The organism is Dactylosporangium sp. NPDC005555, assembly GCF_040605635.1.
Classification (GTDB): Bacteria; Actinomycetota; Actinomycetes; order Mycobacteriales; family Micromonosporaceae; genus Dactylosporangium.
Map to the genome: position 1 here is coordinate 56382 of NZ_JBEXDG010000028.1, position 56682 is coordinate 113063.

A 56682-nucleotide genomic window follows, 5' to 3' on the forward strand; every position below is an offset into this window, starting at 1 on the left:
GGCTGCTCCGCGATCCTGCCCACCGAGATGGCGAAGCCGACCAGGCTCTGCACCAGGCCCATCCCGTGCCGGAGGCTGATCTCGCGCCAGCGCGCCCAGCCGAGCACCGAGGGTGCCTCGATGAGCACGATGCGCTGCACCTCGGGCTCGGCGCACGCGTCCAGCCAGACCCCCGCACCGAGCCGCATGAGCGCGATCGGGTCGGTGAGGCCACTGGCCCCGACGGTGTCGTCGATGCGCCGGGTCATGTCGGTCTCGACCAGCTCGAACACCGCGGCGAACAGGTCGGTCTTGTCGGCGAACTGGTGATACATCGCGCCGCGGGTCACACCGGCGGCGCGGACGATCGCCTCGGTGCCCACGCCGGCGAAGCCGGACTCGGCGAAGAGCGGCCTGGCCGCCTGGATGAGCGCAGCCCGGGTCGCCTCCGAACGCTGCTCCTGGGTTCGGCGATTGCTTTTCATACAGGCAGTACGTATGTTTGTGGTGCCATACCGTGAAGATACCGCGAGGAGGCGCCATGCCCGCCGTCGACATCCCGCAGGGCCGCATCGCATACCGCGTCGCCGGGCCGCAGGACAGCACCCTGCCCCCGGTCGTCCTCGTCCACGGCCTGCTCGTCGACGCCTCGCTGTGGACCGCCACCGCCTCGGCACTCGCGGACCGAGGCATCCGCAGCTACGCGCCGGACCTGCCGCTCGGCGCGCACCGCATCCCCTGGCCCGCCGGCACCGACCTGAGCCCGCGCGGCATCGCCCACCTGCTCGGCTCGTTCATCGCCGAGCTCGGCCTCACCGACGTCACCCTCGTCGGCAACGACACCGGCGGCGCCCTCTGCCAGTTCCTCGTCGACACCGACCACAGCCGCATCGGTCGCCTCGTCCTCACCAACTGCGACGCGTTCGACCAGTTCCCGCCCGCGCCGATCGACCTGCTCGTCAAGGCCGGCCGCAGCCCGGCCCGGCTGCGCGTCCTCGCCGCGGCGGTGCGGGTGAAGGCCCTGCGCCACTCGATCGCCGGCTACGGCGGCCTGGCCCGCGATCCCCTCGACGCGGCACTCACCGCGACCTGGGTCGCCCCGCTGCGGGCCGACGCCGCGATCCGCCGCGACGCCGCCGCGTTCCTGCGCGGCATCTCCCCCACGGACCTGCTCGACGTCTCGACCCGCCTGCACACCTTCGGCAGACCGGTCCGCCTGGTCTGGGGCACCGGCGACCGCTTCTTCAAGCTCAGCCTCGCCCACCGCCTGCGCGACGCCTTCCCCGACGCCACCCTCGTCGAGCTGCCCGGCGCCCGCACCTTCATCCCCCTCGACGAGCCGCGGCGGCTCGCCGAGGAGATCGCCCTCGCCGGAGCGGCACGGCACGGGACAACGCAACGATCATCAGACTGCTAGCTTCACCGTCCGTGACCTTCAAACGTACGAGAGCTCTGGGGCTGACGGTGCTGTCCCTAGCGGTCGGGGGACCCGTGCTCATCGCTGCCCCGGCATACGCCGCAACCACCTTGACGGGGGCCGGCACCGCCTGGCTGACCCCCGCGATGACCGCGGACTCCCCCGGCCGGATCGGGCGGACGACCGTCGCCGCCGGCAGCGCCGCGGACCTGGCCGGCCTCACCGCCGAGTTCGACACCACCGGCCTCGGCACCGCGGTCGTCGCAACGCCCCCGGCGGACTGCACGACCGCGGGGAAGAAGATCACCTGCCCGCTGCACGACCAGCCGTCGACCTCGTGGATCGAGGCCACGGTCGACCTGGTCTACCGGGCCGGCCCGGGTGCCGCCGCAGCCGCCGGGACCAAGCTCAGCGTGCCCGTCCGGGTCACCGGCCCGAACGCCGGGCCGCTCACGGGGACCGCCACCGTGCTCGTCATCCACGGCGCGGACCCCGTCCCCACCCGGGCCCAGGTGCAGCTGCAGGGCAGGTCCCGCAGCCCGGTGCCGCTGCCGGTGTCGTTCACCAACTGGGGCGACCGGCCCCTCGACGGCTTCTGGGTGCGGGTCAACGGCCACAACGCGTGGACCAGCGGGACGACCCCGTCCGCCGGCTGCGAGCTGATCTCGACCGGTGAGCCGCCGTCGGTGCGCTGCCGCGTGGACACCCGCGTCGAGGCCGGCGGCAAGTACGACGGACCGCCGATCTCCATCCCCATGATGGCCGTCAGCGGCACCCAGAACTTCACCCTCTGGGCGGAGCCGTTCACGAAGCCGGAGCCCGCCAACAGCTACGACTACTCGGCCAGCACCATCGATGTGCACCTGACCAGCAGCATCCCCACCGACCTCGCGGTCGAGGGCGCCACGGTCTCCGGCGAGACGGGACAGACCGTTTCCTTCACGGTCACGGTCCGCAACCTCGGCCCGGCCGACCTGCCCACGGGCAGCCGCGACGGCGATCCGCTGTGGCTGGTGGTGGAGGTGCCGGCGGGCACGACCCCAACGGTCTTCCCACCGGGGTGCGGCGGGGAAGAACAGCCGAAGGTCACGTACCGCTGCTGGATCGCGCCGCTGGCCAATGGCAGGTCGGCCACCTACACGTTTGGCGTCACCATCAACACGAAGATCGCCGACGCGACCGGGAAGATCACTTACGAGCCGTACGAGCTCGGGGACTTCGCCGACCCCAACCCGGCCAACAACGCCGCCACCGTGGTCGTGAACCCGACCCCGCACCTGCCGGCCACCGGCGATCGCATCGCGTGGACCGCCGCCGGTGGTGTCGCAACGGTCGTAGCCGGCGCGGTCCTGCTGCTGTGGGCCCGTCGCCGCCGCACCGTCGTGCTCGTCGCCGGCGAGGACGAGATCGCCTGACGCTCCTGCCCGGGTCGGCCGACGCGGCCGACCCGGGCCCGGGCGGTTGTATGGTGCAGCGATGCAACGCACCGCGCTGGTCACCGGAGCATCGTCGGGCATCGGGCAGGCGACCGCCGCCGCGCTGGTCGCGCGCGGGTTCCGGGTCCTCGGCACCAGCCGCCACCCATCCGCCCTCCGCGAGGATCAGCGGCCGGACGGCGTCGGGTTCCTGCCGCTCGACCTGGGCGACGACGCGTCGATCGAGGCCCTCGCCGCGGCCGCCGGGCCGGTCGACGTCCTGGTCAACAACGCCGGGGAGAGCCAGAACGGCCCCCTCGAAGACCTGCCCCTCGACGCGCTGCGCCGGCTGTTCCAGGTCAACGTGCTCGGCCCGGTCCGGCTCGCCCAGTTGCTGCTGCCGGGCATGCGCGAGCGGCGGTTCGGCCGGGTGGTGATGGTCGGCTCGATGCTCGCGTCGTTCCCCCTCGCGTACCGCTCGTCGTACGTCGCGTCGAAGGCGGCGTTGAAGGGGTTCAGCGACGGGGCCCGGCACGAGTACACGCCGTTCGGCGTGTGGCTGACGACCGTGGAGCCCGGGTCGATCAGCACCGGGATCAGCGAGCGGCGGACCAGGTACGTCGCCGACGACTCACCGCACAAGGCGGACTTCGAGCGGATGCTGGCCGCCCTCGACCGCAACGAGCGGGCGGGCGCGCCGGCGTCGCGGGTCGCCGCGACGATCGTCAAGGCGATCGAGGCGCCCCGGCCCAAGCCGTTCTACGCCGTCGGCAGCAACGCACCGGTCGTCTTCCCGCTGCGCCGCCTCCTGCCGCAGTCCCTGATCTCGAAGGCCACCCACCGCCGCCACGACCTGCCGCGTTAGCGCACGTCCGGCAGCACCTCGCGGGCGAGGCGCTCGATCTGCCCGTCGCGGTCCGGGCCGGACACCTTGAAGTTCAGCACGGTGAAGCCGATCATCCTGAGCGCCCGCAGGCGGTCGGCGAGCGTCTCGTCGGTCGGGCTGACCTCGACGTTCTGACGCGGCACCCACGCCTCCGGGGCGACCAGGACTGGCCGCCGCAGGCGCGGTGAGCGCGCCCCGCGGCGGGATCCGTCACAGACCGGGCACGGTCTTGTGGTTGAGGTAGGCGACGACGCGCATCGATGTGCCGTCCTCGTGCAGCAGGTACGACGAGGAGAGCTCGGCGGGGTCACCGCCGGTGCGGCTCGGGGCCGACCATCCGGTGCGGACCAGCAGGTAGTGCTCGTCAAGGCGGAGCTGGTCGGCGCTGGTGAGCCGAGCGGGGCCGTAGCCGGCGGCGGCGAACAGCTGAGCCCTGCGGGGCAGTGTCGCGAAGAAATCCGCCCGGGAGACCGGGCGTGCGCCGCTCGCGTCGGCGAACAGGAACGGGTCGGCGAACAGGTCGGCACTGCCTGCGCCGGTGAGCGCGGTCAGGAACGCGTGGACGTCCGGCGCCGCGTCGGTGGGAGTCGTCATGGGTGTCCTCTCGAAGGCGTGGACCCACCGTAGACGCAACCAGCGCTTATCATATCATAGTCGGACATAAATATCCAGTACCGTTCGGCCGGACTCAGGTCACCCGTGCGGTGCCGGCCCCGCCGTAATCGCCCGCTTGGTGCCAGCATCCGCGACACGGCGGCGGCCGATCTCCGTCACATCGCCTGAGCCGTCCTAGGATACTGGGTCAGAGGCCGGGGACGGCCCGTTCAGCGGGCGAGGAACTGCAGCAGCGCGTCGTTGAAGGCGCGGGCGTGGGTGACGTTGCAGCCGTGCGGGGCGCCCGGGATGACCACGAGCTGACTGCCCGGGATGGCCGCGTGGGTACGCGCACCCGAGCCCTCGAACGGCACGGTGGCGTCGCCGTCGCCGTGCAGTACCAGCGCCGGCACCGTCACCCGGGTCAGGTCCTCGCGGAAGTCGGTGCAGCCGAACGCTGTCATGCACTCCAGCGCCGGCACCTTCCCCGCCTGGCGGCACATCGCGAGGGCCTCCTGCCGCTCCTGCTCGCTGACCTGCAGCACCCCGTCGACGGAGTAGAACCCGGTGATGAAGTCCTCGTAGAAGGCGTCCTTGTTCGCGGTCAGCGACGCGGTCATCCTGGCGGCCTGCGAGGCGTGCAGCGGACCGTCGGGATTGCCCGGCATGTGCATCATGTACGGCGTCACCGCCGCCGCGAACACCGCACTGCGGACCCGTTCGGGGCCGTACGTCGCCAGGTACCGGGCCACTTCGCCGCCGCCCATCGAGAACCCGACCAGGGTCACGTTCCGCAGATCCAGCTCGACGAGCAGCGAGTGGAGGTCCTCGGCGAGGGTGTCGTAGCCGTACCCGGTCAACGGCTTGTCACTGCGCCCGAAACCGCGCCGGTCGTAGGTAACGGGCCGGTACCCGGCGGCGAGCAGCACCGGCAGCTGCGGCGCCCAGGACTCCCCCGTCAGCGGCCATCCGTGGATCAGCACCACCGGCCGGCCCGTGCCGCCGGGATCGTCGACGTGCAGCTTCGTGTCCTTCAACAGCCCCTGATGCGTGATGATCTCGGTCATGTCCGACCTGTTCCCACCCCGCGACCGTTGACACGCCAGCGCGCTGAACCGCACCTCAGGGCGTTCCCGGTCCGATCGCGGCGCCCGGGCCGCGGTCGTGGTCCGGATCAGCCGCGGAGCCGGGTCCTGAGCGCGGCGAGCCGGGCCGGTGACAGGCCGTGCGCGAGGAGGTAGCCGTCGGCGCCGGACCAGCGCTCGTCGACGAGGTCGAGCATCGCCAGGATCGCCTCCGGCTCGCACTCCCCCGGCGACTCCCAGCACACCGACGAGAACGCGTAGTCCGCCGCGATGACGTCATCGGCGACGCCCGCGACCCGCAGCAGCAGCGCGACGAGCATGCCGGTGCGGTCCTGCCCCGCCTGACAGTGCACGAGGACCGCACCGGGCGGCGCATCGGCGACGGCGGCAACCGCGTCGACGACCCGCCGAGCGTCACCGGCGATGCGGCAGCGGTACAGGTCGCCGATCTCCGCCAGATCGGACAACTCGTCGGCGGGGTCGTCGTCCGGGTCGGTGAACGGCACGAGCCGGTACATCGGATCCTCGGCGAGCACGTTCGGCCGCAGCGTCGCCTCGTCGGCGCACCGCAGGTCGATGATCCGGGTGACCCCGTAGGCCCGCAGCGCCGCGACCCCGTCGCCGGTGAGCGCGTGCGGCGAGTCGGCGCGCACCACTGCCCCATGCCGCACCGCACCGCCGTCCCGGGTCGGCAACCCCCCGAGATCCCGCGCGTTGCGCAGCCCGGCCCATTCCAGCGCGGCGAACTCCATCGAGCAAGCGTAAGGAACACCGCGGCCGGGATTTTCTGTCGTACCCCTGTGCTTGAGTGTCGGCATGAGTGAGACGCCCCGGCATCGTGCGACGCAGGCATTGCGCGAGCACGCGCCCGAGCTGGCCGGCGGTGCCGTCGTCGAGCTGGGGCACGGGCTGGACAACACGGCGTTCCAGGCCGGCGGCCTCGTCGTGCGGGTGGCCGTGGACGGGCGCGGGGTGGTGTGGGAGGCGAGGCTGCTCGAGGTCGTGGCGGCGCGGGTGTCCGTCCCGGTGCCGGTGGTCCGGTTCGCGGTGGAGGACGTCCTCGCCTATCCGATGCTGCCCGGGCGGCCGTTGCTGGGCCGGCAGGCGCCGCCCGGGACGGCGGGCACATTGGGGCGGTTTCTGCGGGAGCTGCACGCGATCGACGTGGCGGAGCTTGACGTGCCGGTCGAGCCGGCCGATCCCGCGGAGTGGCTGGAGGACCTCGACGGGCCGGCGGAGCTGCTGCGGATCCTGCGGCAGACCGTGCCCGCGCCGGTCGACGCGGTCGTGCTGGCCCATGCCGACCTCGGCGCGGAGCACATCCTGGAGCACGACGGCGAGGTCACGGGGGTCATCGACTGGTCCGACGCGGCCGTCACCGATCCCGCGCTGGACTTCGCCCGGTTGCTCCGCGACTTCGGGCCGGACTTCCTCGCGCAGGTGCGCGATGCGTATGGCGAGATCCCGGACATGGCACGGATCGAGTTCTTCGCGCGGTGTGCGGCGCTGGAGGACCTCGCGCACGGCGGTGAGCACGCGAGGGCGGCGGAGCGCAGCCTGCGCCGGCTGTTCCCGTAGGTGCCCGCCGTTCGGCGCGGGCGCCCGCAATCGAGCGGCGTAGGTGCTCGCCATCGGCGCAGGCGCCCACAACTGGGCGGCGTGGATGCTCGCCATCGGCGCGGGCGCCCACAACTGGGCGGCGTAGGTGCCCGCTATCGGCTCGGACGCCGCACTGGCGGCGTGGGTGTCGGCTCGGGCGCCGCAGTTGGACGGCATGGGTGTCGGCTCGGGCGACCACAATGGGGCGGCGGTGAAGCGTGGCCTGGCATAGCCTCGCGGGGAAGGGCACGACCATCCGGCACGGAGAAGGAGATCGATCATGAGGACAACCGGCGGCTACCTCGGTCTCCCGTCCGACTCCTTCGCCGGAAAGGCACTTCGTGCTCAGTCTCTTCGAGAACGCCGCTGACCCCTTCCCCACCAGCGACACCAGCACACCCGCCGCCGACGTCCGGCGGTTCCTCCTGCGGGAGCTGCGGCCGTTGCGGCCCGTCGTCGTGGCGGCCGTCGCCACGACCGTCGTGTGCGCCGCGATCGAGGTGTGGCTCATAGGGTATGCCGGGCGCCTGGTCGACACGCTCGCCACCACCAGGCCGGACACGCTGTGGGCCCGGCACGGCGCCGAGCTGGTCGCCGTGGCCGTGCTGGTGCTGCTGGTCCGGCCGTTGCTCAGCCTGGTCAGTGAGGCCCTGGACGACATCACGTTCCGGGCCAACGCGCGGCCGCTCGCGAGGTGGCGGGCGCACCGGCACGTGTCGCGGCAGTCCGTCGGGTGGTTCCGTGCCGACCTCGCCGGGCGGATCGCCAGCTGGGTCCGCGACGGCGGGGACGCCGCCAGCACCGCCGCGTATTCGGTGATCCACACGCTGGTGTTCGTCGTCGCGTACATCGCCGGCTCGGTGTGGGTGATGGCCGCGATCGACCCGCGGCTGCTGCTGACCCTGATCGCCTGGATCATCGCGTACGGGCTGCTGATGCGTTGGGCGGTGCCGCGCTACCGGCGGGCGTCGGAGCGGCTGCAGGAAGCGGAGTCGACGCTGACCGGGCTGCTCGTCGACTCGTACGCCAACGTCGACACGCTCGCGCTGCTCGGCGGTCAGGGCGCCCGGACCGAGCACGACCGGCGGGTGTTCGCACGAGCCAGGCGGGCGCACCTGGACCTGCAGCGGGTCGAGGTGACGATCAACGGCACCATGCTCGCGCTGGGCAGCGCGCTGCTCGTCGGTCTCGTCGGGCACGGGATCGTGCTGTGGCGCACCGACGCAGCACCGCTGGGCCTGGTCGCGGCGGCACTGGCGCTCAGTTTCCGGATCAACGCGATGGCGGAATGGCTGCTGGATGCCGTGTCGTCGCTGTTCGGGGCGGTCGGCGCGCTCCGGCGGGCGCTGCGGACGATCGCGCAGCCCCTGGCCGTCGCCGACCGGCCGGACGCCGCCGAGCTGCGGGTCTCCGCCGGCGCCATCAGCTTCCGCGAGGTCAGCCACCACTACGGCCGCGGCGAGGGCGGGCTGGACCGGCTGAGCCTCGACATCGCCGCGGGTGAGCGGGTCGGCGTCGTCGGCCGGTCCGGGGCGGGCAAGTCGACGCTGGTGAGCCTGCTGCTGCGGTTCTACGACGCGGAGGCGGGCACGATCACCATCGACGGCACGAGCATCACGGACGTGACGCAGGAGAGCCTGCGCGCGCAGATCGCCATGGTCGCCCAGGACGCCACCCTGCTGCACCGGTCGATCCGCGAGAACATCGCGGGCACCGGAACCGGCACCGGAACCGGCAACTGCGGCGGTGACAACGGCGACGACGTCGACGTCGAGGCGGCGTTGCGCCGGGCGTCGGCCGACGGGTTCGTCGCCGCCCTGCGCGACGCGGACGGCCGGACCGGGCTGGACGCGCACGTCGGCGAGCGGGGCGTGCGGCTGTCCGGCGGTCAGCGGCAGCGGGTCGCCCTCGCCCGCGCGTTCCACCGCGACGCGCCGATCCTGGTCCTCGACGAGGCCACGTCCGCGCTCGACTCCGAGGCGGAGGCCGCCATCCACGACACGCTCGGCGAGGTGATGCAGGGCCGGACGGTGATCGCGATCGCGCACCGCCTGTCCACGATCGCCCGCATGGACCGCATCGTGGTCCTCGACGCCGGCCGGATCGTCGAGCAGGGCACCCACGCCGAGCTCCTCGACCGCGGCGGCCTGTACGCGGACCTATGGTCCCGGCAGTCGGGCGGCTTCATCGGCACCACAGCCGGCGCCTGAGCCCTCCATGATCAGGCCGCGACGGCTGAGCTCAGCGTCATGATCAGGCCACGACGGCTGAAGTCGGCGTCATCAGGCCCGACGGCTGAGGCCGGCGTCATGACCAGGCCCGATGGCTGAGGTCGGCGTCCGCGAGGCCGACCGGCGCAGGAAGGGGCGCGCTAAACGGCGGCGGGCCAGACCCGGCGCCCGGCGATCCAGGTCTGCGTGACGCGGGTGCCCGCACGGAACGGGTCGCCGTCGCAGATCGCCAGGTCGGCGGTCTCCCCCGGCGCCAGCCCGCCGGCACCAGGGGCGCCGAGCGACGCGGCCGCCGTCACCGTCAGGGCCCGGACGGCCTCCGACGGGGTGAGCGCCTGTCCGGGCTGGATCGTGCGGTGCACGGCGTGCCGCAGGTTGCCGAGCGGGTCGAGGGGTCCGGCCGGGTGGTCGGAGGCCAGGGTCAGCGGGACGCCCGCGTCCAGGAGCCGCCGGCCGCCCAGCACGGTCAGGAAGCGGTCGGTGCCGCCGTCGACGATCTGCGGGCCGAAGGTGGTGAGGAACCCCGGCTGGAACGTCGCCCACGCCCCGCTCGCCGCCACCAGGTCGACGGTCGAGGCGTCGAGGAGCACAAGGTGGTCGATGACGGCCGAACCCGGAGCAGCACCCACGGCACGCAACGCCGAAGCCGCCTGACGGACCGCGAGGTTCCCGAGGGCGTGCATGCGTGGCCGCAGTCCCGCGGCGAGATAGCGTTCCAGGAGGTCGGCGAGCTCGCGGTCCGTGTAGCGCAGATACTCCAGGTGCAGCTGCTTCCCGTGCACCGCCGACTTCCGCCGCAACGCGTCGCGCAGCGGACCCGGGTGCCGGGCCGTGACGGTCTCCCGCACGGCCTGCCACGTGAGCCGGCCGAGCGCGCGGGCCGGCAGGCACACCGCGCACCGGTCGCCGCCGTCGAGGAACAGCTTCGCCTCCCGCCCGCTCGCCCCGTAGTCGCCGTCGGGCGCCGCCGCCGGTCCCTCCAGGGGGCTCAGCAGCCCGGCGGCGGCACCGACGGCCCACGACAGCCGGGGGGCCTCGGCGGCCGCCAGGCGCAGCATCCGCTCGTGATGCTGCGGCGCCACGTAGGCCTCGTGCGCGTGCGTGATGCCGAGCGACAGGCACCGGTCCAGCGCCAGCCGGGTCAACGCGGCAGGGTCGCCGGGAGCGGACGCCAGGGCTCGGGCCAGGGCCTCGCCGTACGCCTGCTCCCAGATCTCACCGGTCGGCCGGCCCCGCCGGTCGCGGGTGACGTCACCCGCCCGGGCGCGCAGCGTCGTGATGCCGAGGGCGCGAAGCGCCTGCGTGGAGACCGCGCCGCGGTGGACGTCGACGCCGCTGACCAGTATCTGACGGCCGGGCGCGACCGTGTCGAGCTCGGCGGCGGTCGGCAGGCGGCGCTGCGGCCACCGGAACGGCCGCGCGTTCCAGACCAGCAGCCACGGCGCGTCCGGGGAGGCCCGTGCGGCGGCGCCGATCGCGGCGAGCGCCTGGCGCAGGTCGGTCCAGGCGGTGCCGTCGACGCCGAGAGTCTGCCAACCGACAACGCCCGCGTGCAGGTGAGTGTCGACGAACCCGGGCAGGATGTGGCAACCTGCGAGGTCGATCATGGTGGCGGCCGGCGGTGCCGGCGTGTCCTGCGCACCGGTGGCGGTGATCGTGCCGCCGGTGACCAGCAGCCAGCCAGGCTGCGGGGTGCAGGTCGGGCCGGCCCAGATCGTCGCTCCGGTCATGAGTGTCCCGGCCATGTGCAAACAATACTTACCCGGATGCGAGTACGACGGCTCAGGCGCCCGGGCGGGGCGGGAGCCGAGGATGGGACGGTCGAGGAGGAAGGGAACCTGTCGTGACGTTCGTGCGGCAATGGGTGCTTCGGGTCAGCAGCTGGGGACTGACCTGGCTGTACGCGATCTACCGGGTGCATCCGGCGGTGTGGCGGCTGATGGCCCGCAACTACCGGCCGTGGATGGCCCGGTTCGCGCGCCTGCACGCGTGGATGACGTGCCAGTTCGCCGCGATCGACGTGCCCGCGTACGGTGACTTCCTGGCCCGCAACGGCTGGCGGTTCCGCTGGTTCGACCTGACGTCCTACCCGCCGACCGCGAAGCTGACCTACGTGAAGGCCTACACGGAGGAGCAGCGCTGCTGGCACGGCAGGATCGAGATCAACGGCAGTGTCGTCGACGAGTCGTCGGGCTCGTCCGGGCAGCCGTACAACTGGATCCGCAGCCGCAAGGAACTGCGCACGGTGCACAAGAACCTCGCCGGTTACACGACGCTCGTCTACCCGTCGCAGCGCCGCTTCGTGATCAACGCCTACTCGATGGGCGCGTGGGCGACCGGCACGAACACGGGCATCGCCATGGCCCGGGTCGCGATGGTGAAGAACACCGGCCCGGACCTCGACAAGATCATCGACACGCTGCGGCACTTCGGGCCCGGGTTCGACTACATCATCACCGCGTACCCGCCGTTCCTGAAGCACCTGCTGGACAAGCTGGACTCGATCGGGTTCGACTGGGCGCCGTACAAGCTGAGCGCGCTGGTCGGCGGCGAGGGCATGACCGAGGCGCTGCGCGACTACCTGGAGCAGCGCTTCACGAAGGTCCGCTCCGGTTACGGCGCCAGCGACCTGACGATCGGTATGGGCGGCGAGACCGACCTGACCGTGTGGCTGCGCCGCCGCCTGCGCACCGACCAGCGGCTCCGCAACGCGCTGCTCGGACCCGACGAGCACCGGCTGCCGATGATCTTCCAGTACAACCCGCTCGAGACCTACCTGGAGACGACGCAGGACAGCGAGATCCTCTGCACCATCAACACCACGGCCGTGCTCAACCCGAAGGTGCGGTACAACATCGGCGACGAGGGCAAGCTGCTGTCCTACGACGACCTGATGGCGATCGTGCGCACCGACCCGGCCGCGGCGCAGGAGGCGAAGCGGGCGTTCGAGGGCGACCGGATGCGGTTGCCGCTGCTGTTCCTGTACGGGCGCAAGGACAGCACGATCTCCTACATGGGCGCGAACATCTACCCGCAGGACGTCGAGAACGGCCTGTACGACGGCAACCCTCACGCGCACCAGATCCAGGGCTTCTGCCTGACCCTGGAGGAGACCGCCGACCTGGAGAGCCGCCCGGTCGTGCACGTGCAGCTCCGCGAAGCGGTACAGCTGTCCTCCACGGAAGCGCTCGCCGACGTGTGCCGGCGCGGGCTGGTCCGCTACCTCGCCGAGGTGAGCCGCGACTTCGCCGAGTCCCTCGCCGAGGACCCGACCGCCGCCGACGTGCGCGTCCGCGTCCACGACTACGGCGACGGCCCGTTCGCGGCCAGCAACGGAAAGATCAAGAACGTCTATCTGGCAAGGAGTGCCGCCGCATGAGGACGACCGACTTCTCGAAGGTGCCGCCGGTCGGGCAGGCGACCGCGATGTTCGTCGGCGCCACCCGCTACCGCGGACCGCACTCCATCTTCATCCTGTCCTTCACCTGGTACAAGATGGTGCGCCAGATGAAGCGGCTGCCCGGGTACTGCTGGCACACCGTCTACTGGCAGTGGCCCTTCACGCTCGGCACGATCGCGTTCTTCCGCGACCGGGACGCGCTGCTGCAGTTCGCGCGGACCAAGCACCACCGCGACCTCATGTGCTGGATCACCGACAACGGCACCCGCAACGCGACCGGCGGCTACATCCGGCTCTACAACGCCGAGGACAGCGGCTACACCAACGGCGTGTGGCGGGCGGAGGGCAACACGATGGCACACATCGACTCGTACACGCCGCTGTCGCGGGAGACCGAGGGCCCGTCCGTGCACAGGGCGCCCTCGTCGTGACCGTCCACATCGCACCGGTGACGGACCGGGCCGGGCTGCGCGCCTTCTGCGACCTGCCGTTGCGGCTGCACCCGCGGGACAGGTACGTGCCGCTCGCCGACTCGGTCATCGCCGGGTTCAAGGACGTCGAACTGTTCCTGGCCCGCGACGCGTCCGGTGCCGTGGTCGGGCGGACCTGCCTGCACCGCAGCGCCGTCTTCGACGCGAAGCTCGGCCGGCGGCACCAACTGTTCGGCCTCACCGAGTTCGCCTCCCCGGCGGCCGCGGCCGCGGTGTTCGAGTTCGCCGCGAGCCGCGGCCGTGACACGGAGGTGCTGTTCGGGCCGGTCGGCCTGCTGCCCAACCAGACCGGCGGGGTCATCACGTCCGGCTTCTCCGAGCGCGGGTTCATCGACTCGGCCTGGAACCCCGCGTCTTATCCCGCCGCGTACGAGCAGCACGGCTTCACGCGCCGGTTCGAGGCCGACACGTGGATCTGCGACGTGCCATCCACTGTGGACTTCCCGTTCGACGACGCTCGTATCGCGGCCGAGAAGCTCGTCGTGCGGCACGGGTCCCGGCGCCGGTTCGCCGCGCAGCTGCCGATCCTGCGGGAGATGCTCAACGCGTCCTTCGCGCAGCTCGGCTACTACACCGAGATCTCCGCCGGCGAGCTCGCCGCGCAGACCGACGGACTCGCGTATCTCCTCGACGAGGCGCTGCTGCTGTGGCTGGAGAAGGACGGCCGGCCGGTCGCGTTCGTCGTCACCGTCCCCGACGTGTCCGAGTTCTTCATGAAGGTCGGCGGCCGGCTCGGCGTGCTCAACCAGCTCCGCCTGCTCGCCACCCGCCGCCGCTACCGCCGCGACGCCGTGCTCATCATCAAGGGCACCGTCCCCGGCGAGCAGGGCCGCGGCTATCTCACGCTGCTGTCCCGGGAGCTGCACCGCGGGCTGCGCGCCGGCGGATACCGGACCCTGCGCAGCACGTACGTGGAACGCGACAACCCCGCGTCGGCGGCGCAGTACGTCCGCCTCGGCGGCCGCCCGCTGCACGGCTACACCTTCTACGAACGGGGCATCGCCGGATGAGCTGGGTCACCGAGTTCCGTGCCCTGGAGGACGACTGCCGCCGTGCGCCGAGCGCGCACAACACGCAGCCCTGGACGCTGCGGTACGGCGACGACGACATCCGCGTGCACTGGGACCCGGCGCGGTCGCTGCCGGACTCGGACCCGACGCGCCGCGACCTGTTCCTGTCGCTGGGCGCCTTCATCGAGACCTGCCTGATCGTCGCCGCCGGCGCGGGCCTGCCGGTCTCCTGTGATGTCGCCGTGGACCAGGCCTCGCTGCGCGCCGCCCGGCTCGTCCCTGCCCCGGCCGTCTACGACACCCCGTTCACCCTCGCGTCGGTGCGGCAGCGCGGCTGCGCCCGCGGCGGCTACGCACCGGGCGTGCTCGACGCCGGGACCCTCACCGCCCTGACCGCGCTCGGCGCCGACCTGCGCCAGGTCCCCAGCCGCTCCCTCGTCGGCCCGCTGGCGTCGGCGGACCGCTGGATGTTCGGCACCCCCGAGGTCGTCGCCGAGCTCCGCGAGTGGATGCGCCTGTCGCCGCGGCATCCGCGGTACGCCCTGGACGGCCTCACCGACAAGGCCATGGCCATGTCCCGCGTCGAGGCCGCCGGCCTGGCCGCGATGATCGCCCCGCGCGCCTACCGCGTCACCCGCCACCTCGGCACCCCGGCGCTGCTGGCCGCCGCGTCGAAGGGCCTGCTGCGGTACGACGGCAGCGTCCTCGTCCTGGTCGGCAGCGCCGTCACCCCGGAGTCGGTCATCGAACACGGCCGTGCCCTGGTCCGCGTGTGGCTCGCCCTGTCGGAGCGCGGCCTCGCCGTCCACCCGCTGAGCCAGCTCCTGGACTGCACCGCCACCGGCACGGCGCTCGCCGCGACGCTGGACCTCGCCCCGGACGAGTCCCCCCTCGCCGTGTTCCGCACCGGTCGCCCGCTGCGGCCCGCCCCCCGCTCCGCCCGCATCCCGGCCCGGTAGCCCGCACCGCCAGCCCCGCACCGCCAGCCCCGCACCGGCACGCAGCCCGGTGCCGTCAGTCGGACCGCAGTCCGAGCAGGCTGTGCAGGATGACGCCGGCGGGCAGGTCGCCGCAGCCGGGCTCCTGCGCCACCAGCGCGACCAGCTCGGCCCGCAGGTCCACGGCCGGCTCGCCGAGCACGATCGCGCTCAGCACGAGCTGAGCACCTGCGGACCCCGGGCGGTTCGCGCTCGGCTGAGCCCGGACAGGCGAAATGGGGGCGACCGCCGGGCGGGATTCGAGGCAGCATGGGAGCGTGCAGACACGGGGCGCTGGTCGATATCTGATGTGGCTGGGGTGGCAGGTCAGGGGGAGGGTCACGCTCGGAGCGATGTTCGGGTCGCTGTGGTACATGAGCATGGCGTTCACGCCGTTCCTTTTCTCGCAGGCGATCGACCGGGGGCTGCAGTCGCGGCGGCCCGGGGCGCTCGCCGGCTGGGCGGGGGCGGTGCTGGTCGTCGGGGTGGCGACCGCCGCGCTGGGGATCATGCGGCACAGGAGCATGACGAAGCTGCGGATGAGCGCCGCGCTGCACACCGCCGACCTGGTCATGACGCACGCGACGCGGCTCGGGGCGGCGCTGCCCCGGCAGGTCACCGCCGGTGAGATCGTAACCATCGGGATCTCCGACGTGTGGACGATCGGGCGGGCGATGAACGTCGGCGGTGTCGGGGTGGCCTCGATGCTGGCGTATGCGGTGGTCGCGGTCCTGTTGTCGCGCACGTCGGCGACGCTCGCGGTGGTCGTGCTGGCCGGGGTGCCGGTGCTCGTGCTGATCGTCGGTCCGCTGCTGCGCCGCACCCAGCGGGCCGGGCTGCGCTACCGCGACCGCCAGGGCGACCTCAACGCGCGGCTCGTCGACGTGCTCGGCGGGTTGCGCATCCTCAACGGGCTCGGCGGCAAGGAGACCTACCTCGGCCGGTACCGGCGCGAATCACAGGACCTGCGGGACCAGGGCTACCGGGTCGGCGGCCCGTCGAGCTGGATCGGGGCGCTCGGCGGCGGGCTGCCCACGGTGTTCCTCGCAGTGGTCGTCTGGCTGGCCGCGCGGCAGGCCGCCGCCGGGGACCTCACCGTCGGGGAGCTCGTCGCGGTCTACGGGTACACCGCGATGCTCGTCGTGCCCGTCGACATGCTGATCTTCTGCGGGTTCGACGTCACGCGGGGACTGGTCGCCGCGCGGCGGGTCGTCGACTTCCTGCGGCTGCCGGCCGAGGATCCCGCCGGTGCCGCCGCGCCCGCCGGACCGGCCGTCCTGCACGACCCGGACTCCGGGGTCGTCGTCGAGCCGGGCCGGATGACCGCGCTCGCCGGGGCACGCCCCGAGGAGGCCGCCGCGGTGATCGACAGGCTCGGCCGGTACGGGCGGACCGCCGCGACCTGGGACGGGCAACGGCTCTCGGAGATCGCGCGGGACGAGGTGCGGGCCCGGATCCTCGTCGCCGAGCACGACGCGGACCTCTTCGCCGGGCCGCTGCGCGACGTCGTCGCCGGACCGCACGACCCCGACGACGACCTGGTCGCCACCGCGATCCGCACCGCCGTCGCGCACGACGTGGCCGCCGACCTCGGCCGGCCCGTGGAGTGGGGCGGGCGGAACCTGTCCGGCGGGCAGCGGCAGCGGGTCCGGCTCGCCCGTGCCGTCCACGCCGACCCGGAGCTGCTGCTGGTCGTCGAGCCGACGTCGGCGGTCGACGCACACACCGAGGCGGCGATCGCGGAGCGGTTCACCGCCGCCCGGGCCGGCCGCGGCACCGTCGTGGCCACCACGTCGCCGGTCCTGCTCGACCACGCCGACGCGTCGTGCACTACCTCGTCGACGGTCACGTCGCCGCGACCGGTACGCACCGGGCGCTGCTGGCCGAGCAACCCGGCTACCGGGCGCTGGTCACGAGGGCGTTCGGGGAGGACGCATGAGTGCGCTTCCCATCGCGGACCAGCGCCTGGTCGGGCGGGCCGCGCTCCGGCTGCTCGCCGCCGACCGCCGGTCCGTCGCCGCGGTCCTCGCGCTCAACTCGCTCGCCGCCGTCGCCGGCCTCGGCGCACCATGGCTGGTGGGCCGGATCATCGACACCGTCGCCGTCGGCGGCGGGCAGATCGACCGGCTGGCCCTCGCCGTCATCGCGTGCGCCGTCGCGCAGACGCTGCTCACCCGGCTCGCCCTCGGCATCGCGTACCGGTTCGGCGAACGCACCGCGTGCCGCATCCGCGAGGACTTCCTCGGGCGTGCCCTCGCCCTGCCGGCCGCCGTCGTCGAACGCGTGCCCGCCGGTGACCTCACCGCGCGCGGCACCACCGACGTCGACGCCGTCGCGTCCACGCTCCGCGACGTCCTGCCCAGCATGGCGATCGGCGCGGTGCAGATCGTGTTCATCGGCTCCGCGGTGGTACTGCTGAACCCGCTGCTCGGTGCGGTCGGCGTCCTCGGCCTGTCCGGCATCTGGTTCGTGACCAGGTGGTACCTGCGGCGGGCGCGGACCGCGTACCTCGCCGAGGGTGCCGCGAACTCGGTCCTCGCCGACGAACTGACGGCGACGACCACCGGCGCCCGCACGATCGAGGCCTTCGCCCTGCGGGACCGCCGCCTCGCCGCCGGACACGCCGCGATCACCGAGACCCGCCGCACCCGCATGGCCACCCTCGCGCTGCGGACCGTGTTCTTCCCCGTCGTGGAGACGTCGTACGCGGTGCCCGGCGTGCTGGTGCTGCTGCTCGGCGGCATGCTGTACATCGACGGCCGGGTCAGCCTCGGCACCGTCGTGGCTGCCGTGCTCTTCCTGCGGCAGCTGGTCGGCCCGCTCGACAGCATCCTGATCTGGATCGAGCAGCTGCAGAGCAGCGGCGCCTCCTTCGCCCGCGTCGAGGGCCTCGCCGCGATCCCGCCGTCCGACTCCGCACATTCAGGCGCGCCGGAGGACGACCGCATCGAGGTGCGTGGCGTGCGGTACGCGTACCAACGCGGCGATGACGTCCTGCACGACGTCGACCTGACGATCCGCCCCGGCGAGCGGCTCGCGATCGTCGGGCTCTCCGGCGCCGGGAAATCGACGCTGGGCATGCTCATCGCCGGCGTCGACCGGCCGACCGCGGGCACGGTGACCGTCGGCGGCGTGCCGATCGCCTCGCTGCCGCCGGACGAGCTGCGCCGCCAGGTCGTGCTCGTCACGCAGGAGCACCACGTCTTCCGCGAGTCCCTGCGCGACAACCTGATCGTGCCCGCCCCCGACGAGGACCTCCGCGAGGCACTGAAGACCGTCGGCGCCGACTGGGCCGACGACCTGGACCGCGACCTGGCCCAGCACCCGCTCGACGGCGCCCAGGCACAACAGGTCGCGTTGGCCCGGGTGGTGCTGGCGGACCCGCACACCGTCATCCTGGACGAGGCGACGGCGCTGCTGGACCCGACGGCCGCCCGCACCGCGGAACGGGCCCTGGCCGCCGTCCTGCACGAGCGCACGGTCATCGCGATCGCCCACCGCCTGCAGACCGCCCACGACGCGGACCGGGTCGCGGTCATGGACGACGGCCGGATCATCGAGCTCGGCACCCACGACGCGCTGGTCGCGGCCGGCGGCCCCTACGCCGCCCTGTGGCATTCCTGGCACGACGGTGTGTGACCGCGGCCCCGCCGATGCTGGAACGGGCCGATCGCACGCGCGGTCGGCGGTGCGGCTGACGGCAGCCGACGAGGAAGGGCCTGACATGGAAGTACCTCAGCTGCGGGCCGCACCCACGCAGGATGACGCCGACCCGGACGCGGTCCTCAGGCTGCTGCGCGCGAAGCGCCGCACCCGCGGCCGGCGGCGTATCGCCGTCTCGGCCGCCGTGGTCGTGGCCGTCCTGCTGGTGCCGATCGGCTGGTTCGCCACGCGCGGGAGGCCGGACGGCGATGCGCCGATGGCCGCCGCGGACGCGTGCATCCCCATGCCGCTGGACGACCGGATGCGGCAGGTGCTCGAGCTCGGGGCGTCGGTCGTCGTGGCCGGCGGCAGGCTGACCGGGCGGATCGGCCCCGACGGCCCGTACCACCACGAGATGACGCTGACCGCTGTGCGTACCCTCGCCGGACCGGCCATCCCCGACGGCACCGAGGTATGGGTCGACACACCGCAGGGGCCGCGGGGGAAACGCGACAACATCGCGTGGGGCAACCCGGGGCCGCTCTGGGGGCCCGGCGGCGCCCTGTTCGGGTTCGTGTTCCCGCAGGCGGCGGTGAACTCTCCCCTCGGCGTGACGGTCATCCAGTCGCCGGTCGTGGACCAGCAGGTGATCTTCGGCATCTCCGGTGGTTGCTGGGACGTACGGTCGGCCGGGGGCACACCGTTCCACGGCCCGCTGACGGAGATCCCCGGCAGCGGCACCTACGCACGGGCCGCCGAAGCCGGTTTCACCGCCCTGCCCCTGACCACCGTGGAGCGGCTCCTCCCCCGGTGACCCGGACGGGAGCACGACGGGCAGGCCATGCGTTCGGACTCGGCGAACGAGGGCCCGCCGCCGTGCGAGGTCTACGACGGGTCGACCGCCTGGCGCAGCGCCGACGAGTGGGCCGCCGACCCGAACGCGCGGTCGAGGTCGGCGAGGCCGAAGTGGTCGCCGACGAGGTCCGCGAACGGGAACCGGTCGTGGGCGGCGGTCAGGAACGCGACGGCCTGATGGAGGTGCTCGGGGCGGTAGTTGTGCACGCCGGTGACGGTCAGCAGGTTCCGTACGATCCGCTCCGGCGAGACCGTGACCGCCGGGCCCGGGGAGACCGAGCCGGCGAGGACGGCGTGGCCGCCGACGTCCAGGGCGGACAGGCAGGTTTCGACCGCGGTCGCGGCGCCGGACAGTTCGAAGGCGACGTCGACGCCGGTCGGCAGCGCAGAGGAAACAGCGCCGAAGCGGAGCGCCAGTGCGCGCCGGGCGGGGGACGGGTCGCAGACCGTGACCTCGGCGCCGGCCGAGGAGGCCATCGCGGCCGCGGTGACGCCGAGCAAGCCGGCGCCGGTGACGAGGACGCGGCGGCCGGCCAGGGGCGGCACGGCGGCCAGCATCGCGGCGACCGTCGCGGTCGCGCACGACGCCGGCGCCGCCACGACGGCGGGCAGGTCCTCCGGGACGGGCACGATCGTCGTCCCGGCGGGCAGCACCGCATGGGTGGCGAACCCGCCGCTCAGCGTCCAGCCGTCCAGCAGCGACTCGTGGCCGAACTTGCGCAGCCGTTCGCATTTCTGCTCGATGCCGCCGGTACAGCGGGAGCAGACGCCGCACGAGACCGTCACCGACCACACGACCCGGTCGCCGACCCGGACCGGCGCACCGGGTCCCGTGGCGACGACGCGGCCGACCTGCTCGTGGCCGAGGACGGTCGGTGTCGGGGCGGGGCGGTGGCCGGCGACGGTGTGCAGGTCGCTGCCGCAGATCGTGGCCAGCTCGACCCGGACCAGCACCTCCCCCGCGGACAGGTCGGCAGGGACGTCGGTGGTGACGAGCTGGAACGGCGAGCCGACGCCGTCCCAGCGCGCGTACCGGACGGACACGTCAGTGCTGGGCGTCGATGAGCGCCGGGAGCTCGACGACGCTGCCGAGGACGGCGTGCGCGCCGGCGGCCAGCAGCGCCGACGAGGGGCGGCCGCCGGTCAGGACGCCGACGACGAGACCGGCACCGGCGGCGGCACCTGACGCGGCGTCGGACTCGGTGTCGCCGACGACGACCAGGGCGCCGACGGAGCGGGCCCCGGTGCGCAGCAGCGCGGTCAGCGGCAGGTCGGGCGCCGGGCGGCCGCGGCCCGCGTCGGCGGGGGTGAGCACCGCGTCGGCCAGGTCGCGCCAGCCGAGGGCGGCGACGACGGCGTCGGCGGTGGCCCGGCCGAAGCCGGTGGTGAAGACGAAGTGCAGGCCGCGTTCGCGCAGTTCGCGGACCGTCTGCTCGGCGCCGGGGACGGGCTCGCACCGGCCCTCGTCGACGAGTTGGCCGTATGCGTCCTCGAAGGCCTGGTTGAGCCGCTGCGCCGTCGCCTCGTCGGCGATGGCCCGGAAGACCTCGATCTTGGACTGGCCCATGGTCACCCGGACGTGCTCCAGGGCGGCGTCGCGGCCCGGGTCGCCGGGCAGCACCCGCTCGAAGGCCCGCTCGAACGCCTGCTCGACCAGGCCGTCGTCGACGACGGTCGTCCCGGCGAGGTCCAGCACCACGGTCTCGAATCGCATGTTCAAACGTCCTGTCTAGGAGAAGAGGTCGGCGATGATCGCGTCGCCGAGGCCGAGGCCGGTGGTCATGCCGATGCCGGTGGTGACCGACACGACCCGCACCCCGTCCGCCGGCGCGGCGACGAGGAACTCCTGCGGCGCCGACGCGTAGACGCCCTGCCACCGCTGCAGGACCGGCAGCCGGTCCACGCCGAACAGCTCGCGGGTGACGCCGGCCAGCGCGTCGAACGACGACTCCGCCTGGAACGGTGCGATCGCGCTGCCGCGGTAGTGCGTGTCGCCGACGACGAGCGTCCCGTCGGGGCGTTGGGTGTACATCTGGTTGAGGTCCAGGGCGTACAGGTCGGGGCGTTCGGCGCGGAGCCGCTCGCGCAGGGCGGCGGCGGCCGGGGTGGCGTTGCTGCCGGAGTACCGCAGCAGCGACCAGCCCGTCATGAGCGGGGCGCGCAGCGGCGCCGGCAGGGCGGCCGGTGCGACGAGGAGCATGTCCAGGCCGCACCTCACCACTTCGGCCGCCTCGGCGACGTCCGGGTAGAGCTGGTCGACGTCGTGGCCGACCGCGACGACGACGGCGGCGGCGCGGATCGGGCCGCGCGACGTGTGCAGCACGCCGCCGTCGACGCCGAGCGCCGAGGTCCGCCACCGGAAGCCGACACCGGCGTCGGCCAGGTGCCGGGCCAGTGCGGGTGCCGCCTGCCGCGGGTCGACCTGCAGGTCCCGGGGCAGCCAGCCGCCGCCGACCGCGCCCGTCACCGGCGCCCGGTCGGTCACCTCGGCCGGGCGCAGCATGGTGATGCCCGGCTCGGTGTCGCGCCACTGCTCCAGGACGGCCAGTTCGTCGGCGGCCCGGGCGACGACGACGGTCCCGGACTCGCTGGCCCAGAAGCCGGCCCGCCGCGCGTAGCGCAGCCACAGCTCCCGGGACCGCTCCGCGTATTCGCGCGCCTGACCGGTCTGCGCCGTGATGCAGGCGTGCCCGAAGTTGCGCACGCTCGCCCCGTGGACGCCGGTGGCCCGCTCGACGACGACCACCCGCAGGCCCCGCTCGTGCGCGGCGGCGGCGTGGCCGAGCCCGACGATCCCGGCGCCGACGACGGCCAGGTCGTAGGCGCCGGTGCCGTCCTGCGCAGTGCCGCCGCTCACCGCAGCGCCCGGCGGATGACGGCGGAGATCGCCTCGATGACGAGCACGACGGCCACGAGGATGATGACGAACGCGGTGACCTGGTCGTAGCGGGACACCCGGGTGGCGTCGACCAGGTAGTAGCCGATGCCGCCGGCCGCGACGATGCCGAGCACCGTCGCCGAGCGGATGTTCGAGTCGAACAGGTACAGCGTGTGCCCGACGAACGCGGGCACGCTCAGCCGCGCGGTCGAGGAGAAGAACACCTGCGTCCGGGTCGCGCCGACGGAGCGGACGGCGACCTGCGGGCCGAGCGCCGCCTCTTCGAGGGAGTCGGCGATGAGCTTGCCGAGCAGGCCGACGCCGACGACCGCGAGGGCGATGGTGCCGGCCTGCGGACCGAGCCCGGTGATGATGATCAGCACGATGGCCAGGATGAGCTCCGGGATCGAGCGGATGATCAGCAGGAACAGCCGGGCGACCGCGCGGACGACGCCGTTGGGCGCCGCGTTGCGGGCCGCGAGTGGCCCGATGATCAGCGAGAGCACGGCGCTGATCAGGGTCGCCGCCGCCGCGATCTCCAGGGTGACGAGCAGGGCGTCGAAGACGTTCGTCCAGGTGCGCGGCTCGATCGACGGCGGCCACGTCCGCTCGACGAGGAACGGGATCTGGCCCCAGAAGCTGAACAGGTCCAGCCACTTCGCCTCCGACCCGATGACCGCGGCCACGACGACCACGACCGTCGCGACGAGCGCCGCCGTGGATTTGACGCGGTCGCCGTTCCAGGGGCGGCGCATCGCGGCTCGGACGGCCGCCGCACGGTCCCCTTCAGCGGGCCCGGCGAGGGATGTACCGGTGCCGGCCGGGCGGGGCAGGCGGCGGGCGATGCGGGAGCCGAGGCTGCGCCCGGTCGGCGCCGCGCCGAGCAGCTGGGCCCGGATCACCGTCGACACGATCTCGAACAGCACGCACAGGGAGAAGATGACCAGCGCGAACGCCATCGCCGAGTGGTAGTTCAGCGACTCCAGCGCGATGCGCAGGTCGTAGCCGAGGCCGATGATGCCGGCGTACCCGAGCAGGACCGAGCCGCGCAGGTTGATGTCACTGCGATGCAGCGTGGTCGCGATCCACGACGGCAGCACCTGCGGGAAGACGCCGGACCAGAACTCCTGTGCCCGGGACGCGCCGGTCGCGCGGATCGCCTGCCGCGGGCCCTCGTCGATCTGCTCGATGGCGTCGGCGAAGAGCTTGGAGATCATGCCGATCGAGTGCAGGGCGATGGCGAGGATGCCCGGCAGCGACCCGAGCGTGAACAGCAGCACGAACAGCATCGCGAGGACGACGTCCGGCACGGCCCGGGCCACGACGCCGATCGCGCGGCCGATCGGCACGAGCCACGGCGCCGGGCTGGTGTTGCGGGCCGAGACGTACGCGATCGGTAGCGACAGCAGCGCCGACAGCACGGTGCCGCAGAGCACGACGCCGAGGGTGACGCCGATCGAACGCCACAGCTCCGCCGCCGGGGGGAACTCCAGCGGCAGCATCCGGTCCAGGAACGGACCGACCTTGTCGGCGCTCTCGGTGAACGCCTCGGCGGTGAACCCGATCTCGCTGAGCGACCAGACCGCGAATGCGAACACCGCGAACAGCAGCCCGGCCGCGACGAGCTTGGACGGGGCCGGCGGCGGGCGCCTGACGACCCGCTCCAGGTCGACAGTGGGCATCTCGGGGGCGCTCACTGCACCTCCGCCAGCGACGCCGTCATCCGGCCGTAGATGCGCATCGCCGTCTCGCGGGTCAGGCCGGCGGCCGGCGTGTCGAGCACGACGCCGCCGCTGCGCATGCCCACGATGCGCTGCCCCCAGACGAGCGCGAGCTCGACCTGGTGCAGGCTGCAGACCACCGTCAGCCTGTCCTCCGCGGCGATGTCGCGCAGCAGCGCCATCACCTGGTCGCTGGACTCCGGGTCCAGCGACGCGACCGGCTCGTCGGCGAGCAGGATCTCGGGCCGCTGCATCAGCGCCCGGGCGATCGCGACCCGCTGCTGCTGGCCGCCGGAGAGCGTGTCCGCCCGCTGGTACGCCTTGTCCAGCAGGCCGACCCGGTCGAGCTGGGTGAGTGCCAGCCGGCGCTGCTCCCGCGGATAGGACGCGATGCCGATCCGCGGGCCGCGCAGGCCGGCGAGCGCGCCGGTGAGGACGTTCTCCAGGACCGTCAGCCGGCCCACCAGATGGAACTGCTGGAAGACCATGCCGATGCGGCCGCGCAGCCGGCGCAGCTCACGGCCGCGCAGGCGGGTGAGGTCCTCGCCGAGGACGCTGATGTCGCCGGTGGTCGGCGTCTCCAGCCCGTTCATGTGCCGCAGGAGGGTCGTCTTGCCCGAGCCGGACAGCCCGAGCAGGACGACGATCTCACCGCGGGTGACCGTCAGCGACACGTCCCGCAGCGCGGTGACCTGCCCATAGGTCTTGCTGAGCCCGTGCACCTCGACCGCGGGCGTGTCGCTGACAGTCATCGTCTACCTCATTTACCGCAGGCCGCGGCCTTGGTCTGCGTGCACAGATCCCGGATGATGTCGTACTTGCTGTCGTCGACCGGCGCGAGCGCGTAGAAGGTCTTCTTGAAGGCGTCGCTGTCCGCGCCGGCGACGCCCGCGGCCTGGATCTGCTCGATCGTGACGTTCTGCAGGCCCGAGATCAGCTTCTGCTTGAGGTCGGCCGGCAGGCCGTCGGCGAGGGTCATCGGCGCGCCGACGACGAACGTCTTGTTGATGACCTTCAGGCCCTTCTGGGCCTCGACGGCGACGTCCTCGGCGAAGCCGGCCTCGCACTCGGAGCCCTGGGACACCTTCAGCGCCGACGCGTCGTGCTTGCCGGCGAAGACCGGGGTCACGTCCTTGGTCGGGTCGACGCCCGCCTTGAGCAGGTTGTAGCTCGGGTACAGGTAGCCCGACGTCGACGTCTGGCTGACGAAGCAGACCTTCTTGCCCTTGAAGTCCTCGATCTTGCTGATGGTCGAGTTCTCGGGGACGATCGCCTCGGAGTAGTACCCGGGCTCCTGGCCCTTCTTCGTGATGATGGAGGCGAAGGGCGTGATCTTCGCGCCGTTCTTCTTCGCCGTCACGTACGTGAAGCCGGAGAAGCTCGCGATGTCGACCTTGCCGGAGACCGCGGCCTCGATCAGCGCGGCGTAGTCCGAGGACTCCCGGTACTCGACCTTGAGCCCGGAGATCTTGGCGATGTAGTCCTCGAGCGGCTTGTAGTTCTGCTGCGTGGCCGCGGTGTCCGGCACGACGCCGAAGACGAGCGTGCCGGAGTCCTTGGCGAACTTCCCGGACGCGGCGGCCGGCGTGCCGGCACCGGACGAGGTGGTGCTGCCGTCGTCGGAGGAGCACGCCGTGGTGCCGGCGAGCAGCACGGCCGCCGTCGCGACGCCGAGCATCATTCGCGCGGAAATCTTCATGTTCGACCCTTCTCGACCTGCAAGTTCAATCGTTCGTGGCAATCCCTGATCAGCGGCGTCAACGTAGGGATCGCAAGTGAACGTGCCGCGAACGAGCCGTAGTTCGCCGGAAACGAGCCCCAAAGGTTCGCACCTGTTACCTGACCGTTACGGAACTACGCGCGGCCGCCGGCGACGGAGAGGGCGGCGGGCGCGAGCAGGGCGAGCTTGTCCGCGTCGCTACTGCGTGGGCTGGGCCATGGTCATCGGCCGCGCCGTCATCGTCGACCTGGCCACCGGCACTGAACTCGTCCGCGTCCTCAACATCATCGCCGGGGTCGAGGGTGTCGCGCCGATCGTCGGGCCGCTCCTCGGCGCCGTCATCCTGCAGCTGTCGCACTGGCGGATCTCGTTCTGGACGGTCGCCGGGCTCGGCGCCGCGATGCTGCTGGCCGTCCTCGTCGCCGTGCCCGAAACGCTGCCGACCGAACGCCGCCACGCCGGCGGCCTGCGCGCCATGGCCCGCGCCGGCCGACACGCCCTCGCCCAGCGCCGCTACGTCGGCTAGGCAATGGCGGCACGCAGCAGCCGGACGGCCTCGTCGATCAGGATCGGATCGTCGGCGGTGGCACCCGGTCGAGAATGTCGATCGCCCGGGAATGCCACCGGTCGGGGTCGCTCATGCCGCCTCGGCTCCTCCGTCGTGGTCCGCGCCGGAGTCCGCGCGGCCGGCACAATGGTGGCCGTGGAGTTTCGAGGCGACTGTCATGTGCATTCGCTGCGGTCGCATGGTGGTGAGCTCACCCCGGCGCAGATCGTCGAGGCGGCTCGTGGGGTGGGGCTGGACTTCATCGTCATCACCGAGCACAACGCCGACGGCGCGCACGAGGCGTGGGAAGCGGCCGGGGATCTGCTGGTCGTTCTCGGGCAGGAGGTCGTCACCGGGACCGGGCACTGGCTGGCGCTCGGGCTCGACGACGGTCACGTCGTCGACGCGCTGGAGCAGGTGCAGCGGGTCGGCGGGCTGGGGGTCGTGGCGCATCCGTTCGCACCGTATCCCGGCGGCACGTTCCTGCGGCCGATGCGGGAGTTCGACGCGGTCGAGGTGTGGAACGGGCGGTGGGCTTCGGATCTGCCGTGGAACGCCGACAACGAGGCCGCGCTGGCATCGTGGAGCAGCGCGCTGCCGGACGGTGTCCACAGTGGCCGGTGGCAGCCGGCGATCGGCAACAGCGACGTGCACCTGCGCGACCAGATCGGCGTCCCGCAGACGGTGGTGCGGGCCGACACGCTCGACCGGGACGCCGTGCTCGCCGCCATCCGCGCCGGACGATGCTGGATCGCCGGATCGTCTGCGGTCCGGTTGTCATGTACCGCCAGGGCCGGTGTCCGGAGCGCGGGGATCGGTGAGCGGCTGGACGCCGGCGCCGCGCCGGTCACGGTCGAAGTCAGGGTCCAGGGCGTCCCGGAGGGCAGCGTCAGCTTCCACACCGACCGCGGCCGCGAACACCACGACGTGCTGCCTCCCGAGGGCGCCGGCGCGATCGCATGGCGGCGCTCACCAACCCGGTCATCCTGCGGTAGCGGCGATGGCGAAGTGCGGGCGGTGCCGGGGGTCGGTGGGGCGGGGCAGGCGTTCGACCTCGGTGAACCCGGCCCGGGTGAGGCGCTCGGAGAGCTCGTCCATCGGCCACCGGTAGGCGGTCGTCACCTTGTGGTCGAACGCGGCCACCTCGGGGCCCTCGAACATGCCGAGCACGAGCGTTCCCGCCGGGGCGACGGCTCGGCGGAACTCGGTGAGCACGCCGTGCAGGTCCTGCGGCGGGAGGTGGATCAGCGAGTACCAGGCGAGGATGCCGGCGACCGACTGGTCGGGGGCGTCGAGCCGGTCGAGGGATCCGAGCTCGTACCTGCCGTCCGGAAAGCAGGTCCGGGCGTGGGCGATGAACTCGGGGACCAGGTCGATGCCCGTCGCGTCGGCGCCGAGGCCGCGCAGGTGGTCGGTGATGTGGCCGGGACCGCAGCCGAGGTCGAGGACCGGGCCACGGGCACCTCCCAGGTGCCGGCCGATGAAGGCCAGGTCGTCGGGGTGCACCTGCTGCCTCGTGCCGAACAGCTCGATGTAGAGGTCCGCGACGGACGCGTACGACTGCCGGACCCGATCCGTCTCCACGGCCACGACCCTACAAGTCAGGCGATGCCGGCGTCGCGGGCGCGGACGATGGCCTCGGCGCGGCTGGCGACGTGGAGTTTGGTGAAGATGTTGCTGACGTAGTTGCGGATGGTTTTCGCGCTGAGGTTGAGACGCGCGGCGATGGCGTCGTTGGGCAGGCCGCGGGCGACGAGCTGCAGCACGTTGCGTTCGCTGGCGGTGAGGGTCGGGAACGGCTCGGCGGGGCGCCCGGCGAAGAAGGCCATGATGCGGGTCGCGACCGCCGGGCTGTAGATGGCCTCGCCGTTGGCGACGGCGAGGATCGCCCGGGTCATCTCCTCGTCCTCGGTGTCCTTGAGGACGTAGCCGAGGGCGCCGGCGCGCAGGGCGGCGAACACCGAGTCGTCGTCGGCGAACATCGTCACGACCAGGATCCGGCGGTCCGGGTCGTGGACGGTGAGGCGGCGGATCGCGGCGAGCCCGTCGACGCCGGGCATCTGCAGGTCCAGCAGGACCAGGCGCGGCCGGAGGGACTCGGCGAGCCGGATGGCCTCGTCGCCGTCTGCGGCCTCGGCCACGACCTCGACGCCGGGCATCGTCTGCAGTAGCGCGCGCAGGCCCTTGCGGAACATCGGGTGGTCGTCGGCGATCAGGACGGTGATCGGGTCAGGCATGTGACCTCATCGGGAACGTGGCGGCGACCCGGGTGCCGCCGCCGTCGGCCGGGCCGATGTCGATCGTGCCACCCAGCTCCGTGCTGCGCTCGCGCATCGAGTGATGGCCGACGCCGGCCAGGTAGGACGCCGGCAGGCCGCGGCCGTCGTCGGTGACGGTGAGCGCGACGGAGTCCGGCGGGAACGTGAGCTCGACGGTGCAGTGGGTCGCGGCGGCGTGCCGGGCCGCGTTGTGCAGTGCCTCGGCGGTGATCCGGTAGATCGCCACCTCGACCGCGGCGGGCAGGGCCGGCATCGGCGAGGGGACGGTCACGGTCCGGGCCAGCCCGTCGGTGGGGTTGAGGTTGCGCAGCGCGTCAGCCAGGCCGAACTCGTCCAGCATCGGCGGGCGCAGCTCGTACACCAGCCGCCGGATCTCACCGGTCGCCTGCCGCACACCGGTGCGCAGCTCCCCCGCCAGCTGCTCGGCCGCCGCCGGGTCCGACCGCAGGGTGTGCTGCAGGACGCCGAGCTGCAGGCCGAGCGAGGCGAGCGTCGGGGCGAGCCCGTCGTGCAGGTCCCGGCGGATGCGCCGGCGCTCCTCCTCGCGGGCCGTCACCAGCTGCTCGCGGGAGGACTGCAGCGCCGCCGCGAGCCCGGCCGCGTGCAGCGTGACGGCGACGTGCCGGGCCAGGTCCTCCAGCAGGCGGACGTCGGCGGCCGACAGCCAGTCGCGGCGGCGGGCGCTCACCCGCAGCGTGCCAAGGGTCACCTGGTGGTGCCGCAGCGGGATGGCGGTGACGGCGGCGCCGTCGGGGACCGCGCCGTGGACGGTGACGACCCGCCCGCCGGCCTCGATCTCGACGTACGGCAGGGACAGCGTCTCGGCCAGCAGCGCCGTCACGCTCGGCAGCAGCTCGTCGGGGTGCGGGCCGGACTGCAGCTGCCGGTACACGCGACCGGCGACGTCGTAGGTGTTGTCGCGCTGACCGTACGAGAGCTGGTGGACGCCACGTTCGACGTGCGCCGCCACCGGTGACCACGTCACGACCACGACGGCGAACGCGATCACGTGGGACCACCACGGGATCTCGGCGAACGTCGCGATCGGCCGGTCCGGCCACGTGGTGACGACGGCGACCAGTGCGGCGGCGATCAGCACGTACCAGAGCATCAGGAACGGGAAGAGGACGCGGTACAGCCACCGCTCACGCCACATGCACGACCCGCTCCCGCCAGAGGCACAGGCTGATCACGACCACGTGGTGGACCAGCATCGCCGACGCGAACACGAACTCGCCGGCGGTGGTGTCGAACAGCAGCGACCCGACCGCCTGCACCACCCAGAACGCGTTGACGACGATCAGCAGCACGGCGCCCCACTTCTGTGCGCGCCAGGCCCCGTACGCGGCGACGAGCGCGATGACGTCGGAGGCGAAGCTGCCGACGACGATGGCGAACGGGTCCTTGCTCCCGCTCGCGCCGAGGACCAGGTTGGGCAGGTCGAACAGGGTGATGCCGATCAGCGCCACCAGCACGGAGAGCACGGCCGCGATCTTCAGCGCGGTGGAACGGGTCATGGCAGCCATCAGAAACCTCCGGGTCGGGGTTGTCGAGGGCTTCACCGTAGGAACGCCGCGACCCGACGGTCAGGAGGCAGCCGTCCCGGGCTTTTGGGACATCGCGTTGGGACTATCCCCTGGCCTCGAACGAGGCCTGCACGCCCAGCTCCAGCAGCACCCGGCACAGCACGCTGTATCCGGATCCGTCCCGATAGTTGTCGTACGTGCGGGCCCTGCCGGTGAACGGGCGGACCTTCACCCGGCCCGGGCGCAGCTCGATCCGCTCGATCGCGGCCCACGGCGTGGGCGTGGCGTCCTTGGGGCCGCCGATCCCGTCGCGGGTGACCCTGACGTCGCCACGCGTGAGGACGCCGCCGGCGCGGACGGCGGCGGCCTGCCGGGCCACGACCCGGGACACGGCCTGGCCGGTGATCAGGTCGCCGATCGACGGGAAGCGGGGTATCGCGGCGCCGACCTCGCCCGGTAGCAGCGCGGCGATGATGCCACCGGCCGGCCCGTACGGGTCGAGCGCGTTGGAGTACCCCGCCGTGACCGGCAGGATCCGGCCGCCGGCGATGGTGAGTCGGAACCCGTCGTAGTCCCAGCCGGACTCCGAGCCGGACGAGCTCCACTCGTCGACCACGTCGGTCACCTCGTCCCAGCGGACCGGGCGCGGCGGCCCTTCCGGGTCGGCCTCCGCCAGGCCGCCGGTGTAGCCGTACAGCCACCGGGTGAACCGGCGGCGCCGCGCCGCGAGCGCGCACCCGAGGATGTAGCCACCGGCGAGCACCGGCGACACGCCGAGGACCGGGACCGCCGCGTCGGGCGCCCACAGGGCGAGCAGCACCACGCCGGCCACGAAGACCGGGACCGGCGCGATCAGCAGCAGGACCCGGCGCGTGCCGAGCGGCGGCGTGATCTCGGCGTGGTAGATGCCCAGCGGCTCACCCAGGCCGAGCCCCTGGCCGACCTGGACGGCGTGCTGCCAGTTGGCGGCGCTCTGCTGCTGCCGCTGCGCGACCCGCCGCTGGAACGCCGCATCCAGCTCCTGCCGCTGCCTGGCGCTCATGCCCATACCCATCTGGATAGCACCGCCGGGCAACCGCACGGACGTCGCGGTGCGGTTCTGACCCGCTGATCGGTGCGATGGCTTCCGTGACGGGCGAGCGTGGTCCGAACAGTTGCGACAACCATGCCGACGCCCCTGGGCTGCGACCCGATTGCCGCGTCGCAGCCCAGCCTGACCCCGCCCGGCCCGCGGGTCATCAGTGCCGTCCCTGCGGACGTCCGCCGGACCGGGGCGGCGGTCAGTTGCGGTACCGGAAGAGGATCCGGCCTCTCGTCAGGTCGTACTGGCTGAGCTCGACCAGCACACGGTCGAATGGCAGAACCTTGATGTAGTTCTTGCGGATCTTGCCGCTGATGTGGGCCAGGACGATGTGGCCGTTGGCGAGCTCGACGCGGAACTTGGCGTCGCGCAGGCACTCCAGCACGGTGCCCTCGAGCTGGATGCCGTCGGTTGCCTTGGGCATCAGCGGATCACCAGCTCGAGGTTGCTGCCGGTGCGGTGCGCGCCGGCGGCCTCGAAGAGGGCGACGGCCGCGGTGTTGGCCTCGTGCACGTCCGCGGAGACCGTCGCGACGCCGCGGGTGTGGGTGGCCGCCAGGATCTCCGCGAGCAGAGCGCGGGCGATGCCGCGGCGGCGGCGGTCGGACCGGACCGCGATGAGGCCGATCCTCGTGTGCCTCGGCAGCAGCGCCAGGCGGGCCAGGCCCACGTAGGCGTCGGCCTCGGCAGCGACCGCGTAACAGGTGGGGTCGAGCGGCCGCGACAGCACCGCCGCCGGCATCTGGTCCCAACCGGTCGTGGCCTCGATCCCGGCGCGGACCGTGCGGTCCAGGTGGCGCAGCGGGCCCAGCTCGGCGGTGCCCATGGGCAGGAGCGTCAGCCCCGGCGGCGCTGCCGCACGATCGCCGTCGCTCGACATGACGTACTCCCACTCGCGGCGGCGGGTGGTCAGGCCGGCCTGCACCCACCGGGTTCGCAGGTCGAGGTCGGCCTCGTCCACGACGGTGTACAGCGGCCGCGGCAGGGCGGCCAGCATGGCCCCGGCGAGGCGGGTGAAGACGTCGTCGTGCCAGGCATCGACGCTCAGGAAGAGCCGGCCGTCCGGGCGGGGCGAGGCGTCGCCGCGGCCGACCACGAGGTCGTCGTCGAGGGCATGCCACTGCCGCTCGGCGACGCGCGTGATGACGAGTGTGTTCATCGGTGTCACCTTTCGGGAGATCCCAAGGGGACGCTCCCGGGCGGCACCTACCGCAGTCGCCCGACCGTGACGGGAATGGGGAGCACCCACATCGCTACAACGCTCACGGTGCTCACCCCCTCAGGCCGGACCACGGTCGACGACACGTTACCGCCGCCGCCCGCCCCCCGTCCACCGACTATTCGATCTCAGCGACCTCGGCAACGGCCTCCATCGGGGAAAGCGTCACCTGGAGGCCCTCCGCCGTCAGCAGGTCCGCCAGGATCGTCATCTCCGCCGGCGCCGTCCCACGGCAGCGCGGGCACGGTCCGCCGAGCTCCCGCCGGCAGGACGCTCACCGTGTGCCGCCTCGAGGTGTACGCCGGTGAACGGCTCGTCGCGGCGGGACAGCAGACACTCATCCGGGTCGGTCGAGGAGACCCGCCTCGCGGGCCAGGAGCGCCGCCTGGGTCCGGTTCTCCAGGCCGAGCCGGGTCAGGATCCGGTTGACGCGGCTCTTCACCCCCGCCTCCGACAGCGACAGCGTGCGGGCGATCCGCGCGTTGGACAGCCCTCGCCCGAGCAGCACGAGGACCTCCAGCTCACGAGCGGTGAGCCCATCGACGGAAGCGGCGGCACCGACGGGCGCGGCGGCTGCGGCGGGCGCGGCGGCTGCGGCGGTGAAGGTGTCGATGAGGCGGCGGGTGACCGCCGGAGCGAGCACCGCGTCCCCCGCCGCCACCGCCCTGATCGCGTCGCACAGCTGATCCGGCGACGCGTTCTTCAGCAGGAACCCGCTCGCACCGGCCCGCAACGCCGACCGCACATACTCGTCGAGGTCGAACGTGGTCAGCACGAGCACCTTCGGCGCCGGCGGTGGGTGCGGCCACCCGCCGACGATGCGGCGGGTCGCTTCGACCCCGGTCAGGCCCGGCATCCGCACGTCCATCAGCACGACGTCGGGCCGCAGTCCGGCGGCGAGCGCCACGGCCCGCTCGCCGTCGGCCGCCTCGCCGACGACCTGCAGACCGGGGCGCCGGTCCAGGATCGCCCGCAGCGCGGCGCGGACCATCTCCTGGTCGTCGGCGATGAGCACGGTGACGGTCACGGCTCGCGCTCCCACGGGAACGTCGCGGACACCCGCCAGCCGCCGCCGGGGCGCGGGCCGGTCTGCAGGGTGCCGCCGAACAGCGCGACCCGCTCCCGCATCCCGATCAGCCCGAGACCGGCGCCCGGCATCGGCGGATGCCCGGCGGCGGCCGGACCGTTGTCGATGCCGACGTCCAGCATCCGCCCATCCTGGTGCGCGACCACCCGCACCGCCACGGCGCCCGAGTGCTTCAGCACGTTGGTGAGCGCTTCCTGGACGACGCGGAACGCGGACACCTGCACGGCGGCGGGAACGTCGGGGCCGACCGACACGTCGAGGTCCACGGTGCAGCCGGCCGTCGTCGCGAACGCCGCCAACTGGTCGAGGTGCCCGAGCGACGGCTCCGGCTCCTGGGCGGGCGGCCTCGCCGTCGGAGAGCAGCTTCAGCAGCCGGCGCATCTCCAGCAGGGCGGTGTCGGCGGCGGCACCGATGGCTTCGACGCCGCGGCCGGCGAGCGGCGGGTCGTCGATGATGACCTCGGTGGTCGCCCGTGCCTGGATGGCGATGGCGCTGACGTGGTGGGCGACGAGGTCGTGCAGGTCGCGGGCGATGCGGGCGCGCTCGGCGGTGACGGCACGCCCGGCGCTGCGCTGCTGCTCGGCGCGCAGCCGGGCGGTCAGGTCGCGCAGCGCGGCGGCGTCGGAGTGGATGTGCCGCTGCGACCTGCCGAGCTGCCACAACCCCGCGACGAGTCCGACGGCGACCGTGACCTCGATGATCCCGGGCCGCAGCGCCGGTGGCAGCGGCGTGCCGGCGATCGGCCGATACACCGCGTCGTGCCCGAACATGGCGACCGCCGCCACACCCACCGACGCGAGGCTCAACGGCGGCGGCGCATACCGGGCGACGGCATACACGGCGAACCCGAGCGGAAGACCGTCGCGGAAGCTGATGACCGGGTCGACGAGCTCGAACGCCACGTATGCCACGCTGGTCGCGAGCATGACCGTCCACGGGTGGGTGCGGCGCCACAGCATCGGGGCGGCCTGCGCGACCAGCAGCGTCCACAGCGCGGCGGCGGTGACGGGGTCGGCGGGTGAGAACGGCGCGGTCGGCCAGTCGGGCGGGCCGATGCTCTGCCGGAGCAGGACCATCGCGACGGCGAGCGCGCAGGCGATCAGGGCGTCTGCCACCCTTGGCCGCCACTGCCACAGTCCCATGATCACCTCCCTTGTGCAGCATCACTCTAAGTCGCGGGTGTGACAGTTTCGGCGAAAGGAATCCAAAGTTGCGGCCCGCCTCCTCCACGCGGCCGAGGGGATGTCCGTGTGCCGCTTCTACGGTCGAACCACGTGATCGAACGAACCGGAGGATGTTCCTTGACCAGCACAGCACTCCAGTCGCGGCCCGCTCGTACATCGGCGGCGCTGACGGCTCTTGTCGTCGCGTCCGCCGTCGCGTTCGTGGCCGCTCCTGCCACCCTCGCGGGCGGCGACCACGCCGGCGAGGGCGCGCTCAGGTCAGCGGCCCGCGGGGCGTTCGTCGGCTACTGGCGGGCCGGCGACGCGGACCTCACCCCCGCCATGCAGCGCGTCGCCGACTACTGGCTGCGATACCACGTCGCCAAGGCGGTGATCGCGGCGCTGCTCCTGACCGCGCTCACCGCCCTCGGTCTGCGGATCTGGCGTCGGTACGTCGAAGCCGACCGCCACCGGATCGCCCTGGCCGCCGGCGGGGCGCTCGCCACGGCCTTCGCGCTCGGGACCCTCGCGGCCCTCATGGCCAACCTGCAGGGCGCCGCGGCACCGTTCGCGTCGTTGATGCCGATGCTCGTGGACAGCCCGCCCGACGCGCAGCTCGCCGGCCCGCTCGACGAGGTCCGGCAGCAGCTGTCCGGCGTCGTGCACGAGCATCGGGCCGCCTCGCCGGTCCTGCAACGGATGATCGACGACTACGCGCTGTACCACTGGGTGATCGCCGTCATCGCCACGGTCGTGGTCGCGGTCCTCGTCGCGGCGGGCGTGCTGCTGTGGCGGCGGCGCACGTCAGCGACGGGCCCGGCGCGACGGGTCCTCGCCTCCTACGGCGTGCTGTCGGCGCTGGTCGCCCTCGCCCTGGCCGTCGTGGTCGTGGCCAACGTCGGCACCGCCGCGGCTCCCGGCCCCGGCTTCCTCGGCTTCTTCGAGGGCGGCTGGTGACCCTGACGGTCTAGGAACGGGGACTCCTCACGAGCCCTCGCGTGGCGGCCGGCCTGCCCTGCGGCCCGTTCCGGGCCTTCTGCCCGCCCCGGCACCACCATGAGCGGCGCCACCGGAGGTGCCGGGGCGGCCGCGGCGGCGGAGCCCGCCCGGTGGAGTTTGTGCCAGCGGAGCCGGGCGCCGGTGAGGGCCGTGCCGAGGGACTGCAGGAGCACGAGGTACATGAGCTGGCGGTAGACGATCTGCTGCAGTGGCAGGACCCACAGGGCGCGGAGTTTCTCCTTGTCGAAGCGGAAGGCGACGACGGCGGTGAGGACCTGCATGGCGAACATGGCGAGCCAGGCGCCGGTGGTGACCATCCAGCTGGAGAAGCACAGGCCGTACACGAGCATGATGTCGATGAGCGGGGCGAGCAGGGGAAGCGCGATGCCGAAGAACGCGACGAAGGGCAGGCCGATCCGGCCGAACCGGCCCGAGGGACCGCGGTCCAGGATCGAACGGCGGTGCTTCCACATCGCCTGCATGGTGCCGTAGCTCCAGCGGTAGCGCTGCAGCCACAGTTGCCGCAGGGTGGCGGGGGCCTCGGTCCAGGCGCGGGCGCGTTCCTCGTAGACGACGCGCCAGCCGGTGCGGCACAGCGCCATGGTGGCGTCGGTGTCCTCGGCGAGGGTGTCGTGGCTGATCCCGCCGATGTCCTGCAACGCCTCGCGGCGGAACGCGCCGATCGCGCCGGGGATGGTGGGCATGCAGCGCAGGATGTCGTACAGCCGGCGGTCCAGGTTGAACCCGATGACGTACTCGATGTGCTGCCACCGGGCCACGATCGAACGACGGTTGCCGACCTTGACGTTGCCCGCGACCGCGCCGACCGAAGAATCGGCGAACGGCTGCACCAGATGCCGGATCGAGTCCGGCTCGAAGACGGTGTCGCCGTCGACCATGACGATCAGATCATGCTGAGCCAGCGCCACCCCGGCGTTGAGCGCATTCGGCTTGCCACCGTTGGGGATTCGCGCCACCCGCACGTTCGGTAATCGCAACGCCTCCACCAGCGCCGCCGTGTCGTCGGTCGAGCCGTCGTCGACGACGACCACCTCGATCCCACCCGGATGGTCGCCGCCCGCCAGGGACCGCACCGCCGCCTCGATCCCCTCCTTCTCGTTGTAGGCCGGCACGATCACCGACACCGGCAGCCGCACCGGCGGTCCCCACCGCCACGACGCGGCCCGTCGCCGCCGCGCGTGCCGGCCCGCGAGCAGGAGCAGCGCCACGGTGCGGGCGATCGTCAGCAGGCCGGCGACCAGGAACAGCACGCGGAGGCTCGCCGTCACCCAGTCGGCCAGCACGACGGCTGTGGCCAGGGCGAACGCCCGCCGCTGGTCGACCGCGCCCGCCGGCGCCTCGACGACCGCCTGCCCTGCGAGCGTGCGCGCCAGGCCCTGCGACACGGTGGTGAAGGTGTAGCCGCGCCGCTGCATCAGGGGAATGAACTTGTCCAGCGCCGCGACGGTCTGCGCGCGGTCGCCGCCGCCGTCGTGCATGGGCACGATGGCGCCCGAGTCGCCCGGCGGGGTCGCGCCGGCGACGATCGCGTCGACGCCGGGCGTGCTCCAGTCCCGGCTGTCCGTGTCTGCCATGATCGTCAGATAGCCGAGCCCGCCGGCCTCCCGGATCAGCGGCCACTCGGTGTCGTCGATGGCACGGGCGCTGGAGGAGTACGGCAGCCGCAGCAGCGCCGACTTGGCGCCGGTGGCGTGGACGACGGCGAGCTGGGTCTGGGAGTACTCCAGCTCGCGTTGCCACCGTGGCAGGCGGTCGAGCTGCGGGTGCGTGAAGGTGTGCACGCCGATCTCGTCGCCGGCCCGGGCCAGCTCGGTGACGATGTCCGGGTGCCGGATGACCTGGGAGCCGACGACGAAGAACGTGGCGTTGACGTGGTGCCGGCGCAGCACCTCCACGACACGCGGCGTCCACTCCGGGTCCGGGCCGTCGTCGAAGATGAGGGCGATGGTGCGGGCCGGCAGCCGGTAGGAGCGCACCGTGCCGTTGCGGGTGTCGATGATCGGGCCGCCGCCGATGACCTCGGCCGGGACCTCGGTGCGCTGCCCGGCGCTCACGGTGTGGTCGGGGTGGAACTCGGCATTGGTGTAGGCCTCGACCAGCAGCGCGCCGACCAGCACGCTGAGCGCGACCCCACCGAAGATCAGACGACTGAAGGACACCCGCTGCCGCGTGCGGGTCACGCCGGGCCCACAACGACGACCACGGTGGCGCCGGGGGCGGAGCTCTGCGGGGCGCTCGGCTGCGGCGTCGCGGTCGCAGCGGCCGACGTGACCGGCGTGACCGGCGTGGCGGACGGTGAAGCGGAAGGCGGCGCGCTCGTCGTCGCCTCGGGGGACGGCGCGGTGCTCACGGAGCCACTCGGCTTGACGGACGCACCCGCCGCACCGGGTGCGGCGCTGCTGCGGGCGGACCCGGTGCCGGTGGCCCGTTTGCCGGGCTGGCCGGGCGCGGGTGTGTGCTGCTTGGCCGGCGTCGTCGCGGACGCGGACTGTGCGGGTGCCGGAAACGACAGCAGGTCCAGCGGGCCGGTGAAGAGGAACGCGGCGACCAGCACCAGCACCGCATAGACCAGTGCCGCTACACCGCTGAGATGGAAGAAGAATCGGATTCGCCGGCCACGGCGGCCCGTGGCATCGACGAAGACAGGCGCTGACACGTCACCGGCGGTCATGACGTCGACCGCCTCATCGACGGCCGGGGCATTCACGGACACGACGCGAGCATAGGAGCGGCCTGCCGTTGAAATGGCGGGAAGAACGGCCTGGACGCAGGGCGTCACCGAATCTCCCACGGCGCTCACCCTGCGACCGCTCCCGTTTCACCCTGCGGTACCACGACCTCGGCGCCGAATTCACCCGGTGGTGAGGTCCTCCATCCCCCGGCGACCCGGCCTGTCCGCGCGGGGCTCAACTGTTCATGAATGGCCGGCCATCTGCCGCATCCCGACGATCTCGGCCTGCTGCGTCGTCACGATGCGGGCGGCGAGTGCCTTGGCGTCCGGGTTGGCGCCGTGGGCCAGCTCCGCCTGGGCCATCATGATCGCCCCCTGGTGGTGATCGATCATCATCCGGAGAAACAGCTTGTCGAAGTCGTTGCCGGTCGCGGCCTTCAGCTCCGCCATGTCCGCGCTGGACATCATGCCCGGCATCGTCGGCATCCCGCTGGGCACCATCCCGCTGGGCATCATGCCAGGTGGCGTCATGCCGCTCGGCATGCACTGCATGCCGGGACAGCTCGGCATCGTGGTCGGCCGGCCCCAGGTGGCCAGCCAGCCCTCCATCGTCGCGATCTCCGCCTTCTGCCCGGCACTGATCTTGGCGGCGAGTTGACTGACGTCCGGATCGGTCGCCTTCTTCGCGGCGAGGGCGGCCATCTCCACGGCCTGCTCATGGTGCCGGATCATCAAGCGGACGAACGTGGCGTCGGCGGCGTTGAACGTCGGGTTGACGCTCACGCCGCCGCTGGCCGGTGCCGTAGGAGTACCACCGCTGCTCGCGGTGTCACCGCAGGCGGCGAGTGTGACGGTGACGGTGAGGACGGCGCCGACGATCAGGGCGCGGCCTCGGGCGGAGTCCTTCATGGGCGCAGCATCTTTCGGCTCGGTGGTGGTGGACCGGGCGACGCCGAACACGGGCGCTTCCGACCGGATCGCGTAGCCTTGGAGGTGCGCCCGGCCCGTGCCGCCGGGCACCGGCACCGCCCCCAAGCTCGCAGGCGTGCGGTCGGCGTACTTCCCGGACCGCGCGGCGATATGCGAGCTCCACAGCACCGGACCACGGGCTCACCCGGACGGGCCGCCTCGCATTCCTCACTGTCCCCCCTGCGGGGTAGGGACCTTCGCCCCCGCCGAGAGGGACCCCTTCGGGGTGCACGGCGGGACGGTGCGGGAGACGGTGGAGGTGTCCCGCGGCGGCCACAGTCACGACCCGGAGAGGAGCGTCGTGATGATGTACTGGGGCGACGGCATGGGCGCCTGGGGCATGGCGCACCTGACCGTGGTGCTCGACGGGCAACCGCCCAGCAGCTGGTGATGGACCTGTTCCCACGATCACGGCGCGGGTCGGATCGACAGAGGCCGGCGCATGCCGGCCGGCTGCCGCGTGCCGGGCAGGCCGCCCCGGTCGCCCGGCTGCGGGACCCCGGATGAGTCTCGGCCTGCTGGCGCTGGTCTCGGTGTCGGGTCTGGCCGGTCCGCTCCTGGCGCTGTCCCGCCGGTGGGGGCCGCCCGTCGTCGTCGGGGAGCTGCTGGCGGGCGTGGCGCTCGGCCCGATGGGCGCCGGCGTGCTGCACGCCGGCGACCCGACGTTCACGTTCCTGGCCAACGTGGGGTTCGCGCTGGTCATGTTCGTCGCCGGCTCGCATGTGCCGATCCGCGACCCCGTACTGCGCGAGGCGCTGCCGGTGGGGCTCGGGCGCGCGGTGCTCGTCGCCGCGGTGTCCTTCCCCGTCGCGTTCGTGATCGCCAGGGCGTTCGGCACCGGCCACGTCGCCCTCTACACGGTGCTGCTCGCCTCGTCGTCAGCGGCGCTGGTGCTGCCGATGCTCGACGTGCTGCACCTGACCGGCCGACCGGTGCTGGAGCTGCTGCCTCAGGTCGCGGTCGCCGACGCGGTCTGCATCGTTGCGCTGCCACTCGCCATCGACCCGGCGCGGGCGGGCCGGGCCGCGCTCGGCGCTGCGGTACTCGTCGCCGCCACGGTCATCGTGTTCGCCGCGCTGCGGCTGGCGGAGCGCCGGGGTTGGCGCAAGCGGCTGCACCGGCTGTCCGAGCGACGCAAATTCGCGCTGGAACTGCGCATCAACCTGGCCCTGCTGTTCGGCCTCGGCGCGGTCGCGCAGTCCACCCGGGTCTCGGTCATGCTCGCCGGGTTCGGCTTCGGAATCGCCGTGGCCGCCGTCGGCGAGCCGCGCCGGCTCGCCCGGCAACTGTTCGCAGTCACCGAAGGGTTCATCGGTCCGCTGTTCTTCGTCTGGCTCGGCACCTCACTGGACGTCGCCGCCCTCGGCCGTCATCCGGCACTGGTCGGGCTCGGCGCCGCCCTCGGCGTCGGCGCGGTGATGACGCATCTCGCGGCACGAGCGACCGGGCAACCGGCGACCCTGGCCGCCCTCGCCGGCACCCAGATCGGTGTCCCCGTCGCCGCGGCGACCCTCGGCGCCCAGGAGCATCTGCTGGCCGACGGCGAACCCGCCGCCCTGATCCTCGGCGCTCTGATCACCATCGCCGTCGCGACCATCGCAACGATCCTCGCTCCGCGGGCAGATCCCGACGCCGCCGCAGGTGCCGGCCCCGATGCGGGGCAGCGGCCTGCCGGATGAGCGTCGCGGCGCGGTGCCCGTCCGCGCCGGGCAGGCCGGTCCGGCCGCCGCCCGGCGCACAGCGTCATCGCCGGACCCGACGATCCCGTAGGTCGCCGGCACGGCGCGAATGTGTATGTCCCTACCGGCTGGGCAGGGACCACTGACCGTTCGACGGAAGTGCCGCAGACCCCGTCCGGTGGAGCGCGCCCGGCGCGATCCGGCGACGAGACCCTCGCCGCGGCGGCGGCGCGGGGACCGACTGACAGGACGGTGCGACGATGGTGCTGCACAGGGCCCTTCCACCACGGCGGCCGGAGGCCGCAGACGGCGGGAACCCGTTCGCGACGGTCGCCAACCCGGCGCTGGTCCAGCAGGTGACCGCGCCCCGCGACACGCTGGCCGAGGATCCGGTGCCCGCCGACACCGCCTGGCAGCTCGTGCACGACGAGCTGATGCTCGACGGCAACGCCCGGCTGAACCTCGCCACGTTCGTCACGACCTGGATGGAGCCGCAGGCGACCCGCCTGATGGCCGAGTGCGTCGACAAGAACATGATCGACAAGGATGAGTACCCGCAGACCGCCGAGTTCGAGCGGCGATGCGTCAGCATCCTCGCCGACCTGTGGCACGCTCCGGACCCGGCCGACGTGATCGGCTGCTCGACCACCGGGTCCAGTGAGGCGTGCATGCTGGCCGGCCTGGCCCTGAAGCGGCGCTGGGCGGCCCGGCATCCGGCCGGCGAGGTCCGGCGGCCCAACCTGGTGATGGGCATCAACGTGCAGGTCTGCTGGGAGAAGTTCTGCAACTACTGGGAGGTCGAGCCCCGCCTGGTGCCGATGGACGGCGACCGGCTGCACCTGACCGCGCAGGAGGCCGCGGCGTACTGCGACGAGAACACCATCGGCGTGGTCGCGGTCCTCGGCTCGACGTTCGACGGCAGCTACGAGCCGGTCGCCGAGATCGCCGCCGCGCTCGACGCGCTGCAGCAGCGCACCGGATGGGACATTCCACTGCACGTCGACGGCGCCTCCGGGGCGATGATCGCGCCGTTTCTGGACCCGGACCTGAAGTGGGACTTCCGGCTCGACCGGGTCGCCTCCATCAACACCTCCGGCCACAAGTACGGCCTGGTGTATCCCGGCGTCGGCTGGGTCCTCTGGCGCCACCGCGACGCCCTGCCGGAGGACCTCGTCTTCAACGTCAACTACCTCGGTGGCAGCATGCCGACGTTCGCGCTGAACTTCTCCCGCCCGGGCGCGGAGGTCGTCGCGCAGTACTACACCTTCTTCCGCCTCGGCCGCACCGGCTTCCGCGCCGTCCAGCAGGCGTCCCGCGACGTGGCCCTCTACCTTTCCGGCCGGATCGCCGCCATGGGGCCGTTCCGGCTGCTGAGCCGCGGCGACCAGCTGCCGGTGTTCGCATTCACCACGAACGGCGATGTCGACGCGTTCAACGTGTTCGACGTCGCCCGACGACTGCGCGAACGCGGCTGGCTGGTCCCGGCGTACACCTTCCCGGCCAACCGCACCGACCTCGCCGTGCTGCGGGTCGTGATCCGCAACGGCTTCACCCGCGACCTGGCCGACCTGCTGCTCGCCGACCTTGCCCGGCTGCTGCCCGAACTGCGGGCCCAGCCCCGGCCGCTGCACCCCGCCGCCGGCAGCACCGGATTCCACCACTGACGTGCCGCCGCACCGTGCCGGACCGCCGCCATGTTTCTGACTGCTCGACGCCCCTGACAGCCTCGCGATCCGGCGTCGGCGGGGACCGCACGCCATCTGGATTGTCGCCATGTCGCGTCCCGACACTCGGCAGACATTCGCGGCTTTTGCGGTAGTAGGCTGGATTTGAACTGATAGATGGAATCGATTGTTGTGACGCGCCACCGTCTTCCAGCAGGTGCATTTGCCTGCCGTCGTTGCCGGTGGCGTGCTGGATGGAGTTCCGCGTGAAGGTCCACGCTCGAGGTTTCGGGCGCCGGCCGGCGTGGCCAGGGCTCTTCGGCGCTGGGCTGAACCGTCGGGTGCTGGTGCTCTGCCTGGTGTGCACGATGGCGTTGAGCCCGACGCTGGTGACGATGCTGGCGGCCGTATCAAGACTGGACCGGGAGGTCCGGTCGGCGCGCAGTTCGCAAGCGGCGCTGATCATCGCCGGGCAGCTGCAGACCTCCGTGCTGTCGATGGAGAGCGCCGAACGCGGCTTCATCATCACGCACGAACCGCGGTACATGGTGTCCTGGCAACAGGCCCGTGCGGCGATCCCGGCGCAGACCGCACAACTCGAGGGGCACATCGCCGAAGATCCGCAGCAGCAGGAACGCGTCCGGCTGCTCAACCACCAGATCTCGACATACGTGGCCGAGCAGCCGGGGCCGGGGGTGGCCGGTGCCGGTAGTCACGGCCCGTTACCCGACCCTGTCCAACTGCTCGACAGTCAGCAGCGTCTCGACGCCATCCGCGCGGAGTTCGCACAGTTCACCGCCGTCGAGCTGAGCGACGCGACCCGGCAGGCAGCCCACGCCGACACCGACACGGCATGGGCGCGGGCGGTGGCGGGCGCCGGGCTTGCCGGGTCCGTGCTGTTCGGGGTGATGTTCGCGGCGTTCATGAACCGTGGCATCGTCCGCCCGCTCGCCGGAGCGGCCCGGATGGCCGATCAGCTGGCCGGTGGTGCCCTGTCCACCCGGATGCCCGAGAACGGACCGCACGAGATCGGCCTCCTGCAGCGTTCGTTCAACGCCATGGCGATGTCGCTGGAGTCGCACCGTGACGACCTCAACCGTCTCGTGGCTGAGCAGAGTGCCCTGCGGCGGATCGCGACGCTGGTGGCCCGCGCATCGCCGCCCGGCGTGGTGTTCGGCGCGGTCACCGAGGAGATCGGGAAGCTCCTGCGCGCCGACACGACCATGCTGCTGCGCTACGAGTCGGACGGTGCGGCGACCGTGGTCGGGGCCTGGAGCGAACACGACATTCCCATCGTGGCCGGCACCCGCACGGCCCTGCCGGCGAACGGCGCCGCCATGCACGTCTACACCCGGCAGCAGCCCTGGTGGACCCGCGTCGGCGACGGCACCGCGGTGCCTGACCCGTTCCTCTCCCAGTACGGGATCCGCGTCTCCGTGGGCGCGCCCATCGTGGTGCAGGACAGCCTGTGGGGGGTGCTGATCGTCATGGCGGCGAGCGAGGAGCAGCTCCGTCAGGACGATGCCGACCGCACGGCCGACTTCACCGAACTCGTCGGTGTGGCCGTCGCGAACATGCAGGCCCGCGCCGATCTGACCACTGCCAGCGTCCGCATCGTGGAGGCCAGCGACCAGGCCCGCCGCAGGGTCGAACGCGATCTCCACGACGGCACCCAGCAACGGCTCCTGGCACTGCTGCTGGACCTGCGCCGGATCCAGGCACGAGCTCCGGCCGAGCCGGGGGAACTCGCCGGCGACCTGACCACGGCCATCGCCGACCTGTCCGGCGCCATCAGCGACCTGCGGGAGCTCTCCCACGGCATCCACCCGGCGATCCTGACCCAACGCGGCCTCGCATCGGCCCTCAGAACCCTGGCCCGCCGCTCACCGGTCCCGGCCGAACTGCACATCCAGCTGCCGTACCGGCTCCCACCGAACATCGAGACAAGCGCCTACTACATCGTCGCCGAAGCGCTCACCAACGCCGCCAAACACGCCCACGCCGCACATCTCCACGTCGACACCACCGCCGACGATCACACCCTCCGGCTGTGCATCAAGGACGACGGCGTCGGCGGCGCCAACCCGAACTCCGGCTCCGGTCTGCGTGGGCTCAGCGACCGGGTGACCGCCCTGGGCGGCAGCAGCCGGCTCGCCAGCCCAGCCGGCCAGGGCACCACGCTGTGGTTCACCATCCCGCTCGACCCGAACCGCGCCGATGGTCAGCCGGCGTCACCAGCGGTGGCCTGAGCCGTGGCCGCGGATCGGGCGCCGCCGGCCTTCCGCCGACGGTGCCGGCGTGCTCCTACGGTCACCCGCCCGACCGCGGCGTGTCGCCCGGCCGCTGCCCCGTTGCGCCACCGCGTCGCTCGATGAACTCCTTGAAGCGCTTGGCGTCACCCTTGACCTGCCGCTCGTCCACGCCGACCGCGCTGCCGACGTTCTCCACGACGCCTGTGGGCTGCCAGTCCACCTGAACGGTCACCCGGGTGTCCGCGTCGCCGAGCCGGTCGAACGCCACGACACCCGCGTGCTCGGAATCACCGCCGGTGCTCCTCCAGGCGATCAGCTCGTCAGGGGTCTGCTCGATGATCTCGGCGTCGAACTCCCGCCGGACCCCGCCGATTCTGGTCACCCAGTGCGTATGCCGGTCATCGAGCCGGCGAACCGACTCGACACCATCCATGAACTGCGGAAACGACTCGAACTGCAGCCACTGGTCATACGCCGTGCGCACCGGCACATGCACATCGACGGTCTCGGTCACGCCTCTCATCGAGTTCTCCTTCGCCCTCGCGAGTTCCAACCGCCGGCGAATGCCCCTACCCGAGCCGATCAAACTACCCGTCAGGTGTGCTTCCCCGTGCCCCTTGTCTGCTTCACGGCCGTCCTGACGTCAAAGAGCTTGCCGGCCCTGGCGGTGATGAGAACGGCGCTTACGGGCGCCTTTGATGCGGTGGAAGGTGCCGTGACCCGCGATCCCGCCCGGCGACGTCCAAGGAGTCGGCCAGGCCGCTGGTCCGCAGGCGATCGTGCGCGGCCGCGCTGATGGCTGCGACGACGAGCCGGTATCCCACCCGCCCGCCGACGCGCAATGCGGCCGCCAGCGCGCCCACACCGGCGGAGTCGATGAGCGTGACCTCGGTCAGGTCGATGCCCACCAGCGTCGGATACCATTCCAGCGCGGCGGCGAGGGCGCGATGGAACACCGCCACTCCGTGGCTGTCAAGCATGCCGTGCAGCACGATGAGCACCCGTCCAGAGGCCTCATTTTGCACCTCGAACGATAAAGCCACCACGATCTCCCCTCACCGGCGAGAACCCGAGTGCGAGCGTAACAGCAAAAAATCCTTCGCTCAGTAACGCCGACGGACGAGGACAATGCTGACCATTCAGACGGTCCTCTTGCTCCGCCAGGCCTGTTGACGTGCCACGATGCCGCCCCGGCGCCGCCACCGGCATGCCGCGTTCCGTCTGTTATGCGCGATTGAAGCGATGGGCCTTTCTGCGCAGCAGGCGAGCGATCAGCAGCGCAGCCGGCCGACGGTCGTCAGCGTGGCGCCGGTCAGGACCGAAGCGGCGCCGAGCAACAGCATCCAGGTCAGGGCCAGGCCGGTCACCGGGAGGCCGACGCTCACCGGCCGCACCGTCACCGTGAACGCGAGCGTGTGTGCCACGCCCGCCTGGTCCACGCCCAAGGCCACCACCGTGTGGTCGCCGGTCGCCAGGTCGGCCGGAACGGTCACCGGCTGGCGCACGTCGCCGTGGTCGTCGGCCACCGCGGTGGCCAGCAGTGCCGGGGTCGAGTAGATCGCGATCCTGACCGTCGAGTGGGCCGCGAAGCCGTGGCCGACGACGACGACCTGCTGACCCGGGGTGGCGGTGCGGATGTCGCCCTTGTCGGTGGTGAGGGTCGCGTCGGGCACCGGGCTGCCGGCCGGCACGGCCGGCGACGTCGGCGTTGCCGCGTTGGTGACCGCCGGAGCGGAGTCGCGGCCGAAGGCGCCCTCCGCGACGATCGACACGGTGTACGACGTGCCCGCGACCGCGCCCAGCACGCAGCTGGTGTCGGCGGCCGTGGCGTGGCAGGTGGCCGGTCCCGGGTCTGCGGTCAGCAGGTAGCCGTCGATGCCCGAGCCGGCCGCGGGCGGGGTCCACCGCACGGTGATCGAGGCGACGCCCGCGGTCGCGGTCGCGGTCGGGCTGCCCGGCGCGGCGCTCGGCGTCGCGGTGGCCGGCTGACTCGGGGCCGAGTCGACGGCGCCCGACGCGTACACCTTGATCGTGTACGCGGTGGCGTTGGTCAGGCTCTGGATGACGCAGGTGAGGGCCGGGGCGGCGGCCTGGCAGTCCGAGGCCGGGGTGCTGGAGCCGGCCGGATACGCGACGGCGTGGTAGGTGACGGCGTTCGCCGGCGTGCCGGCGGTCCACGTGACGGTGACCTGCCCGTCGTCCGCCTCCGCGCTCGCGATGGCGGGGATGCCCGGTGCGGCGACCACCGCGAGCGGGGCCGACGCCGCGGAGGCGCTGCCCGCGCCGGTGGCGTTGACCGCGGTCACCCGGGCGCGGTAGGAGGCGCCGACGACGAGGCCACCGACGGCGCACGGGCTCGCGGTGGGGCTGCCGCACTCGCCGCCGCTGATGGTGGTGTACGGGCCACCGTCCTTCGACGTCTCGACGGTGAAGCGCGCCGCGGGCGTGGCGCCGCCGGCCGGGTAGGTCCACGTGATGCGCAGCTTGCCGTCGCCGGCGAGGGTGAGCACCGGCGTGCCTGGTGTCAGCGGGGTGGCGATGGAGGTGACCTCGTCCGACGGGACGGACTGGTTGCCCTCGATGCCGGAGACCACCGCGGAGACCTTGAACCGGTACGTCTGGCCGGGCGTCAGGCCGGTGACGGTGCACGGGCTGCTCACCGGCGCACCGGCGCAGGTGCCCGAACCGGCCGCGGTGTATGGACCGCCGCTGGACACGTACACCTTGAAACCGCTGACGCCGCCGGACGGCCCGGTCCAGGCGACGGTGACCGCGCCCGGGCCGGTGACCGTGACGGCGCCCGGTGTCGGCGCCGAGGGTGCGGCCGCGGCGGTGACCGCCGTCGACGGGCTCGACCCGGGCCCGCTGCCGGCGGCGTTGACCGCCACGATCTTGAACTGGTAGCTGCCGCCGCCGGTGAGGCCGGTGACGGTGCAGCCGGCGGCGACGGTGACAGCCGTGCAGGTGCCGGTGGTGGCCGCGGTGTACGAGCCGCCGTTGAGCGACACCAGCACCTGGAAGTTGGTCGTGGGCGCGCTGGGGGTGGCCGGGTCGGTCCAGGTGACGGTGAGTGTGCCGTCGCCGGTCACGGCGGCGCCGACGCCGGTCGGGGCGGCCGGTGGGCCGATCGCGGTGACGTCGACCGGGCTCGACGGTGACCCGTCGGCGCCGCTCAGCACACCGGCGACGGTGAAGTGGTAGACCGTGCCAGGGGTGAGGCCGCCGACCGTGCAGGAGGTGCCGGTGACGCCGGAGCAGGTGCCGGTGGTCACGGCGGTGTACGGCCCGCCGACGCTGAGGGCCTGATGGACGACGTACGAGTCGGCGCCGCCGGTGGGCGGGTCCCAGTCCAGCGCGACGCTGCCGGTGCCCGCGGCGATCTGGGCGTCCAGGTTGCCGGGCGCGGGCGGGCCGAGCGTGGTGAACGTGATCGAGGCAGCGCCGTAGTTGTCGTCGCTGGCGAAGACGGAGGGCGAGTCCTCCCGGGCCGGGTCGACGTAGCTGCTCCCGCCGCCGCCCGGGCCGCCCTGCCCGCCCGCGTCGGTGGTGCCGCCGCCTCCGCCGCCGCCGTAGTAGCCGCCACCTCCGCCGCTGCCGCTCTTGGCGCCGCTGGGCCCGCCGTTGCCGCCGTAGCCGAAGGAGCCGGGGCCGCCGGGGGACGACGCGCCGTACGGGCTGCCGCCCGCGCCGCCGGCGCTCTGCGTGCCAGGGCCGCCGGGGGAGGCGAAGCCGGTGCCCGCGGTGTCCGACGGGAAGGCCGGCGACGCGGGTCTGCCGCCACCGCCACCGTTGTAGACCACGCCGCCGCCACCACCGCCGGCGACCACGGTGCGGTCGCTCAACCCGCAGGAGCTCGACGCCGCGCAGGTGCCTTGACGGATGTCGGACGCGTCGCCGCCGGTGCCGCCACCCGTCGCGGCCAGGCCGCCGCCGTTCCAGCCCGCGATGCCGCCGACCATGACCTGGATCTTGTCGCCCAACCCGGCGGGCGTGGTGATGACAGCGGTGACGGTGCCGCCGCCACCGCCCGTGCCGCCGTCGCCCGGCGAGCCCTTGACCACGACCTGCAGCTTCGTGGTGCCGGCCGGGACGGTGTACGTCTGGACCGCGCCGGTGTAGGTGAACGTCGTGGTGCCGGCGTAGGCCGGCGTCGCCGAAACGGCGACGAGCCCACCGGTTCCGAGCACGGCAGCCAGGATCGCCGCGGCCTGTCGGACGAATTTCATACACCACTCCAGACACACAAGGTATTTGCACAGTAACCCTGCGTATCTGTCGTGGGAGGCCAACAGCACAATCCAGGCGGTGACGCACTACCGCCGACGACACGCCCCGTCGCTACGCCAGGGTCACCGTTCCAGGCCCTGCGTCAGTGCCGCCCTGATGCGAAGCCGCCAGATCTCGTACGCGGGAATCTCGTCGTCGTAGGGAAGGCCGACGAGCGCTTCGTCGGTCACCTTGGACGCGCCGGCCGTCGTCTGGCCGCAGAGCACCCGGGTCGCGACCTCGTTGTGCGCGACGACGAGACCGGCCCGGACCCGCGCACCGGCCGCGAACGCCGAGCCCTGCGCGACGTCGCCGGCGTAGATCCCGGCGGCGTCCTTGAACCAGGCCAGTTCCGCCTCGTCGCTGCCGCCGGCGTAGGTGGCCGCCAGCCCGGCGCCGGCGTACAGGTCGGCCCGCCGGCGCTCGTCGAACCGGTCGAAGGTCGCCACGACGCGACGGGGGTCGGTGCCGCACACGAACCACGTGGCCCGTCCGACACCCTGGTCGATGGCGCGGCCGGCGTACCAGGCGGGCCCGTCCGCCGGCCACGGGAACGTGTCGGCCTGGTAGCACTCGTCGACGTACTTGCGGGTCTTGAAGTACGCCTGATGGAAGCCGTAGCCGTCCAGCACGAGCCAGCGCAGCAGCGGGTCCGGCGCGTGCAGCGACGACCAGCGGAACCGGGGGACCCGTGCCATCGCCCAGCCGACGCCCACATAGGCCATGTAGACGTGGGCGTCGGCGGGCCCGGCGAGGAACTCCTCGACGTGGCGGCCGCCGCCGACGGGCAGCCCGTCACGCACCGCGAACGCCATCGCGGCACCTTCGTAGGCGAAACCGCGATAGGCGTGCGGGACGTGGGCGAGCCGCGTGTCCGCGTCGGCCGGGTGTGGCACCTCGGCGGCGATCGCGTACCCGGTGAGGAAGTACCGCCCGACGGCCTCGAGCCGGTCGCGCGCCTCCGGGCTCTTCACGTGGAAGCCGCGCACGTCCATCCGGGTCTGTTTGATGTCGGGTGTGAGCATGCGCCGGCGAAGGGACTGGAACATCGTCATCCGAGGCCTCCAAGACATCCAGGTTCGACAATTGTCTTCGAGCATTGCCTACGATGTTTTCTCCGCAGGTGCGGTCCCGGAATGGAAATCGGAAAGCGGAAATTTCTGGTCGCTACCGGGTGGATCGGGCGCGCCGACGACGTCGGGGATTTTCACGCGCCACGAGGTCGGCACCGGGCCCCCTCGACCCCGGGTCGTCCGGGCCGGAGGGCGGACACTCCCGGCCTCAGGGACGGTGCTGTCGCCGTCCCCAGCGCAGCAGCGCGTACGCGAGCGCGACCAGCAGCACCGCGTCGAGCACGAGCAGCGCGAGGTTCATCGGGTCGTCGCTGAGGTGCTGGTGCCCGGCGGCCGCCGCCGCGGCCGGGTCACCGGCGACGGGCGCGGCGGGGACGCCCACACCGAAGCGGGTCACCGCCGACAGCTCGACGCCGTCGGCCAGCCGGACGTGGTAGGCGACGAGGTAGGTGCCGGTGCCGGTCAGTTCGACGGGCACGGTGAGGGTGGCGCCGTCCCGCCGGACGGCGCCGGTGGTCACCGTCACGCCACCCTCGTGGGCGACGGACAGGTGGTAGTCGTACGTGGCGAGCTCGCCGCTGAAGGTCGCGGTCACGGCGGTCGGCGCCGCCTGCACCGTGGCGCCGTCCGCGGGGTCCATCGCGGACAGTCGCGCCGGGGCCGGCTCCGCCAGCAGCGCGAAGGCCAGGATCGCGGCGGCGACCGCGCCGACCGGCCAGGCACCCTTGGAGCGCAACGCCGACCGGAGGGCCGAGCGGAGCCCGCCGCGGCGGGCTCCGCTCGAGGACGTCGTCACCGTCACGCGGCACCGGCCGCGACCAGCGGCCTGGCGCAGTTGCACGGTGCCGCCTGCGCCTCCGCGCGGTTCGGCCGCAGGTGCAGGATGACCGCGATCACCATCGGCAGGAAGACGATGGTGTTGTAGAACAGGTGCAGCTCCACCCGCGGGAACACGAGCTGCAGCACGCTGGTGGGCACCGACTTGCCGAACAGGAACTGCCCGGTCTGCGCCTGCAGGAACAGCAGCAGGTGCTCGATGTGGTGCCAGAACTGGATCGCGAGGGCGACCGTCCACCAGGTCCGGGCCCGGCCGGTGAACGCGCCGCGCAGCGCGAACAGCGCGATGAGCATGACCAGCGCGTAGCCGTAGTGCAGCCACTCGCTCTTGATCAGCCACGGGTAGGCCAGGCCCAGCACGCCCCGCGCCTTCGGCAGCGGCCAGTGCAGCACCCAGATCTGGTACGCCTGTGCCAGGTGCTCCGCCCAGTGCGCCAGGACGACCACCATGAACACGTTCAGCGCGATGCGATGGAACCGGCCGTTCAGGCCGCCCTGCTGCGGTTGTGTCAACCCGAGTTGCGTCATTCGGACTCCTCCAGTGCTCCGATGTTGCCCACCACCGGCGGCACGGCCGGTCCGCGCCACCGTCGGCGACGCATGCTGTCCGCGACCATCCCGCTGCCCTGCGTCACACTAGCCGTGGAATCGGCATTATGAAACAGTCGGACGTCCACCTTTTGTGAACTGCACAATGATAGAAGACCGACATTTTGTAACACGGACTCGCCGATAGGGTCAATCACATGAACCCCTTATTCATGCGGGATGCCGCGGATGGTGGATCACATCTCCTTCGGCATGCGTGATCCACAATTCTGCGGGCATCCGAACGGTCGCTGCCTACCGACGTCGAAAAGCGCCTGACATGATCGCGGCCACCGGGCGGGAGGACGGTTCGCCGGCGCTGGGTATCGTGCGGCTCATGTCGAAACTGGCCGGGAGTCTGTCTGCGGTGTTCGTCGCGTATGCGGAGTTCTGGCTCGGGGTGGCACGGCCGGTGCCCCCGTTCCGGGTCGAGGTGAACGGGCCGGACCTGGAGCTGACGGTCGAGGTGGACGGGGCCGGGCGGCGGGTGGTGGGACGGCCGTCCGCCTACGCGGTGCTGGCGCACCGGTTCTGGGCCGTGGTGCTGCCTCCCCCGGTCGTCATCCCCTCGCTGATCCGCGAAGGCAACGAGGGCCACGAATGGGACCGGTTCGACGAACAGGCCGCGCCGGACCTGCGGGTCGTGGCGGCCTGCCTGGAGGAGGCGGGCGAACGGACCGAAGCGGCGCTGATCCATCGGCTCCTGGCGGACACCGACGGCGACCGCGGTGTCCCGCCGTGGACGAGCGCCGAGGAGTACACCGGCCACTACGAGGTCCCCGTGTCTTTGCTGGCGGAGGTCCAGCGCCGTAGCCCGGTGGTGGAGCGGCTCGCCGGCCGGAAGTCCTGGAACGCGGCGGCAGTGAAAAGTCGCCGGGAACTTCCGGGCCCGGCCGGACGACTACTTCGTCGTGGGCGCGTCAGCCAAGGACGTCTGCGGGTGCCACCTGTCCGTTCCGCCCCGAACCGTCGTCCGCCCCGGAGGTTCCCGATGTCCGTCGCCACCGAGGTATCACCCCCGACCGAGGAGCCCGCACCGACAGCGGCTCCGTCCCCCCGGCCGATCCGGTCGTGGTCGGTGGTGCCGCTGCTGACCCGGCTGCACTTCTACGCCGGCATCCTCGTCGCACCGCTCCTCGTCGTCGCCGCCGTCACCGGCCTGCTGTTCGTGTTCACCCCTCAGCTCGACAGCATCGTCTACGACAAGGAACTCCACGTCGCCGGCATCGGCCCGGGCCTGCCCAAGCCCCTGTCCGAGCAGGTCGCCGCCGCGATCGCCGCCCACCCGACCGGCACCTTCTCCTCCGTCATCCCCGCCGCCGCCCCGGACGCCACGACGAAGGTCGTGTTCACGGTGCCCGAGCTCGGCGAGAAGCAGCACACCGTCTACGTCGACCCGTACACCGGCGAGATCCGCGGCCAGCTCGTCACCTGGTGGGGCTCCACCCCGCTCACCACCTGGCTCGACGACTTCCACCGCCACCTGCACCTCGACGACCTCGGTGTGCTCTACTCCGAGACCGCCGCCAGCTGGCTCTGGGTCGTCGCCCTCGGCGGGCTCATCCTGTGGTGCAACCGGCAATGGCGGCAACGCGGCGAGAAGCGCCGCAGCCGCGTCGAGGCGACCCTGCTCTACGACACCGCCGCGGCCAAGGGCGTGCGTCGTACCCGCGGCATGCACGCCGCCACCGGCGTCTGGCTGATCGTCGGTCTGCTCTTCCTCTCCGCCACCGGCCTCACCTGGTCCGACTACGCGGGCGCCAACTTCAGCCTCGCCCTGGACTCCCTCAACGCCGGCCGACCGGAGCTCGTCACCACCGGCGCGACCGCCGGCGGTGCGGCTGGCGCTTCGGGCGGCGGACACCACAGCGAAGGCGGCGCCGCCGCCGCCGGCGACCCCGCCCAGGTCGACACCGTGCTGCACATCGCCCGCACCAACGGCATCACCGGACAGATGGAGATCGGCGCGCCCGCCGAAGAGGGCGCCGCATGGACCGTCGTGCAGAACGACAACGTCTGGCCGGTCCACTTCGACAAGCTCGCCGTCGACCCGGTCGCCGGCGTGGTCGTCGACCGCGTCGACTACGCCGACTGGCCGTTCCTCGCCAAACTGTCCGCGCTCGGCATCCAGGCCCACATGGGCTACCTCTTCGGCCTCGCCAACCAGCTGCTGCTCGCCGCGCTCGCCGTCGGCCTGCTCTGCGTCATCTTTCTGGGGCTACCGCATGTGGTGGCAGCGCCGCCCCACCCGCGGCGAGCGACGCGTCCCCGCCGGCACCCCACCCGCCCGCGGCGCGTGGCGCCGGCTGCGACTGCCGCTGCTCATCATCGGCGTCCTCGTCACCGCCGCCGTCGGCTGGGCACTCCCCGCATTCGGGGTCACCCTCGTCGCGTTCCTGATCCTCGACCTCGTCACCGGCCTGATCCGGCGCCGCCGCCCCGGCACACCGGTCCCGACCTCACCGGCGCCCGCCGGCGCGTAACACCGCGCTCCACCAGGGTCGCGCAGCACCGCCGACCGGCCGATCGTGTGCGCGGCCTGGGCGCCCAACCTTGGCGCCCAGGCCGCCCCGGGTATCAGCGCGTACGCGTGCGGCCTGGATCGGCGGTACCGCCGCCGCGACCACAAAGACCAATATGTGCGTAGCGTTCATAATCGTGACCCGGGTCACTCGGTGCGGCATGGTGCGTAACACGTTCGCCACATCCCTGTGACAGGAGCACTACGTCAATGTTGAAGCGGAGTTTTGCGGTCGCGCTGCCGGCGGTGCTGCTGCTGGCCACCGGCTGCGCCAACCAGTCGGTCGGCGAATCACCCGCCGCGTCCGGCACCGCGGCGGTGGCCTTTCCGACGAAGACCTTGCAGATCATGGCCCCGGCCGGTGCCGGCGGCGGCTGGGACACGACGGCGCGGTCGCTGCAGAAGATCCTCCAGGACACCAAGCTCCTCAATGGACAGTCGGCGGAGGTCCGCAACGTCACCGGCGCCGCGGGCACGATCGGCCTGGCCGAGCTGGTGACCAGCCACGCGAAGGACCCGCACCAGCTCATGGTGACCGGGCTCGTGATGGTGGGTGGCGTGGTGACCAACAAGTCGCCGGTGGACCTGGGCAAGACCACACCGATCGCCACCCTGACCGCCGAGTCCGAGGTCATCGTGGTGCGCAACGACTCGAAGTACACGTCATTGAAACAGCTCGTCGATGATGTGAAGGCCAACCCGACGTCGGTGAAGTGGGGCGGCGGGTCCGCCGGCGGCACCGATCAGATCCTGGTGGGGCTGCTGGCGAAGGCCGGCGGTGCGGACGCCAAGACGGTCGCGAAGCAGTACGTCGCCTACTCCGGCGGTGGCGAGACCAAGGCCGCCCTGCTGTCGGGCGACGTCAGTGTCGCGGTGTCGAGCACGAGCGAGTTCGCCGACCTGGTGAAGGCCGGCACGGTCCGGGCGCTCGCGGTGTCCAGCCCGAAGGGTGAGGACGCCGGAGCCGGCACCCCGGCGCCGAGCATCAAGGAGTCCGGTTACGAGCTGGACCTGCTCAACTGGCGTGGCGTCGTCGCACCGCCCGGACTGAGCGCCGCGGACAAGGCGGCGGTCATCAAGATGATCGACGACCTGCACAAGTCACCGCAGTGGCAGCAGGAACTGACGGCGAAGAAGTGGCAGGACTTCTACAAGTCCGGCGACAGCGCCGCCGCGTTCTACGAGTCGGAAAGCACCCGGATCAAGACGGTCCTGACCGAGATCGGGCTGGGTTAGATCCGGATGTCTGCTGTGACGCCTTCAGAGCGGGAGCCGTCGGCCGTCGGGCCGGGAGTCCCGGACCCGCAGGACCCGGAGGCGGCGGGCGTCGGCACCGCGGAGCCGGGGGCGGCGACTGCCGGCCCCGGCCCGCTGGTGGCCGGTGCGGTCCTGCTCCTCGCCGGCGCGGCCCTGCTGGCGATGTCGATCGCCTCCGCCGTGCAGAGCGGGGTGACATTGGGTGGACCGACGCTCGCCCCGATCATCGTGACCGGCCTGTGGGTCGTGGTGGCGCTGGCCTATCTGGCCGGCCGGATCCGTGCTCGCGGCATCGGCCGCGGCATACCGATGACGTGGCGTACGCCGGCGCTCCTGCTGGTCGCGCTCGTCGGCTATTCGGTGATGCTCAAGTACACGGTGGTCGGCTACGTGCTGTCCACCATGCTGTTCGTGCTCGTCGCCGCCCGGCTGATGAGCACCAGGCCGCTGCGCACGGTGATCGTGCGTGATCTGATGACGGCGGTCGGGTTGTCGCTGGGCATCTATCTCCTCTTCACCAGGCTGCTCGGGATCGTCCTGCCCGCGGGGGTACTGCCGCTGTGAACTCGATCATGGACCTGGTGTCCGGGTTCGGCACCGTACTCAGCCCGCAGAACCTGCTCTACGCGGCGATCGGTGTCACCATCGGCACGCTCGTCGGCGTCCTGCCCGGCATCGGCCCGGCGCTGACGATCGCTCTGCTGCTACCGGTGGCGCTGCGGCTCGACGACCCGACCGGGACGCTCATCATGTTCGCCGGGATCTACGCCGGCGCGATGTACGGCGGGTCGACGACCTCGATCCTGCTCAACACCCCGGGCGAGTCGGCATCGGTGGCCACCTCGATCGAGGGGTATCAGATGGCCCGCCGCGGCCGGGCCCGCGCGGCGCTGGCGACGGCCGCGATCGGCTCGTTCGTCGCGGGCACCATCTCCACGGTGCTACTGACGTTCGCCGCCGCCCCGATGGCGAGCCTGGCGATCACGTTCCGGGCTTCGGACTATTTCGCGCTCGCGGTGCTGGCCATGGTGACCGTGACCGCCATGGTGGGCGCGTCGCTCGTGCGGGGTCTGATGTCGCTGA

Annotated in this window: 52 protein-coding genes and 3 pseudogenes (2 of these 55 running past the window's edge); 23 read left to right on the forward strand and 32 right to left on the reverse strand. The window is 72.5% G+C overall.

Annotated elements, in window-relative coordinates; translation table 11 throughout:
* On the reverse strand, nucleotides 1-464 hold the 5' portion of the coding sequence (locus tag ABZS58_RS28605) for a TetR/AcrR family transcriptional regulator (protein WP_354786312.1). It extends 139 nt beyond the left edge of the window; only the first 464 of its 603 coding nucleotides appear in the window; its start codon is at nucleotides 462-464; its stop codon lies beyond the left edge, outside the window.
* Nucleotides 465-520: 56 nt separating this feature from the next.
* Here ABZS58_RS28605 and ABZS58_RS28610 point away from each other — a divergent pair, with 56 nt between their 5' ends.
* The 3 genes from ABZS58_RS28610 to ABZS58_RS28620 all read left to right on the forward strand — a co-directional run bounded on the left by ABZS58_RS28610 (nucleotide 521) and on the right by ABZS58_RS28620 (nucleotide 3676).
* Nucleotides 521-1396 carry an alpha/beta fold hydrolase gene (locus ABZS58_RS28610; RefSeq protein ID WP_354786313.1) on the forward strand — a complete coding sequence of 292 codons (876 nt, stop codon included), beginning with the start codon at nucleotides 521-523 and terminating at the stop codon, nucleotides 1394-1396.
* A gap of 11 nt (nucleotides 1397-1407) precedes the next feature.
* Entirely contained in the window at nucleotides 1408-2811 is a 1404-nt protein-coding gene (locus ABZS58_RS28615) for an LPXTG cell wall anchor domain-containing protein (RefSeq protein ID WP_354786314.1), read from the forward strand.
* A gap of 61 nt (nucleotides 2812-2872) precedes the next feature.
* Nucleotides 2873-3676 carry an SDR family oxidoreductase gene (locus tag ABZS58_RS28620; RefSeq protein WP_354786315.1) on the forward strand — a complete coding sequence of 268 codons (804 nt, stop codon included), beginning with the start codon at nucleotides 2873-2875 and terminating at the stop codon, nucleotides 3674-3676.
* Here the strand turns inward: ABZS58_RS28620 and ABZS58_RS28625 are convergent.
* The 4 genes from ABZS58_RS28625 to ABZS58_RS28640 all read right to left on the reverse strand — a co-directional run bounded on the left by ABZS58_RS28625 (nucleotide 3673) and on the right by ABZS58_RS28640 (nucleotide 6128).
* The gene (locus ABZS58_RS28625; RefSeq protein ID WP_354786316.1) at nucleotides 3673-3840 is read right to left on the reverse strand and encodes a hypothetical protein; all 168 of its coding nucleotides are present in this window, start codon (nucleotides 3838-3840) and stop codon (nucleotides 3673-3675) included. The two genes, ABZS58_RS28620 and ABZS58_RS28625, sit on opposite strands and share 4 nt — an antisense overlap.
* A 67-nt stretch (nucleotides 3841-3907) precedes the next feature.
* Nucleotides 3908-4291: a hypothetical protein gene (locus ABZS58_RS28630; RefSeq protein WP_354786317.1), complete on the reverse strand. Its 384-nt coding sequence runs from the start codon at nucleotides 4289-4291 to the stop codon at nucleotides 3908-3910.
* A 230-nt stretch (nucleotides 4292-4521) separates the two neighbouring features.
* On the reverse strand, nucleotides 4522-5358 hold the full coding sequence (locus tag ABZS58_RS28635; RefSeq protein WP_354786318.1) for an alpha/beta hydrolase: 837 nt from the start codon (nucleotides 5356-5358) through the stop codon (nucleotides 4522-4524).
* A gap of 107 nt (nucleotides 5359-5465) precedes the next feature.
* Nucleotides 5466-6128: a tyrosine-protein phosphatase gene (locus tag ABZS58_RS28640; RefSeq protein WP_354786319.1), complete on the reverse strand. Its 663-nt coding sequence runs from the start codon at nucleotides 6126-6128 to the stop codon at nucleotides 5466-5468.
* Between the two features lie 64 nt (nucleotides 6129-6192).
* Between ABZS58_RS28640 and ABZS58_RS28645 the strand changes: the two genes are divergently transcribed.
* Together ABZS58_RS28645 and ABZS58_RS28650 are read left to right on the forward strand one after the other, a co-directional pair.
* Entirely contained in the window at nucleotides 6193-6954 is a 762-nt protein-coding gene (locus ABZS58_RS28645; RefSeq protein WP_354786320.1) for a phosphotransferase, read from the forward strand.
* 362 nt (nucleotides 6955-7316) lie between these two features.
* Nucleotides 7317-9185, forward strand: coding sequence for an ABC transporter ATP-binding protein (locus ABZS58_RS28650; protein ID WP_354786321.1), 1869 nt, complete (start codon nucleotides 7317-7319; stop codon nucleotides 9183-9185).
* 161 nt (nucleotides 9186-9346) lie between these two features.
* Here the strand turns inward: ABZS58_RS28650 and ABZS58_RS28655 are convergent, their stop codons facing one another.
* Nucleotides 9347-10951 carry an amidohydrolase family protein gene (locus tag ABZS58_RS28655; protein WP_354786322.1) on the reverse strand — a complete coding sequence of 535 codons (1605 nt, stop codon included), beginning with the start codon at nucleotides 10949-10951 and terminating at the stop codon, nucleotides 9347-9349.
* A 98-nt stretch (nucleotides 10952-11049) separates the two neighbouring features.
* On the opposite strand from ABZS58_RS28655, the gene ABZS58_RS28660 reads away from it, so the two are divergent.
* From ABZS58_RS28660 to ABZS58_RS28675, 4 genes are read left to right on the forward strand one after another with little or no spacing between them, the layout of a single operon-like run.
* Entirely contained in the window at nucleotides 11050-12585 is a 1536-nt protein-coding gene (locus tag ABZS58_RS28660) for a phenylacetate--CoA ligase family protein (RefSeq protein WP_354786323.1), read from the forward strand.
* A complete protein-coding gene (locus ABZS58_RS28665; RefSeq protein WP_354786324.1) occupies nucleotides 12582-13037 on the forward strand; it encodes a DUF4188 domain-containing protein in 456 nt (151 codons plus the stop codon). Before ABZS58_RS28660 ends, ABZS58_RS28665 begins: the two co-directional genes overlap by 4 nt.
* Nucleotides 13034-14107 carry a hypothetical protein gene (locus tag ABZS58_RS28670; RefSeq protein WP_354786325.1) on the forward strand — a complete coding sequence of 358 codons (1074 nt, stop codon included), beginning with the start codon at nucleotides 13034-13036 and terminating at the stop codon, nucleotides 14105-14107. The genes ABZS58_RS28665 and ABZS58_RS28670 overlap by 4 nt, the downstream gene beginning before the upstream one ends.
* Nucleotides 14104-15066, forward strand: a complete 963-nt coding sequence (locus ABZS58_RS28675; RefSeq protein WP_354786326.1) for a hypothetical protein — start codon at nucleotides 14104-14106, stop codon at nucleotides 15064-15066. Before ABZS58_RS28670 ends, ABZS58_RS28675 begins: the two co-directional genes overlap by 4 nt.
* A gap of 55 nt (nucleotides 15067-15121) precedes the next feature.
* Here ABZS58_RS28675 and ABZS58_RS28680 read toward each other — a convergent pair whose 3' ends face one another.
* Nucleotides 15122-15262 carry a hypothetical protein gene (locus ABZS58_RS28680; RefSeq protein WP_354786327.1) on the reverse strand — a complete coding sequence of 47 codons (141 nt, stop codon included), beginning with the start codon at nucleotides 15260-15262 and terminating at the stop codon, nucleotides 15122-15124.
* Nucleotides 15263-15437: 175 nt separating this feature from the next.
* Between ABZS58_RS28680 and ABZS58_RS28685 the strand changes: the two are divergent.
* The 3 genes and pseudogenes from ABZS58_RS28685 to ABZS58_RS28695 all read left to right on the forward strand — a co-directional run bounded on the left by ABZS58_RS28685 (nucleotide 15438) and on the right by ABZS58_RS28695 (nucleotide 19540).
* Nucleotides 15438-17023: pseudogene (locus ABZS58_RS28685) on the forward strand (ABC transporter ATP-binding protein).
* The gene (locus tag ABZS58_RS28690) at nucleotides 17020-18723 is read left to right on the forward strand and encodes an ABC transporter ATP-binding protein (RefSeq protein WP_354786328.1); all 1704 of its coding nucleotides are present in this window, start codon (nucleotides 17020-17022) and stop codon (nucleotides 18721-18723) included. Before ABZS58_RS28685 ends, ABZS58_RS28690 begins: the two are co-directional and overlap by 4 nt.
* A gap of 85 nt (nucleotides 18724-18808) precedes the next feature.
* The gene (locus ABZS58_RS28695; protein ID WP_354786329.1) at nucleotides 18809-19540 is read left to right on the forward strand and encodes a hypothetical protein; all 732 of its coding nucleotides are present in this window, start codon (nucleotides 18809-18811) and stop codon (nucleotides 19538-19540) included.
* Nucleotides 19541-19611: 71 nt separating this feature from the next.
* Here the strand turns inward: ABZS58_RS28695 and ABZS58_RS28700 are convergent, their stop codons facing one another.
* The 6 genes from ABZS58_RS28700 to phnD are packed head-to-tail and all read right to left on the reverse strand — an operon-like array spanning nucleotide 19612 to nucleotide 25879.
* Nucleotides 19612-20625 carry a zinc-binding dehydrogenase gene (locus ABZS58_RS28700; protein WP_354786330.1) on the reverse strand — a complete coding sequence of 338 codons (1014 nt, stop codon included), beginning with the start codon at nucleotides 20623-20625 and terminating at the stop codon, nucleotides 19612-19614.
* Between the two features lies 1 nt (nucleotide 20626).
* Nucleotides 20627-21295 (reverse strand): HAD family hydrolase, encoded by a 669-nt coding sequence (locus ABZS58_RS28705; protein ID WP_354786331.1) that lies wholly within the window; start codon nucleotides 21293-21295, stop codon nucleotides 20627-20629.
* 15 nt (nucleotides 21296-21310) lie between these two features.
* Nucleotides 21311-22438, reverse strand: coding sequence for a TIGR03364 family FAD-dependent oxidoreductase (locus ABZS58_RS28710; protein WP_354786332.1), 1128 nt, complete (start codon nucleotides 22436-22438; stop codon nucleotides 21311-21313).
* Nucleotides 22435-24156, reverse strand: coding sequence for a phosphonate ABC transporter, permease protein PhnE (gene phnE / locus ABZS58_RS28715; RefSeq protein ID WP_354786333.1), 1722 nt, complete (start codon nucleotides 24154-24156; stop codon nucleotides 22435-22437). Before phnE ends, ABZS58_RS28710 begins: the two co-directional genes overlap by 4 nt.
* Nucleotides 24153-24932 (reverse strand): phosphonate ABC transporter ATP-binding protein, encoded by a 780-nt coding sequence (gene phnC, locus ABZS58_RS28720; protein WP_354786334.1) that lies wholly within the window; start codon nucleotides 24930-24932, stop codon nucleotides 24153-24155. Before phnC ends, phnE begins: the two co-directional genes overlap by 4 nt.
* Before the next feature lie 8 nt (nucleotides 24933-24940).
* The gene (phnD, locus tag ABZS58_RS28725) at nucleotides 24941-25879 is read right to left on the reverse strand and encodes a phosphate/phosphite/phosphonate ABC transporter substrate-binding protein (protein ID WP_354786335.1); all 939 of its coding nucleotides are present in this window, start codon (nucleotides 25877-25879) and stop codon (nucleotides 24941-24943) included.
* Nucleotides 25880-26105: 226 nt separating this feature from the next.
* Here phnD and ABZS58_RS28730 point away from each other — a divergent pair, with 226 nt between their 5' ends.
* A complete protein-coding gene (locus ABZS58_RS28730; protein WP_354786336.1) occupies nucleotides 26106-26426 on the forward strand; it encodes an MFS transporter in 321 nt (106 codons plus the stop codon).
* Nucleotides 26427-26594: 168 nt separating this feature from the next.
* Nucleotides 26595-27296: pseudogene (locus ABZS58_RS28735) on the forward strand (CehA/McbA family metallohydrolase); the annotation flags it as partial.
* A 132-nt stretch (nucleotides 27297-27428) separates the two neighbouring features.
* On the opposite strand, the gene ABZS58_RS28740 reads toward ABZS58_RS28735, so the two are convergent.
* From ABZS58_RS28740 to ABZS58_RS28785, 10 genes and pseudogenes are all read right to left on the reverse strand, one after another.
* A complete protein-coding gene (locus ABZS58_RS28740) occupies nucleotides 27429-28031 on the reverse strand; it encodes a class I SAM-dependent methyltransferase (RefSeq protein WP_354786337.1) in 603 nt (200 codons plus the stop codon).
* 17 nt (nucleotides 28032-28048) lie between these two features.
* A complete protein-coding gene (locus ABZS58_RS28745; RefSeq protein WP_354786338.1) occupies nucleotides 28049-28684 on the reverse strand; it encodes a response regulator transcription factor in 636 nt (211 codons plus the stop codon).
* Complete coding sequence (locus ABZS58_RS28750; RefSeq protein WP_354786339.1) at nucleotides 28677-29882, reverse strand: sensor histidine kinase; 1206 nt, start codon at nucleotides 29880-29882, stop codon at nucleotides 28677-28679. The genes ABZS58_RS28745 and ABZS58_RS28750 overlap by 8 nt, the downstream gene beginning before the upstream one ends.
* Complete coding sequence (locus ABZS58_RS28755) at nucleotides 29872-30243, reverse strand: hypothetical protein (RefSeq protein ID WP_354786340.1); 372 nt, start codon at nucleotides 30241-30243, stop codon at nucleotides 29872-29874. Before ABZS58_RS28755 ends, ABZS58_RS28750 begins: the two co-directional genes overlap by 11 nt.
* Before the next feature lie 112 nt (nucleotides 30244-30355).
* Nucleotides 30356-31294, reverse strand: coding sequence for a hypothetical protein (locus ABZS58_RS28760; RefSeq protein ID WP_354786341.1), 939 nt, complete (start codon nucleotides 31292-31294; stop codon nucleotides 30356-30358).
* 238 nt (nucleotides 31295-31532) lie between these two features.
* A complete protein-coding gene (gene infA, locus ABZS58_RS28765) occupies nucleotides 31533-31757 on the reverse strand; it encodes a translation initiation factor IF-1 (RefSeq protein ID WP_354786342.1) in 225 nt (74 codons plus the stop codon).
* Nucleotides 31757-32491, reverse strand: a complete 735-nt coding sequence (locus ABZS58_RS28770) for a GNAT family N-acetyltransferase (RefSeq protein WP_354786343.1) — start codon at nucleotides 32489-32491, stop codon at nucleotides 31757-31759. The genes infA and ABZS58_RS28770 overlap by 1 nt, the downstream gene beginning before the upstream one ends.
* 397 nt (nucleotides 32492-32888) lie before the next feature.
* Nucleotides 32889-33578, reverse strand: a complete 690-nt coding sequence (locus ABZS58_RS28775) for a response regulator transcription factor (protein WP_354786375.1) — start codon at nucleotides 33576-33578, stop codon at nucleotides 32889-32891.
* Nucleotides 33575-33904 carry an ATP-binding protein gene (locus tag ABZS58_RS28780; RefSeq protein ID WP_354786376.1) on the reverse strand — a complete coding sequence of 110 codons (330 nt, stop codon included), beginning with the start codon at nucleotides 33902-33904 and terminating at the stop codon, nucleotides 33575-33577. Before ABZS58_RS28780 ends, ABZS58_RS28775 begins: the two co-directional genes overlap by 4 nt.
* Nucleotides 33905-34052: 148 nt before the next feature.
* A pseudogene (locus tag ABZS58_RS28785) lies at nucleotides 34053-34781 on the reverse strand (histidine kinase dimerization/phosphoacceptor domain-containing protein); the annotation flags it as partial.
* Between the two features lie 159 nt (nucleotides 34782-34940).
* Here ABZS58_RS28785 and ABZS58_RS28790 point away from each other — a divergent pair.
* Nucleotides 34941-35759 carry a hypothetical protein gene (locus tag ABZS58_RS28790; protein ID WP_354786344.1) on the forward strand — a complete coding sequence of 273 codons (819 nt, stop codon included), beginning with the start codon at nucleotides 34941-34943 and terminating at the stop codon, nucleotides 35757-35759.
* Here ABZS58_RS28790 and ABZS58_RS28795 read toward each other — a convergent pair.
* The 3 genes from ABZS58_RS28795 to ABZS58_RS28805 all read right to left on the reverse strand — a co-directional run bounded on the left by ABZS58_RS28795 (nucleotide 35642) and on the right by ABZS58_RS28805 (nucleotide 39402).
* Nucleotides 35642-37981, reverse strand: coding sequence for a bifunctional polysaccharide deacetylase/glycosyltransferase family 2 protein (locus ABZS58_RS28795; RefSeq protein ID WP_354786345.1), 2340 nt, complete (start codon nucleotides 37979-37981; stop codon nucleotides 35642-35644). The genes ABZS58_RS28790 and ABZS58_RS28795 overlap by 118 nt on opposite strands.
* Nucleotides 37982-37998: 17 nt before the next feature.
* Nucleotides 37999-38535 (reverse strand): hypothetical protein, encoded by a 537-nt coding sequence (locus ABZS58_RS28800; protein WP_354786346.1) that lies wholly within the window; start codon nucleotides 38533-38535, stop codon nucleotides 37999-38001.
* Nucleotides 38536-38736: 201 nt separating this feature from the next.
* A complete protein-coding gene (locus ABZS58_RS28805) occupies nucleotides 38737-39402 on the reverse strand; it encodes a DUF305 domain-containing protein (protein ID WP_354786347.1) in 666 nt (221 codons plus the stop codon).
* 301 nt (nucleotides 39403-39703) lie between these two features.
* Here ABZS58_RS28805 and ABZS58_RS28810 point away from each other — a divergent pair, with 301 nt between their 5' ends.
* From ABZS58_RS28810 to ABZS58_RS28825, 4 genes are all read left to right on the forward strand, one after another.
* The gene (locus ABZS58_RS28810) at nucleotides 39704-39853 is read left to right on the forward strand and encodes a hypothetical protein (RefSeq protein ID WP_354786348.1); all 150 of its coding nucleotides are present in this window, start codon (nucleotides 39704-39706) and stop codon (nucleotides 39851-39853) included.
* Between the two features lie 112 nt (nucleotides 39854-39965).
* Nucleotides 39966-41141 (forward strand): cation:proton antiporter, encoded by a 1176-nt coding sequence (locus ABZS58_RS28815; RefSeq protein ID WP_354786349.1) that lies wholly within the window; start codon nucleotides 39966-39968, stop codon nucleotides 41139-41141.
* A gap of 260 nt (nucleotides 41142-41401) precedes the next feature.
* Nucleotides 41402-42805 (forward strand): glutamate decarboxylase, encoded by a 1404-nt coding sequence (locus ABZS58_RS28820; protein WP_354786350.1) that lies wholly within the window; start codon nucleotides 41402-41404, stop codon nucleotides 42803-42805.
* Between the two features lie 266 nt (nucleotides 42806-43071).
* Entirely contained in the window at nucleotides 43072-45054 is a 1983-nt protein-coding gene (locus ABZS58_RS28825) for a CHASE3 domain-containing protein (protein WP_354786351.1), read from the forward strand.
* 61 nt (nucleotides 45055-45115) lie between these two features.
* Here ABZS58_RS28825 and ABZS58_RS28830 read toward each other — a convergent pair whose 3' ends face one another.
* From ABZS58_RS28830 to ABZS58_RS28855, 6 genes are all read right to left on the reverse strand, one after another.
* Nucleotides 45116-45580: an SRPBCC family protein gene (locus tag ABZS58_RS28830; protein ID WP_354786352.1), complete on the reverse strand. Its 465-nt coding sequence runs from the start codon at nucleotides 45578-45580 to the stop codon at nucleotides 45116-45118.
* A gap of 160 nt (nucleotides 45581-45740) precedes the next feature.
* Entirely contained in the window at nucleotides 45741-46100 is a 360-nt protein-coding gene (locus ABZS58_RS28835) for an STAS domain-containing protein (protein ID WP_354786353.1), read from the reverse strand.
* 228 nt (nucleotides 46101-46328) lie between these two features.
* The gene (locus tag ABZS58_RS28840) at nucleotides 46329-49283 is read right to left on the reverse strand and encodes a fibronectin type III domain-containing protein (protein ID WP_354786354.1); all 2955 of its coding nucleotides are present in this window, start codon (nucleotides 49281-49283) and stop codon (nucleotides 46329-46331) included.
* A 123-nt stretch (nucleotides 49284-49406) separates the two neighbouring features.
* Complete coding sequence (locus ABZS58_RS28845) at nucleotides 49407-50378, reverse strand: DUF1702 family protein (protein ID WP_354786355.1); 972 nt, start codon at nucleotides 50376-50378, stop codon at nucleotides 49407-49409.
* Nucleotides 50379-50604: 226 nt separating this feature from the next.
* Nucleotides 50605-51192 carry a copper resistance CopC family protein gene (locus ABZS58_RS28850; RefSeq protein WP_354786356.1) on the reverse strand — a complete coding sequence of 196 codons (588 nt, stop codon included), beginning with the start codon at nucleotides 51190-51192 and terminating at the stop codon, nucleotides 50605-50607.
* 2 nt (nucleotides 51193-51194) lie between these two features.
* A complete protein-coding gene (locus ABZS58_RS28855; protein WP_354786357.1) occupies nucleotides 51195-51761 on the reverse strand; it encodes a hypothetical protein in 567 nt (188 codons plus the stop codon).
* Between the two features lie 397 nt (nucleotides 51762-52158).
* Between ABZS58_RS28855 and ABZS58_RS28860 the strand changes: the two genes are divergently transcribed.
* From ABZS58_RS28860 to ABZS58_RS28875, 4 genes are all read left to right on the forward strand, one after another.
* Entirely contained in the window at nucleotides 52159-54468 is a 2310-nt protein-coding gene (locus ABZS58_RS28860) for a PepSY-associated TM helix domain-containing protein (protein WP_354786358.1), read from the forward strand.
* 84 nt (nucleotides 54469-54552) lie between these two features.
* Nucleotides 54553-55578, forward strand: a complete 1026-nt coding sequence (locus ABZS58_RS28865; protein ID WP_354786359.1) for a tripartite tricarboxylate transporter substrate-binding protein — start codon at nucleotides 54553-54555, stop codon at nucleotides 55576-55578.
* A gap of 6 nt (nucleotides 55579-55584) precedes the next feature.
* Nucleotides 55585-56163, forward strand: a complete 579-nt coding sequence (locus ABZS58_RS28870) for a tripartite tricarboxylate transporter TctB family protein (protein WP_354786360.1) — start codon at nucleotides 55585-55587, stop codon at nucleotides 56161-56163.
* Nucleotides 56160-56682 carry the beginning of a tripartite tricarboxylate transporter permease gene (locus tag ABZS58_RS28875; RefSeq protein ID WP_354786361.1) on the forward strand. It continues 1022 nt past the right edge of the window, so 523 of the gene's 1545 nt are visible here — the first part of the coding sequence; it begins with the start codon at nucleotides 56160-56162; its stop codon lies off the right edge, out of view. The genes ABZS58_RS28870 and ABZS58_RS28875 overlap by 4 nt, the downstream gene beginning before the upstream one ends.

What these genes read in the sequence shown, in the direction of transcription:
- ABZS58_RS28745 (WP_354786338.1), bottom strand. Translation starts at nt 28,684, where the DNA reads ATGCCTGACCCGATCACCGTCCTGATCGCCGACGACCACCCGATGTTC.
- ABZS58_RS28665 (WP_354786324.1), top strand. Translation starts at nt 12,582, where the DNA reads ATGAGGACGACCGACTTCTCGAAGGTGCCGCCGGTCGGGCAGGCGACC.
- infA (WP_354786342.1), bottom strand. Translation starts at nt 31,757, where the DNA reads ATGCCCAAGGCAACCGACGGCATCCAGCTCGAGGGCACCGTGCTGGAG.
- ABZS58_RS28620 (WP_354786315.1), top strand. Translation starts at nt 2,873, where the DNA reads ATGCAACGCACCGCGCTGGTCACCGGAGCATCGTCGGGCATCGGGCAG.
- ABZS58_RS28770 (WP_354786343.1), bottom strand. Translation starts at nt 32,491, where the DNA reads ATGAACACACTCGTCATCACGCGCGTCGCCGAGCGGCAGTGGCATGCC.
- ABZS58_RS28845 (WP_354786355.1), bottom strand. Translation starts at nt 50,378, where the DNA reads ATGACGATGTTCCAGTCCCTTCGCCGGCGCATGCTCACACCCGACATC.
- ABZS58_RS28635 (WP_354786318.1), bottom strand. Translation starts at nt 5,358, where the DNA reads ATGACCGAGATCATCACGCATCAGGGGCTGTTGAAGGACACGAAGCTG.
- ABZS58_RS28695 (WP_354786329.1), top strand. Translation starts at nt 18,809, where the DNA reads ATGGAAGTACCTCAGCTGCGGGCCGCACCCACGCAGGATGACGCCGAC.
- phnD (WP_354786335.1), bottom strand. Translation starts at nt 25,879, where the DNA reads ATGAAGATTTCCGCGCGAATGATGCTCGGCGTCGCGACGGCGGCCGTG.
- phnC (WP_354786334.1), bottom strand. Translation starts at nt 24,932, where the DNA reads ATGACTGTCAGCGACACGCCCGCGGTCGAGGTGCACGGGCTCAGCAAG.
- ABZS58_RS28855 (WP_354786357.1), bottom strand. Translation starts at nt 51,761, where the DNA reads ATGACGCAACTCGGGTTGACACAACCGCAGCAGGGCGGCCTGAACGGC.
- ABZS58_RS28865 (WP_354786359.1), top strand. Translation starts at nt 54,553, where the DNA reads ATGTTGAAGCGGAGTTTTGCGGTCGCGCTGCCGGCGGTGCTGCTGCTG.
- ABZS58_RS28630 (WP_354786317.1), bottom strand. Translation starts at nt 4,291, where the DNA reads ATGACGACTCCCACCGACGCGGCGCCGGACGTCCACGCGTTCCTGACC.
- ABZS58_RS28655 (WP_354786322.1), bottom strand. Translation starts at nt 10,951, where the DNA reads ATGGCCGGGACACTCATGACCGGAGCGACGATCTGGGCCGGCCCGACC.
- ABZS58_RS28805 (WP_354786347.1), bottom strand. Translation starts at nt 39,402, where the DNA reads ATGAAGGACTCCGCCCGAGGCCGCGCCCTGATCGTCGGCGCCGTCCTC.
- ABZS58_RS28755 (WP_354786340.1), bottom strand. Translation starts at nt 30,243, where the DNA reads ATGACCCGTTCCACCGCGCTGAAGATCGCGGCCGTGCTCTCCGTGCTG.
- ABZS58_RS28860 (WP_354786358.1), top strand. Translation starts at nt 52,159, where the DNA reads ATGTCGAAACTGGCCGGGAGTCTGTCTGCGGTGTTCGTCGCGTATGCG.
- ABZS58_RS28840 (WP_354786354.1), bottom strand. Translation starts at nt 49,283, where the DNA reads ATGAAATTCGTCCGACAGGCCGCGGCGATCCTGGCTGCCGTGCTCGGA.
- ABZS58_RS28830 (WP_354786352.1), bottom strand. Translation starts at nt 45,580, where the DNA reads ATGAGAGGCGTGACCGAGACCGTCGATGTGCATGTGCCGGTGCGCACG.
- ABZS58_RS28815 (WP_354786349.1), top strand. Translation starts at nt 39,966, where the DNA reads ATGAGTCTCGGCCTGCTGGCGCTGGTCTCGGTGTCGGGTCTGGCCGGT.
- ABZS58_RS28690 (WP_354786328.1), top strand. Translation starts at nt 17,020, where the DNA reads ATGAGTGCGCTTCCCATCGCGGACCAGCGCCTGGTCGGGCGGGCCGCG.
- ABZS58_RS28705 (WP_354786331.1), bottom strand. Translation starts at nt 21,295, where the DNA reads ATGCGATTCGAGACCGTGGTGCTGGACCTCGCCGGGACGACCGTCGTC.
- ABZS58_RS28610 (WP_354786313.1), top strand. Translation starts at nt 521, where the DNA reads ATGCCCGCCGTCGACATCCCGCAGGGCCGCATCGCATACCGCGTCGCC.
- ABZS58_RS28760 (WP_354786341.1), bottom strand. Translation starts at nt 31,294, where the DNA reads ATGAGCGCCAGGCAGCGGCAGGAGCTGGATGCGGCGTTCCAGCGGCGG.
- ABZS58_RS28645 (WP_354786320.1), top strand. Translation starts at nt 6,193, where the DNA reads ATGAGTGAGACGCCCCGGCATCGTGCGACGCAGGCATTGCGCGAGCAC.
- ABZS58_RS28870 (WP_354786360.1), top strand. Translation starts at nt 55,585, where the DNA reads ATGTCTGCTGTGACGCCTTCAGAGCGGGAGCCGTCGGCCGTCGGGCCG.
- ABZS58_RS28750 (WP_354786339.1), bottom strand. Translation starts at nt 29,882, where the DNA reads ATGTGGCGTGAGCGGTGGCTGTACCGCGTCCTCTTCCCGTTCCTGATG.
- ABZS58_RS28675 (WP_354786326.1), top strand. Translation starts at nt 14,104, where the DNA reads ATGAGCTGGGTCACCGAGTTCCGTGCCCTGGAGGACGACTGCCGCCGT.
- ABZS58_RS28820 (WP_354786350.1), top strand. Translation starts at nt 41,402, where the DNA reads ATGGTGCTGCACAGGGCCCTTCCACCACGGCGGCCGGAGGCCGCAGAC.
- ABZS58_RS28640 (WP_354786319.1), bottom strand. Translation starts at nt 6,128, where the DNA reads ATGGAGTTCGCCGCGCTGGAATGGGCCGGGCTGCGCAACGCGCGGGAT.